This is a genomic window from Bradyrhizobium sp. R2.2-H, assembly GCF_004346455.1.
GTDB classification, from domain to species: Bacteria; Pseudomonadota; Alphaproteobacteria; order Rhizobiales; family Xanthobacteraceae; genus Bradyrhizobium; species Bradyrhizobium diversitatis.
This window is the reverse complement of record NZ_SMBR01000008.1, coordinates 337,890-392,213: the sequence shown is the minus strand read 5'-3', so window position 1 is coordinate 392,213 and position 54,324 is coordinate 337,890. Positions and strand designations below refer to the sequence as shown.

The following is a 54,324-nucleotide window of genomic DNA, read 5'->3' as shown; positions in this document are numbered from 1 at the left end:
CCCCTGAATACCGGCTTGACCTTGTTGGCGAAAGCCTCGAAGGCGCGCTCAAAATCCGCCGTGGTCATGCACAACGCTTGGGCAACGGCCTCTGCCTCGATCGCCTCCTCCACCGACATCGCCCATTCCATGGCCAGCATCCGCTTGGTCATGGTGTTGGCGAAGGTCGGCCCTTCCGCGATCTGCTTCGCCAGAATTTGCGCCTGGGGCAGCACCTGCTCCGGCGTGACGATGCGGCTGAAGAAGCCCCAGCGCTCGCCCTCTTCCGCGGTCATGAACCGGCCGGTGTAGAGCAGCTCGGAGGCGCGCGACTGCCCGATGATCCGCGGCAGGATTGCGCAGGCACCCATGTCGCAGCCGGCCAGCCCCACCTTGTTGAACAGGAACGCCACCTTGGCCCCGCTCGCCGCAAGGCGCATGTCAGATGCCATGGCGATGATCGCCCCGGCCCCGGCACAGATGCCTTCGACCGCGGCCACGATCGGCTGCGGGCACGCCCGCATCGCCTTGACGAGGTCGCCGGTCATCCGAGTGAAGGCGGTCAACCCCTTCGTGTCCATCTTCACGAGCGGGCCGATGATCTCGAACACGTCGCCGCCCGACGAGAAATTGCCGCCGGCACCGCTGACGACGATGGATTTGACCGCATCGTCGAAGGCGCAGGCACGGAAGAAATCGGTCAGCTCCCGATAGCTTTCGAACGTCAGCGGATTCTTTCGTTCGGGGCGGTTGAGCGTGACCGTCGCGACGCCATCGACTACAGCCAGCATAAAGTGTTGCGGCGAGTAGTCTGCAAGCGGCACGGTGACGGGATTGGCGGGTCTGCTCATGCGATCTCCTTGGCTTCCTTGTTCCGCGACTGCACCTGGCACGCTAGACCTCGCCCCCGGCCACGGCAATCGCCTGCCCGGTGATTGCGCTCGCGCCTTCACCGCACAGCCAGAGAACCGCGTCTGCCACTTCCTGCGGCGTGATCAGGCGTCCTTGCGGGTTGTGTTTCGCGAGTTCTGCAATGGCTTGCTCGCGCGTCCGCCCCGTCTTCTTCATGATGTTCTCGATACTGCTTGCGACGAGATCGGTGTCGGTGAAGCCGGGACACACCGCATTCACGGTCACATTGCTTCCAGCCATCTCGAGGGCGAGCGAACGCACGAGACCGACTACGGCGTGCTTTGCAGCAGCATACGCGCTGACATAGGCATAGCCCTTGAGCCCGGCCGTGGACGCGACAGCGACGATACGGCCATAGGGGCGGTCCTTCATGCCCGGCAGCACGGCCTGGACGGCATGCACGACGCCCATGAAATTGACGTCCATCATGCGCGCAAAAAGGGCGGCATCCGATTTCGCGAACGGCGCCGATTCGGCGCTGCCTGCATTGGCAATCAGGATGTCGATCGACTTGCGAGCACTCGCTCCGGCAATGGCGGCTTTCAGGGACGCTTCGTTCGAGACATCAGCGACGGCCGCAAAGTGCGCCGCACCCGCATTGACTACCTCTTCGAGAACCGCCGCGTTCCGGCCAAGCACGGTTACGGTCGCGCCAGCGTCGACGAGAGAAGCAGCGATCGCGCGGCCGATGCCGCGACCGCCGCCGGTCACCAGTGCGTGCGGCGAGTGCGGCAATCCGGACATGCGCTGTCTCCCTCGGATCTCGTGATCGTTCTTCCGATATATTTTAACCTTCAAATTTTTGCAACGAAACCGGCGCTGGCCTCCCGAATACCGCCGCACAGAAGCGGCCCGGAAATTGCTTTAAGTATAAAATTATCTCTTCCCATCCCCTACAGGCCTGTTAGCATCAACGGGCCAAGCAAAAGGATGTCGCGTGTCGCAGCCTGCGCCAATGATAACAAAGGACGGACGCTTCGCCTATGAAGCCGCGGGCGATCCGGGCGCGATATCCCTGATTTTCCTGCATGGCATTGGCGGCGCGGCGCGAAGCTGGCGGCAGCAGCTTGCCACGTTCGGCGACCGCTTTCACACGATGGCATGGGACATGCCGGGCTATGGCGGATCGGCGCCGCTCGCCAGCGTCAGCATCGCTGCCTTGGCCGATGCGCTTCAGCAATTCATCGAACAGCTTGGTGCGGTCAAGCCTATTCTGGTCGGCCATTCCATCGGCGGCATGATCGTCCAGAAATGGCTGGTGCAGTCCCCCAGACTGGCACGAGCGGTCGTGCTGGCGCAGACCAGCCCTGCCTTCGGGAAGGCCGACGGCGATTGGCAGAGATCATTCATCGCGGCACGGCTCGGGCCGCTCGATCGTGGGGAGACCATGAAGTCGCTGGCGCCAACGCTGGTGAGGGAGCTCGTCGGCGATGATCCCGATCCGAACGGGATGGAGCTGGCGCGCGAATGCATGGGAAGCGTGCCTGAGGCAAGCTATCGCGCCATGATGCTGGCTCTCATCGGCTTCGATCAGCGCAGCACGCTTGGGGATATCTCCGTCCCCACGCTGCTGCTGTCCGGCTCCAAGGACAACAATGCGCCCGCCCCGATGATGGCAAAGACCGCGACCTATATCCCTGGGGCTGCATATGTCGAGCTCGCCGGCGTAGGCCATCTCGCCAATCTCGAACGCCCTGCCGCCTTTGACGAAGCTCTCGGCAGGTTTCTGAACTCTCTCGCGACCAAAGCCTAAGGTAACTGCGCGATGACCATGCAAGTCAGCAAGACCATTGGCGCGACCGACAAGGTTGCGCTGGATGCGCCGATCTTCGATCCTGTTGCTTTCCGCCTGAGCGAGGAGCAAGCCGGCATCATTGCGCGCGCCCGCGAGATCGGGCAGAGCGTCTTTGCCGGTCGCGCCGCGACCTATGATCGCGAAGCGATCTTCCCGACCGAAAACTATCGCGACCTGCATCGCGTCGGGCTGCTCGGCATCGCAGTCCCCAAGAAGCACGGCGGACTTGGCGCGAACTACCAGACCTATGCCTTGGCCGCCGCCGAGATCGGCCGCTATTGCGGCGCAACCGCGCTGACCTGGAACATGCATGTCTGCTCGACACTATGGTCGGGCCCGCTGGCCGACGATCTCGACATGGATGCAGAGACGCGCGCGGAGCATGACCGGCGGCGCGCGGTCCACTACAAGCGCATCGTCGAGGACGGTGCGATCTACTCGCAACCCTTCTCTGAAGGTGGCGCGGCGGCGGCCGGCGGTGTCGCGTTTGGCACGGAAGCGAAGCCGGTTGCAGGGGGCTGGATCGTCAACGGCAAGAAGATCTTTGCCTCGCTCTCCGGCTACGCCGACTATTACGGCGTGCTTTGCACCGAGATCGAAGAAGGCGAGAAGGCCTCGCGCCGCAACACGCTTTACCTCGCCATCCCCGCAAAGTCGCAAGGCGTCTCGGTCGTCGGCGACTGGGACCCGCTCGGCATGCGGGGCACGGTCTCGCGGACGCTTCTGTTCAAGGACGTTTTCGTGCCGGAGGATTCTGCTCTGATGCCACGCGGCGTCTATTTCCAGGCAGCTCAGCGCTGGCCGCACATGTTCTTGACGCTGTCGCCGACCTATATGGGCCTCGCACAAGCCGCCTATGACTTCACCGTGCGCTACCTTCGCGGCGAGGTGCCGGGCATGCCGCCGGTCAAGCGGCGGATGTACCCGACCAAGCAGATCGCGGTCGCGCAGATGCAGATCAAGCTGGAGCAGATCAAGGGGATCTGGTTCCAGGCCGTCACCGAAGCCTGCGCCAATCCGAGCAAGGAGCAGGTGCTGCGGGCCTATGCCGCGCAATATTCGGTGATGGAGGGCGCCAACGAACTTGCGGCGCTCGCGATCCGCACCTGCGGCGGTCAGGCCATGCTCAGGTCGCTGCCGCTCGAGCGGATCTATCGCGACAGCCGCTGCGGCTCGCTGATGCTGCCCTGGACCGCCGAGCTCTGCCTCGACCGGATCGGGCGCGAAGCGCTGTACGAGGCCGGTGAAACGGACGACTGACGGTGGACCTCTGTAGCCTGATAGACCGCAACGCGGCGTTCGCTCCAGACAAGACGGCTATTTCCTTCGAAGGGAAGCGGCTGAGCTATGCGGCATTCGCCGCGCGCATCGAACGGACCGCAACCGCCTTGAAGCAGGAGCTTAGCGTCGGCCGCGGCGACCGCGTCGCGATTCTGAGCCTGAACCGGCCCGATTATCTGGTGCTGCTCTACGCGTGCGCGCGGCTCGGGGCTATCCTGGTGCCACTGAACTGGCGGCTGGCTGTCGCCGAGCAGCTGTTCATTCTCAGCGATGCCGGCGCCAAGGTTCTCGTGCTGGAGCAGGCTTTTGAGGGACTTCTTTCCACGCTCGCGCAGTCCGCACCGGGGACTGCCGTCGTCGGCCTCGACTTCGCACCGCCCGGCGGCACAACATTCGAAGGCCTGCTAACCAGGAGCGACGGCACCAGCCGAAACCCGCACACCGATCTCTCGTGTCCGCTGCTGATCGTCTACACGTCGGGGACGACCGGGCGCCCGAAAGGCGCGGTACTGCGCCAGGAGGCGCTGTTCTGGAACGGCGTCATGAGCCAGCACATGCACAACATGACGTCCGACGACCACGTGCTGACCGTGCTGCCGTTCTTCCACGTCGGCGGCCTCAACATCCAGACCACGCCGGCGCTCCAACTGGGCGCGACGGTCACGATCCATGCGCGCTTTACGCCGGATACCGCGCTTGCAGCCATCGAACAGGAGCGGCCGACGCTCACGGTGCTGGTGCCAGCGATCATCCAGGCGGTGAGCGAGCATCCCGCCTGGGCGACCGCCGACCTTTCGTCGCTCAAGGCCGTCGCAACAGGCTCGACCATCGTGCCTCCACACCTGATCGAGCGTTTTGTCGCGCGCGATGTCCCGGTGCTTCAGGTCTACGGCTCGACCGAGACCTGCCCGATCGCAATCTACACGAGGCTCGGCGGCGATCTTTCGCGCGTGGGATCGACCGGCCTTGCCGGCCTGTGCTGTGAAGCCAAAGTGATCGATCAGGCTGGCAATGAGATGCCGGCGGGCACACCGGGCGAGATCGCGGTGCGCGGGCCCAACGTGTTCTTTGAATATTGGGGCAACGAGGCCGCAACGCGCGATGCCTTGCATGACGGCTGGTATCGCACCGGCGATATCGGCCTGTGCGATGCTGACGGCCATTTCTGGGTTCGCGACCGCAAGAAGAACATGATCATTTCAGGCGGAGAAAACGTCTACCCGGCCGAGGTCGAGCGCGTCCTGCTCGAACATCCTGATGTCAGCGAATGCGCCGTGATCGGCCGGCCCGATCCGCGCTGGGACGAGGTGCCGATCGCCTATGTCATTGCGAGATCCGGTTGCCGGCTCGAGGCCGACGAATTGAGGACGCATCTTCAGGCACAACTCGCGCGCTACAAGGTTCCGCGCGAGATCGTCTTCGTCACCGATCTGCCGCGGACGGCGCTCGGCAAGGTCCAGCATTTCCTGCTGAAGCAGCTTGATACGCAGTCGCGCGCGCAAGGAGAAGCATCTTGAAGATTGCGGTTCTGGGTGGGGGGAACGGCTCTTTCGCGGCCGCGGGCGATTTTGCACTGTCGGGACAAGAGGTGCGGCTTTGGCGCCGCGATGCCGATCAGGTCGCGGCACATCGTACCGCGGGCGCGCGCATCCTGGTCAAGGATCACAACGGCCGCCACGACGTGAAGCTCGCGCTGGTCACGACCGACATCGCCGAAGCCGTCAACGGCACGGAGCTGATCCTGTGCCCCGCCCCTGCCTTCGCACAGCCGGATATCGCCCACCTGCTCGCCCCGCATCTGCGAGACGGCCACGTCGTGTTTCTGCCGCCGGCGACATTCGGCTCGATGATCTTCGCCCAGGCAGCGCGGGATGCCGGCAACCACGCCAAGGCAAGCTTTGCTGAGACCGGCACGCTGCCGTGGCTGACCCGCAAGCACGGACCATTCGAGGTCGCGATCACCATCCGCGCCAAGCGATTGCCAGTCGGTGTGTTCCCGTTCGACCAGGCGCCTCACGCACTCGATGTCATCGGACGTGCCTTCCCGGGCGTGATCGAGCCGTGCGGGGATGCGCTGTCCGGCGCGCTGATGAATGCAGGACCCATCATCCATCCGCCACTGATCGTGATGAACGCCGGCCCGATCGAACATTTCGAACGTTGGGACATTCACAAGGAAGGCACGCAAGCCGCGATCCGGCGGGTCACCAACGCGCTCGATGCCGAGCGGATCGCGGTGCGGGAGGCGCTCGGCTACGGCGCACCGCATTTCCCGCTCGCTCATCATTACGCGAGAGAAGGCGAGATCTGGATGTACGGCCGCGGCTCGCACGACCGGCTGACCGATTCCGGCGACTGGCGCGAACGGATCGTGCTGACCGAACACCGCTACATGCGGGAGGATCTGCGGCTCGGGCTGTCTCTGCTGGTGTCCGTCGCCGATCTGGCTGGTGTGGCCACGCCGCTCGCCAAAGCGTTCCTGTCGATAGGTGGCGCGGTCTGCGGCGAGGATTTTGCGCAAGGTGGCCGGACGCTCGAGACGCTGGGGCTCGGCAATCTCAGGAAGGCTGAATTGCAGACGCTGCTTCGCAACGGATTCTGATCGATGACCAATCACGTCAATATCGCCTGCCTCGGCGCTGGGCGCATGGGACGCGGCATCGCCGTCGCGTTCGCCTATGCGGGCCACAGGGTCACGATGATCGACATCAAGGCGCGCTCCGCGGAGGATTTCACCAAGCTGGAAGCGGACGCGCTCGGCGAGGTCAGGAAGACCTTTGCCAGCCTGTCGAAACTGGGGCTGCTGAGCGAAGCAGACGTCGAACCGCTCATCGCACGGGTCTCGGTGGTCGCGGCCGGCGAGAGCGGTCCATCTCTCTCTGAGGCTGGCATGGTGTTCGAGGGCGTTCCCGAGGTCGTCGAGCTCAAGCGGGAGGTGCTGGGGGCCGCCTCAAGGCAAGTCGGCCCGGACACGATCATCGCATCGACGACATCGACCATTCTCGTCGACGATCTCTCCGGCGCAATCGTGAACCCTCGTCGCTTTCTCAACGTGCATTGGCTCAATCCGGCCTACCTGATCCCGCTGGTCGAAGTTTCCCCCGGCAAGGCCACCGACCCCACCATCATCGAGGAAGTCAAGGCACTGCTCGAAGGCATCGGCAAGGTGCCCGTGGTCTGTGCGGCAACGCCTGGCTTCATCGTCCCGCGCATCCAGGCGCTGGCGATGAACGAGGCCGCTCGCATGGTCGAAGAAGGTGTTGCCAGCGCCGAAGAGATCGACAAGGCGATCCGCTACGGCTTCGGCTTCCGCTACGCCGTGCTCGGGTTGCTCGAATTCATCGACTGGGGCGGCGGCGACATCCTGTACTACGCGAGCAGGTATCTGGAAGGCGCGCTCGGCAGCGAGCGCTATCGGGCGCCGGACGTCATTTCACGCAACATGCATGAAGGCCGGATCGGCCTGCGCACGGGCGCAGGTTTTCTCGATTATTCCGGGCTCGACGTCGACGCCTATCGTGCGAAGCGGCTCCAGGCCATGGTCGATCTGCTCCGGCATTTCGGACTGGCGCGCCCCCCGGTGCTCGACCGCAACTAGCCGAAGACGTCCTGGAGTACGCCCTCCCGGACCACCGCAACGCCGTCGAGCTCGATCGTCGTTCCCATCATCGGCAGGTCGAAATGCCCTGCCGTGTAGCGCCCTGCGAATTCATTCGCTCCGGTCGAGAACAGGAAATTGCCGGAGACGGCCCGAATCTCGGTGCCGTTGGTGTCGCGCTGGTCGTACATCGACAGCGCCTCATAACGCGCGCCCGGATTCATGCCGAAGCCGACATGCGACACGGCGTAGGCTTCGCGATCGCCCCAGGCGGCGAGATAGGCACGCATCATCGCAGCATCCGTGCCTTCTCCGTCCAGCTCGACGACATAGTCGTCCTTCAACGTCATCTTCACAGGAGACGTCAGGTAGCGCTTGAAAGTGAGATTGATGTCGCCGGGCGCCATCACCAGCGTGCCGTTGATGGTGCCGCTCTTGGGGAAACTGACGACAATGCCGCCTGGCCAATGCGCCAGCGTTCCGGGTTTGTCGGTCCAGCCCCACACACCGACCGTGGAGGCACCGACCATGTCGATGTCGAGCGCCGTTCCGGCCTTCGACGTCACCCGCATCCGCTTGGTCCCGCGTAGCATCTTCGCCGCGGCGCGAACACGCTTCTCGAGCGCGGGATCCGGCACCATCCGTTCCAGCGCTTCGGGATGCTCGTTGGAGATCACCAGGATCCGCGCGCCGGCTTTGAGGATCTCAGGCGTCTCCACCGCGTGCATAAGGCCCTCGATGGTGCAATCCACCACGAAACCGGCCTGCTGCAGCGCGCTGATCACCGGTCCAAGGCGCTGGATCGCCTCGCTCGCTCCGGTCGAACGAACCGGAACGATATTCCGGTTACGCGGCGTCGGCATTACCACATGAAACGGCCGCGCTCCCATCCGCAGCAGGGCAAGCTCCGCCAGATGCACGTTCAACGCACGCGACTGGGTTTCCGAGAGGATTGCCGCAGTATCGCCGGCCTTGACGGCGCATCGCTCGAATATCTCGCAGAATGCGTCAATCCATTTTGCTTCGATGCGATCGGCCAGCATGGTTCTCTCCCGGTCTTCAGAGTTCTTGTTGTTACGCTCCAGGGAAGCCCCGGAGCAAGTACGACCGCAGCGCTCCCAGCAGGCCGTTCAGGATCAGCCCCAGCAGCGAGATCGTGATCAGGGGCACGAACATATCGACGGCCTGGAAGGTTCGGGCCGCCGTCACGAGCGCATGCCCCAATCCGTCCGTCGACGTGATCATCTCGGCCAGAAACACCACGATGCAGGAAATGACAAGGCCGATCCGGCATCCCGTCAGGATCGACGGCATCGCGGCCGGCAGCACCACTTTGAAGAGGATTTCATAGCGCGGCGTTCCGGCCGCCATGGCCGACCAGATCAGCTTCTGCTCGACGGTCGATGCACCGTAATAGGTGGAGAGCAGAATGGGAAACAAGGCGTCCGCGGCGACCAACGTGATCTTCGATCCGTGGCCGAACCCGAGCAGGAGCAGGAGCGCCGGATAGAGGGCAACCTTGGGCAACGGCGCCAATACGCGGACGATGGGACGGACCACGGCGTTGATCGCGGGGTTGGCGGCAGCCGCGATACCGATGCTCACGCCAAGCACGACCGCAATCGCGAACCCCGCAAACAGCCGGATCAGCGTTGCCGCGATCTCCTGCTGAAACGCGAACGTCACGAGCTGCTGAAGCAGCCGGCCGAAGACGAACCCCGGCGGCGGCAGCAAGACCGCGGGCGCAAAGCCGAATGACACCAGGCCCTGCCATACCGCGATCACCAGCACGATCGGCACAATTCCAAGAAGGACGTTCGGGGAGAGAAGGCGCGACATCATGAGAAGCTCAGCGGCATGTCGAACTGCGGCTCGGACCAACGCACAAGTCTGGCACGAACCCTTTCGAAAATCGCGTCGAGGCAAATTCCCATCGCCCCTACGATGATGATCATCGCAAAGACGGTATCGTATTGGCCCATGTCGAGCGCATTGAACAGGATGTTGCCGGCGCCAGATTGACGGGCGATCATCTCACTGGTGATCATCGTGATCAGCGCCAGCACCAATCCCGTGCGGCATCCGGTCAGGATTTCCGGTAGCGCCGCGGGCAGCACGATCCGCACTAGGCGTTGCGCGGGCGAAAGCCCCATCGCGGCACCTGACCACAGCATCTTCTCCTCGACCGCTTTGGCACCCTCGAAGCTGTGGTAGATCACGGGAAGGCTGACGCCCAGAAAGATCACCAGTGTCTTGGTGACATCGCCAACGCCCAGCCAGAGCATGATAATCGGCATCAAGGCGGCCTTCGGCACCGGATGGATCACCATCAGGAGCGGATTGAAGAAAGCCGCGATGCTCCGGCTGCGTCCCATCAACAGGCCCAGTGGAATCGAAACCAGCACGGCCACACCGAACCCGATCGCCATGCGGCGAAGCGAAGCGAGGATGTTGATCAGGGATTCCTTGTCGCCGAGAATGTCAGGAATTGCCCGGATCGCTTCGATTGCCGTCGGGAAGCTGTCGTTCTTCAGCGCGACTGACGCGACCTGCCACACCGCGAGCAATCCGATGCAGGCCAGCACCGGAGCAGCCCTCTTGATCAACGCAGCTGGTGTCATCATGAGACAGACCCGGCTTCGTCGCTCTCATCGAACATGCGCTCGATATCGACGACGTACTTCTGATAGCGCGGGTCGAGCAACAACTCGTTGCGGCGGCGCGGCCGCGGCAGATCAATGTCGATGACTTGCCGGATTCGCCCGGGTGATTTCGACATCATGACGACCTTGTCCGAGAGGAAGACGGCCTCATCGACCGAATGAGTGACGAACAGCACCGTCTTGCGGTCGCGCTCCCAGATGGTCAGAAGATCGTTCTGCAGGCGCGTCCGGGTGTGCGCGTCGAGCGCACCGAACGGCTCGTCCATCAGCAGAACTTCGGGATGATAGGCGAGCGTTCGTGCCAGCGCGACGCGCTGCTTCATGCCGCCAGAAAGCTCTTTCGGATAGAAGTTCTCGTAGCCCTTGAGGCCGACCATCTCGATCAAGGCCCGGCTCTGCGCTTCGGCCTCGGCGGTGCGCACACCTTGCTGGCGTGGGCCATACATCACATTGCCCAGCACGGTCTTCCAGGGAAACAAGGCAAATTCCTGGAACACCGGTCCGCGATCCGGACCGGGCCCGGTAATCGCATGTCCCTTGATCTTCGCCATGCCGCTGGTCGGGCTGACAAAGCCGCCGACGATATAGAGCAGTGTCGACTTGCCGCAGCCGGACGGACCGAGAATTGAGACGAAGGCGCCCTCCTCGATCGTCAGGGAGATGTCCGACAGCGCCAAGTGATCGTTGCGCGCCGAGGTCTGAAAGACCTGCGAGACGCGATCGATCTCGATGATTGCGGAAGCCGGCTCTTGTGATGTCACCGGTCTCATCCATTCGCTCGATCTCGCAGCCACTACCGTCATCCCGTATCTCGTCTCACTCGCGCGAACATTCAGCAGCACAAGCTTAGCAAGAAACCTGCCAGACAGGCCGTCGCCTTCGCACACGTGCGGTGCGTCATTCGAACCACGGCCATTCCGCCGGGCCTTCATGCGTAACGGCTCCGCCCGGCGCTTGGCCGACCAGCCGCGCATATTTTGCGAGCGCACCTGCACGGTGACGCGGCGGGCGTTGCTTCCAATCGCGCCGACGCGCGGTGAACTCCTGTTCGTCGAGCAGCACGTCCATCCGCCGATTTGCGGCATCAATCCGGATCCTGTCGCCGTCGCGAACAAGCGCCAATGGACCGCCAACAAACGCCTCGGGAGACACGTAGCCGATGCACATGCCGCGGGTCGCCCCCGAGAACCGCCCGTCGGTGATCAGGGCAACTTTTTCGCCCATGCCCTGTCCATAGATCAGCGCGGTGACGCCGAGCATCTCACGCATGCCGGGGCCGCCGACCGGCCCTTCGTTGCGGATCACGAGGACCTCGCCCGCCTTGTAGCTGCGGTCGCGAACCGCTTTGACGCAGGCTTCCTCATCCTCGAAAACACGCGCGACGCCCTCGAAGAACTGGCTCTTCAAACCGGCAACCTTGATCACCGCACCGTCCGGACAGAGGTTGCCCTTCAGAACAGCAACGCCTCCATCTGGCATGATAGGCGCATGAGACGCGTAAACGACCTCGCCATCGGGAGCGTTAGCCGCACCATATTCTTCGGCAAGCGTTCGGCCCGTGATGGTGATGCAGCTGCCATCGATATGCCCGCTCTGGATCAGCTCGCGGATCACCACCGCCGCGCCGCCAATATCGTAGACATCTTTCGCCGTGTATTGGCCCCCTGGCCGCAGATTTCCGATCAGCGGCGTCCTGGCAAATACCTCGCCCACATCGTCGATCGTGAATGCAATGCCGGCCTCGTTCGCGATGGCAGGAAGGTGCAACGCGGCGTTGGTCGAGCCGCCCGTCGCGGCCACGATCGCCGCGCCGTTCTCCAGGGATTTGCGCGTCACGATATCGCGCGGCAGCGGTCCATCACGCCCCAGCATCTCCATGATCAGCCGTCCGGCACGCCGCGAGATCTGCGCACGCTCGGCGTAGACACCGGGCACCATCGAAACGTTTGGAATGGTCAGGCCCATCGCCTCCGACACCATTCCCATGGTATTCGCGGTGAACTGGCCGGCGCACGCGCCGATCGTCGGCAAGCAGGCGCGCTCAATCCGCTCGAGCGTGGCGCCGTCGATCTCCCCGGTCATGAAGCTGCCGACAGCCTCATAGGAGTCCAGCACCGTCAACGTTCGACCGTCCACGCGGCCCGGCAGCGAGCTGCCGCCATAGATGAAAATGGACGGCACGTTGCAGCGAACCATACCCATCATCACGCCGGGAAGCGTCTTGTCGCATCCGCCATATCCGATCAGCGCATCGTAGGCCAGCCCATGCACGACGGCTTCGATCGAATCGGCGATCAGCTCCCGCGAGAACAGGGAAAACTTCATCCCCTCGTGGTTCATGCTGATGCCGTCGGAGACCGACACGGTCGAGAATTCGCGCGGTGTGCCGCCGGCTTCCTCGATGCCTGTCTTGGCCGCGGCGACCTGGAAATCGTGGGTCATGTTGCAGGGCGTCTGCTCGCCCTTCATGCTGACGATGCCGACCATCGGTTTGGCGATCGCAGCGTCGTCCAACCCCATGGCGCGCATGAATGCACGATGCGGGGCCCGGTCGAGCCCGTCTGTGGTGACGCGTGATCGCAACTTCTTCATATGTGCATCTTCTTCATTCAGCGTCCCGGATGATCCGGAACGCTGTGGTCTCGCGCACGATCGTTCACCCGCTTCTATTCCAGCGGAGCGACGATCGTCGGATGCTTGAACTGCGCGACATCCAACTTGGGCAGCATTCCTGTCTCTGCATAGATATCCAGCATCTTCTGGATCGCGGGGAAGTTTGGTGCTGCGCCTGGATCCCGACCGAAATCATTGTCCTTGAGCAGATAGGTCTCTAGCACCGGAACGGGCGCCTTCAGCACTTCCGATACAACCTTCAGGGTCTCTTCGCGGTTCGCCAGCGCCTTCTTCATGCCCGACGTGATGTCGCGGACATAGGCTTTGACTAGCTCCGGATTCTTGTCGACGAAATCGGCACGGCAGGCTTCCAGGATGTGCACGATGTTCGGCATGGCCTGGGACAGCGAGAACAGCTTCCTTGTGCCGCCCTTGGCCTCCGCGCGTGCGGCAAACGGCTGGTTCATGTTGACCGCATCGACGCGGCCCTGACGCAGCGCGTCCTCGGAAACTGCAAAGCCGACCTCGACCAGCTTGATGTCCTTGGCCGGATCGACGCCATTCTGCTTCAAGAGCAGGTTGAATGGCCCTTGCGTGCCGCCACCGATCACGGAAATGCCGACCGTTTTGCCCTTGAGATCGGCGATTGTCTTGATGGGCGAGTCATCCTTGACGGCCCAATAGACCGAGAAACCGCCGGGCTTTTCGAAGACGTGTTGCGCGACGATATAGGCCTTGAGATTGCCGCCGACCACGCCATTGGAGAGCGACAGTGGCGCCTGCGTCGCGCAGTCCAGCGCGCCGGCCGCCAATGCCTGCGTCATCGGGGCGGTGCCCTGGAATTGGGTCCATTCGATGTTGTAGGTCTTGCCGATACTGGGAAACTCGGCCGGCCTGCGCATCATCCAGTACTTGGATTCCTCGGCCGGGATCGTCCAGCCGACGCGGATCGTCTGCTGCCCCCATGACGGGCTTGCCGCCGCGCTCACGGCTGCTGCCGCCCCCAAAGCCAGGATCCATTTCGAAACGGTTCGCATCGTACCCACTCCGCTGCTCCGGCGCCGACAGGCGCCCCCAACCCGACCGCCTCAAATGTTTCATGGTTCAAACAATCAGGCAAGCCATGCAAGCCGGGCGGTTTTGCCGTCGGATGCACAATGTATGGTAAAGGGGCCGTCGCATTGCGACAGAAGGAGGCAACCTATGGCTGATGAGAGCAAGGCAAACCCGCAAGGCACCGAGAGGCTCGGCTATCTCGGGCTTGGGCTCATGGGCGCGCCGATGACCCGACGCCTGCTCAAGGCCGGCTATCAGGTCGCTGTCTGGAACCGCTCGGAAGGCAAGGTGGCGCCGCTCGCCGAGGCCGGCGCCAAGCGCGCGGTCACGCCTCGTGATCTCCTGGTGAACTCGGATATCATCTTCATGTGCGTGACCGATGCTTCCGCGGTCGAGGAGGTGATCTTCGGGCCCGAAGGTCTGGCAGCGGCACCCGGCGCAGGCAAGCTTGTCGTTGACTTCTCGTCCATACATCCCGACGCTGCGCGCGATCTCGCAGCGCGACTGAAAGACGCGAACGGTGCGGGCTGGATCGATGCGCCCGTGTCCGGGGGCACGAAGGGCGCCGAGGAAGGCACGCTCGCCATCATGGCGGGCGGGGAAGCTGGCGACATCGAGAGGGTGCGGCCCTATGTGCTGGCCATGGCGCGCAGGTTCACTCGCATGGGCCTGGTCGGAGCCGGCCAGACCACGAAGTTGTGTAACCAGGTGATCGTCGGATGCGCGATGGCCGTCCTCGCGGAAGCAACGCGCCTTGCGGTGAACGCCGGAATTGATGCCAACCGGTTGCCCGAAGCGCTCGCCGGCGGCTTTGCGGATTCCATCCCCCTCCAGCTGTTCGTGCCGCGGATGGTCCAGGGCATTCACAGCCCGCCGCTCGGCCACATCGCCACGATGCTCAAGGACCTCGATACGATCGCCGATGTCGCACAGGCGACGTCGACGCCAGTGCCGATGGCCACCCTTGCCGGGCAACTTTTCAGGCTGGCGAAGGCCGCGCGAGGTGCGGACGCGGACGCGTTGGAAATCTACAAGCTATCGGCGCCGAAACACCAGGCTGTCTAGGCGACCTGAAGCGCGTTACGGCGCCTTCTTGCGTTCATCGTCGGCCATGAAGCGGCCGAACGCCCCCCGTGCGAAGAGCAGCGGCTCCTTCGCATTGTAGGTGTAGGCCTCTACCGCACCGAGAAAGATCACGTGGTCGCCGCCATAGTAGCGATTCACGGAGCGGCACTGAAAGTTGGCGACGCTCTCGGTGAGCACTGGCGCATTGCCGAGGCCGGGGGTCCAGTCCACGCCCGCGAACTTGTCGTCGGACGATTTTGCGAATTTGTTCGCAAGCGCCTGCTGCGAAGCGCCAAGGACGTTGACGGTGAAATGGCTGGCGTTCTGAAAGATGGTCAGGCTCGAGGAATAGACGACGAGGCTCCACAGAACCAGCGGCGGGTTCAGAGAGACCGAGGCGAACGAATTGCACGTCAGTCCGTAGGGCTTGCCGTCAGGCGCTGCCGCCGTGATGATCGTTACCCCCGTTGCATAGGTTCCAAGCGCGTTGCGAAAGTCACGGGGATCGATCTGCGAGTTGTCGCTCGCAAATTCGTTGGCGGGATCGGGAGCGCGGGGCTGCTTCGGCAGATCATTCATCGGCCGGCCTCACAGCGTCAGATTCTCGGACGGCAGGCCGAGCGCCACCCGTCCATAATTGGTCCCGGCCGCATCGAAGTTGAACGCGAGATGCGAGTTGATCGCGTGCGCATCGCGGAACTGCCGCTGCAACATGCCGCTCATGAACAGACCGCGCGCGCCACTCGCGGCAAACAGCATCGAGACCGAGTCCGTGCACAAGTTCACCGAGAAAGATCCGTCGCGCCGGTATCTGGTCTTGGTCGCCATGTCAGGGATATGGCCGCGCCGAGCGTCCGTCATGGCATCGAGGCAGGCCGACCGCATGATCAGGCGTGCGGCGTCGATCTTCGCCGATGCCTCCGCGATCTTGATCTGCGTGCTCTGAAAATCGCTCAGCTTGGCACGATTGTAGGTCGAAATGCGATGACGCGCGACCTCTGTGTAATCGTCGAGGCATGCCTGCGCATTCCCCAGCGCGACGCCGGAGAGAACGTATGGGAAGAGCGAGAACACGGGTAACGCATACAGCGGATTCGGATTGACCTTGCTTCCCGGTGTCGGGCCACCCGAGAGGTCACCGACAGCGACCGTCATGTAGTCGGCCACGAAAGCATCCCGGACTTCGACGTCGCAAGATCCCGTCCCGCGCAATCCTGCGACATTCCAGGTGTCCAGCACCGTGTAATCGCCCTTCGGCAGCAGGAAGATTCGATACTCGATGCCGTCCGCCTCGTCCTCGGAGTAGACCACGCTTGCCAGCATGTTCCATTCACAGGAGGCAACCCCCGAGGAGAACGGCCAGCTTCCGTGCAGCCGGTATCCACCCGCGACCCGCGTAGCGCGTCCGGCGGGAAAAATGAACGAGGATGCGATTAGCGCGTCCGGATCACTGCCCCAGACCAGATCCTGCGCCTTCTGCTCGAACATGCCGAGCATCCAATGATGGCTCGCCAGATTGGCGAGATTCCAGGCTACCGACGCATCCGCGTGCCCGAGCAGCTCGGCGCAATCGACGAGGGCGACATAGTCGAGCTCGGCGCCGCCGATCCGGGCCGGCTGGAGCATCCGGAACAGGCCGGCGTCATGGAGATCCTTTTCGGTCTCCGGCGGAAGACGCCGCAGCTCCTCCGTCCGCGCGGCGCGCTCGCGTACTCGCGGCAGGAGCGCCCGAGTCTTCGCAATCATTGCCGCATAGACTTCTCCGCCGTCTTGCTGTCCGGTGGGCTGAGTCATGCGCGGCTCCTGACCGAGCGCCATTCGAGTCCCTCGCTTTCACACATTTATGCGGCGAGACCTTCGCTAAATCAAGCCGAGGCAAGGTCCTCAAGCTGACGTCGGAGGCTTGGCCGAGCCAAAGGCGCCCTTCTCGGCAAATTGGGCGATGCGACGTTCGTCGTAACCGAGCGTATCATGCAGGACCTGCTTCGTATGCTGGCCCAACAGAGGTGCCGCAACGGGATCGATCGCGCCGGTCATGCCCATGGCAATCGGTGGCTCGATGTTTGGCACCCACTCCGCTGTCGGGTGCGGAATCCGGTTCAAGCGATGGCGCTCCCGCGCCTCGGGCGCATTGAATCCCTCCTCGACCGTTCGGAGGTAGCCGACCGGAATATTGGCCAACTTCATCTTCGCCATCCAGTTCTCGAGCGTATCGCCTGCAAAGACCTCTGCAATGGCTGCCCGCAACAGCTCCTTGTTTTCCGAACGCGCTCTGCGCGTGGCAAACTGCGGATCGGTGATGAGATCGGGTCGGTTCAGGACCTCCACCACGAGCCGGCGGTAGAGCCGGTCGTTGGCGCAGGCCATGTAGAGCGGCCCGTCGGAGGCCTCATAGACGCCGACGGTCGGAGACCCGCTCGGCGAATTGCCGAACCGGCCAGGGTTTTCGCCGTTGATAAGATAGGCCATGCCGTAGAAGCCGGTCATCCCCATCGCAACGTCGAACAGGGCGACTTCGACATGCTGGCCGCGGCCGAGCCGGTCCCGCGCCAGCAGCGCCATCAGGATAGCGTTGCAGGCGGACATCCCCGTCGCCATGTCGACGATGGGCGGGCCGGTACGGACCGCCGGGCCGTCGGCAAATCCGTTGAGCGACATGAAGCCGCTTTCCGCCTGGGTGATGGGATCGAAGCCGGGCCGCGAAGCAAACGGGCCGGTGCGTCCATAGGCGGAGATCGAGCAATAGACCAGCCGCGGGTTGAGCGGCGCGACCGACTCATAGTCGAGCCCGAACTTCTTCATCACTCCGCTCGAAAAGTTCTCCACGACCACATCTGCCTTGCGGATCAGATCCAGCGCGATCTCTCGGGCCTCCGGCACGGCAAGGTCGAGCGCAATGCCGCGCTTGTTGCGGTTCAGGCTGAGATAGGCAGCGCTTTCGCCGCCAATCTCGGCATGCTCATAGGCGCGCGTGTCGTCGCCGCCGTCGGGATTTTCGATCTTGATGACGTGGGCGCCATAATCGGCGAGCGTCTGGGTGCAGGCCGGGCCGGCGACCACGCGCGTGAAATCGACGACCAGCAGACCATCGAGCGCGGTCGGCCCTCCAGTTCCTCGCGACGAACGCACCGGCAATTGAGGCATGGTGGGCATGATAGCGCTCCCTTACATCGGCTTATGGCCGCCGAATTTCCCGCAAGAGCGAACTTAAAGCCCGGCATGGTCGACTTCGCAAGTGCTTCGCCCGCATCACCCAAATACGCAAAAAGGGCCCGGCAGCCACCAGGCTACCGGGCCCTTCGATATTCCTGGCACATAGGTTGCGTGACGTCTCGCACCGGCTATTCACCGTTGCCACGTTCCGCATTACGGGAAAACCCCGCCCTATTCTCTCAGCGGAGCCACTTTCGCCAGTAAAGCGTGTGCGACCAGGCCCACGGCAATTCGGGTTCATAGAGCCGATAGCCCGCCTGGATGAAATTATTGGCAGAGATCGGATTGTTCGTCGTATCGGAAACGATACTCTCCCATCCCACGCGCCGTCCCCGCGCCTCGACGACGCGCATGAGCCTGCGCTGGAGGCCGCGCCCCCAATGCCGCTGCAAGACCCCGACCCTGGAGAAATAGCCGCCATTTCGAACGTGCGTCGACGGCACGACACCAGCGAAGGCGACCGCCTCATCACCGTGATAAGCCAGCCACCACGCACCGAGATCGAACTCGGGCATAGCTGCGGCATCAAAGAACGTGAGTTGATGCAAATCGCATAAAGTGTCGGCAACGTCATCATCGGACGGATCGACGATGCGAATTCTGTACATGGCGTGGCTCATTGCGGCAAAGACCGAGATCGGGTGCGCGGTGACGTCACCACCGCCGGAAGCTCACTTGCCCAGCACAACCTTGACACCGAGCCAGACGGCTCCCATGAGACCGGTGGCAAGCACCGTGATCACCGCCTTGAAAGTGTAGCTCTGCGCCTGCTCCACGCTCTTTCGCCACCTGCGCAAGTGCTGAAAATCTGCGCGCAGTTCCTTTCGATCGTCATCTTCGATTCCCAAAGAGGCGAGCACCGACGCCACCGCCTTCAGTACGATCGCATCGATGGCCTCCTGCTGGAGCCTGTGCTGCTGGGCCATTGTCTCGGCCACAATGGCCTTGATCTCGTCGTCCGCCATCTTCATCGCTTGATGATCCTCGCAACATTCTCGAACCCGCGCTTGGCGAAATAGAATGAGACCACGAGATTGGCTGTGATCGCCGCAAACCCCGCCAGAGCGTCCGTCGAACCCAAGCCGAGGACCTTGTCCCAGACCAGGAGCTTGCCCGAGCCGCGTCCCCCGTAAACGCCCTTGTAGCGCGCAGGCTTCAGCAGCGGCTCGAAGATCTTCGCCGTTGGAATTTTCAGGATGGACAATGGCTGCGCTCGCTCGCCCTAGGGCAGGCCAGTGCGCCTGCGCCACATCGCGGACCAGTCTTCGTTGTCTGGAATTTCAGGCTGTCCTTGCCGAGTTTGGCTCAGGTCAGGAAAGGCCCCATTTTCAGAGAATGGCGTCCAAAGGCCGAAGAGCCCTCTGAACTGTTTCTGCGCGGCTGGTCCGAGCGTGGAATTCGAGATGCCCGGTAGATCGAGTATGCGCGCCGTGCCGCGTTCCGCGCCCAATAGCGCTCGGGTGGCAGCAGGGCTCAAAGAACTCGGCCGCCGAAGGCATCAAACGAAAAACCCGCGCCGGATTTCATCCGCGCGCGGGCAACACCAACTTCTGTCGATGATGCCATTCTGCCGGTGTCTTGCCCGACGGGTCAACAGGAAATGGAGGTGCGATTGCAGATCGGTATCTCCGCGGTCTCGAGCGTCGTGACGGCGTCACCGCTGTTCGAACCCGCCGGATGCACGATGATGCGCTCGATCCGGTGAATCAATTCCAGCACGCCGTCCTGGCCGTTCTCGACGGGCTGTGCGGCCTTGCCCCAGCCGCGATCGAGGATGGCGTTGGCCGCCGAGACGCGCGCCGCGGGCGTCGCATCTTCGCTGCGCATGATGCCGACGAGCACCCGGATGGCCGTCCTGGTGTGGCTGCGCGCAAGCGAGCGGATCTCGGTCAGGTTGCGCGCCCGCGGCGTCTTCCCGCGCGCTGGCAACCGGAGCGGTGCAGGCTCAAGCTCACCTTCGATGATGTCCTCGCTCACGAGAACGTCTCCCACAGCACGATGGCAACGAGGCCCGCGAGGGCCAGCGATATCAGATAGGCGGTCATCGTCTCTCCCTATAAAAGAAATGCGCGGCAGATCGCGCGAGCAGCGCGATCGTTTCGGGCGCGAACCCTATCTCCGGTCCCGGAGACCGCAGCGGCGCGGGCAGCAGGCCCGGCGCCGCGGGCCGGCACGTTCGCGCGTGCACGGCCAGCAATGGTTCGGACGACGGCGCGCCGATCGGCGCTCCCTAAACGCGTTATCCAAGCGAGTGCGTGGCCGCAATGCGCCGCCGCCGTCCGATTGCGAAATCGAGAACGAAAAAACCCGCGGCGGATTGTTCCGCGCGGGTCAACCAAACTCGTCTCGATGATGTCACTTTGCCGGTGTTTTGCCCGACGTGTCAAACCCTGTGTTGTGCGCGCTTGCCGTCGCAGGAAGCGGTCATGAAAAAGCCCGCTGCAGATTGCTCCGCGCGGGCCAACCAAACTCGTTTCGATGATGCCATTCTGCCAGTGTTTTGCCCGACGTGTCAACGCGGCGGGTGCAGAAGCGGAAGCCCCTCCTCCCGGCTCAATATGTGGTTCGCAAGGGGCTTGCTTCAAGCCCCCGATGATCGCGTAGAAGCCTCGACCCAACAACGAGCCGAGGGATCACGACATGCCTGTATCGCTTCCGACATCCCGGTCGCGCCGCCGAACGCACGCAAGACGCGCGGCAGCCACCGGTCATGCGGTCATCATCGCTGGCGGCGGCCCGACCGGGCTGATGCTGGCCGCGGAGCTTGCGCTGGCACATATCGACGTCGCCGTGGTCGAGCGGCGCACCAATCAGGAGCTGGTCGAGACGCGCGCCGGCGGACTGCACGCACGCAGCATCGAAATCCTCGATCAGCGTGGCGTCGCCGAGCGCTTCCTGGGCGAAGGACAAATCACCCAGCTTGCAGGCTTCGCCTGGACGCGGCTCGACATCAGCGACCTCCCCACAAGGCACGCCTACGGGCTTGCGCTGCGACAGAACCATATCGAGCGGCTCCTGGCCGACTGGGTCGCGGAGCTCGCGGTCCCGGTCTATCGCAACGCCGAGGTGACGAGCTTCGCGCAGGACGAGACCGGCGTCGACGTCACGCTCTCCGGCGGCGAGACGTTGCGCGCCAACTATCTCGTCGGCTGCGACGGCGGCCGCAGCGTGGTGCGCAAGACCGCCGGCATCGATTTCGCCGGTTTCGATCCGACGCTCAGCAATCTCATGGCCGAAGTCGAGATGCGCGAGGAGCCGGCATGGGGCCTGCGTCACGACGCGCTGGGCTTTCATGGCCTCAGCAAGACGGAGAGCGGGCGCGTGCTTGTCGTCGTGACGGAGGCGACGCTCGATCGGAGCGGCCAGCCCACCTTGCGCGATCTCAGCGAGGCCCTCGTCGCCGTGTACGGCACCGACTTCGCTCTGCACAGCCCCAGCTGGATCTCCCGCTTCACCGACGCGGCGCGGCAGGCTGCATCCTATCGCAGGGAACGTGTGCTGCTCGCCGGCGATGCCGCGCACATCCATCACTCCGTGGGCGGCCAGGGCCTCAACACCGGCCTGCAGGACGCGGTCAATCTCGGCTGGAAGCTGGCGCAGGTCGTCAAGGGCATTTCACCCGACAGCCTGCTCGACACCTACCACGCCGAGCGACATCCCGTCGCCGCGCGCGTCCTGCGCAACACCATGGCGCAGATCGCCCTGCTCCGCCGTGGCGACGAGGGCCGCAAGGCCGCGCGCGACGTGGTGTCGGAGCTGCTCGCCATGGAGGCGCCGCGCCAACGCTTCGGCGCGATGATGAGCGGGCTCGACATCCGCTATGATCTCGGCGAAGGCCACGCGCTGCTCGGGCGCCGCATGCCGGATCTCGATCTGACGGTCGAAGGCCGGTCGCAGCGATTGTTCACGCTGCTGCACGGCGCGCGCGGCGTGCTGCTCAACTTCGGCAAGCGCGGCAGCATCGACATCACGTTCTGGGGGAAGCGCATCGAGATCGTCGATGCCGTTTGCGACGGCCCCTGGCAGCTTCCGGCCATCGGAGAGGTCGCCGCTCCCGGCGCGGTGCTGGTGCGGCCCGATGGTCATGTGGCCTGGGTGGGAGACGAGAGCCAGCGCGGACTTGCGAAGGCGTTGACGAGGTGGTTCGGGCCGGGTGGCGGGGAGAGCGTGTATTCTTGAACGACGCCTTGGTTTGGTGCTCCAGATGTCCGCTTCTCCCGCAACAGGAGCCCATATAGCGGGCATCGTTGGGGTCGCCGATGGGCCAAAAGTCGACATCGGGACGCGTTTGATAAAGCCTAGTCAGACCTCGCCATTTGGGGTGACACGTTCGGCGTGTATACTCTGCGGGGTATGCCGTTTCCTGGCCCTGTCGTGGCCCGTGGTGCGAAACGCTTGTTGGGCTTCTGTTGGTAGAGCCCTGCACAATCGCTCCGTCTGGGGCCGTTCCAGCTACGATCAGATGCGAGTCGCTCACGTCGATGATCGACGGCTGACTCTTTTCACCGCAAACGAGAAAACCTTCCGCTCCAAATTAATGAGCACAGGGCACCGCAAATTGAGCGCGGCACGAGATTCACGGACCGGCGGCGTACGCCCCCCGGGATCGCCTCGCCAGGTCCAGTCCGATGTCATCTATCATAGCCTGCATGGCGTCGGTTGCTTGCGCGTAGCCAAGATAAGTCTGGGCGGCAGTTAAGTCGTACGCATTCCAGAATGGCCCCTGCTTGGGCGCTGCCGCATCCTTCAACACAAGGTTATATCCATTCTGAACAGCTACAGGGTTTACAACAGGTTTGTTCACGATCCCAGGGGAGTACAACAAACAGTTCCTGCCCAACTTGGTCACAACAAAAGTTCTCGATAACTGCTTTCCTTGGTCCGTGACCTTTCTCTCCTCATGTGTTTTATACCACTTCTCACCCACCTTAACTCCTGCGTTAACATCGAACGAAATTACCTTAGATAGTGGAATGCTCGCGCCGATTTGGCCAGACACATATACCTCAGTAGAGCTTTCCCGGCCCTTTGCATCGCTAGTTTCTGTGTATGTTGTCCAAGTTATGTAGACTGCGATGTTCCTGATTTTTGGCTGCGCTCTGCCTCCTGTAGCCTCCGTATAATACCTCCGCAGCACGGTCTCGACCGCCCGAAACACATGCATTCCACAAGCTGTTGACAACTCATAGCAAAGCGCCTTGCCAGCCTCGATCACATCGAACCTGGCCTCAGGCACTTTCGTCCAAAGCTCCGCAGGGAATAGCTTCCACGGCTCGTCCAACAGAGTGAGCGTATCAAAACTGCCTTTCTGACTGACGAAGTAAGCTGGAAAAGTTCCGATCTCCGCAGTCAATGCGGTCTTAAATTGCTGATACTGGTTATGGATTGTCGGGACAATGTACCCAAGCTCTTCCTCCCAAGCCTTGCTCGTGTCCGACGCGTCTCTGAGTGATTTGGCTAAGCCCTCTGCCAGTTGACGACAACTTCGCAAGTTCGCCGAAAAGACGCTCCCAGAAATCAACTACTCTACTGCAATCTGAGTGCTCCAAAGCTGAAAAACGACGTCGCCTCGCTTGTCTTTCGGCGCTATAGATAGGATCTGCTCAAGCTGAGCACATAGATTAAAGACGTAAGGCAATGAGATTCTTATCATAGGCCGCTGCTCGCCTTGATCGAATAAGTTCCTCACTCTAGCACCACGAGCGTTGGTGGTACGAGCGTTGCGGCCTTTCGAACACACGTTTTCCCCCGCAATGACTACGTGTTGCATTCGTGTCGAAGTGACTGAAGTTGCATTGCTGGAAGGACGCGTAGAGCCGCCCCGTCCTCCATTTCGCCCGCTGGATGCGAGAGAGAGGCCAGCAGGAGCACGGCGATGGAATCATGTCATCGCTGGGTCGAAAGGCCCCGACGTCACCGACTTAGGTTCGTAGTGAAGAACACAGGCCGACGGCAAAGGTCACCACGCCAAGCACGTTCAGCCCCACTGACGTTACACTACGTCCATCACCATCCGCCTCTTCCTTCGCAGGCGCGTCCATCGTCCTGCGTCCGAGAAACGTATCGGGTGGTGGTTGCTTCAACAGCTCGCGGCATTCGCGCACGATCTGGCGCATGCATTCGGCCTGCTCGTGCTCAGCAGGCAACGGCCGATGGATGCACACCTGCGCTCGCTTCGCTTGCAGGCAGGAGCGCGCCTGCTCTCTCAACCACCGCGTCCACGGACGAGAGCCCTGGCCGGCGATGTCGTGCAACGTCGCCTTTGTTCAAAAGTGAACTCAGAAATCGCAACGCAGCAAGATGAGTAAGTGGCTCAAACGGCTGAACTTGCACCCGAAATTTAATCCGCGCGACATATCATATGATGTGACTCGCCGTCGCCGGAAGCGTAACCTTGGTCCATCACCGCAAGGCCCAAGGCATCGATCGGTGTTGAGAACGCCAGATGCGTTCCCGCCCGACCTCCAAGGAGGAGCAGCGCCATGCTGACACGGCGTCGGTTCAAACAGACGAGAACCCTGAACGAAAGACTCGCGGACAAAGCCGCTCGCTGTCGCGAGGAGGCGCGCGCGCTGGCGCCGGGGCGGCGCCGCGAGATGCTGCTGCGCCAGGCGCGGCAGGACGAGACCGTGATGCAGATCGAGATGTGGCTGCGCTCGCCCGGCCTGAGGGCGCCGACATGATGCAGCAATATCGCGCTTATCTCGTCGGCGAGGACGGCGTCTTCCGCTCCGCCGAAGCGTTCGAAGCCCCGTCCGATTCCTCCGCGCTGGCCGTTGCGAAGCAGTTCACGCGGCTCGGCAAGGTCGAAGTCTGGCAGCTCGGCCGCAAGGTCGCCGTGCTGGAGTCCGGGCAGTCTCGGCCGCCGCTGCCCGAGCCATCCCTCCCCATGCTGACGCGTCAATGATCGCGTGACCGGGATCGCGACGTGAGATCTTCGATCTCGAAGCAGAACTTCACCTGCATGATGGGGCCGCCTGCGTCGCGAACGTCGATCGCCATCTCTTGCCGGCCGCCGGTGAGCGGCGCAGAGAGCACCGCATCGCGCGCCATGTCGGCAACCGACTTGGCGGCCTCGGCCTGGACCGCGCGCGGGCCGGACAATTCCAGCCCCTCCTCGTCCAGCGCTATTCCCGTGTCGTCGCGAAGGTCGAAGTAGTATCGGGGCATTGTTGCATCCTCCGCCGTAATAGGCCGAGGGGCGGACAAAGGTTTCCAACGGGACGAAAATATTCGCTTGGGATCAAAGGGGTTCGGGAACGGAGCGCACGGGCTCAGCCGGGACCGGAGTGCGCCAGCTCGCGCACTCGCCTCTCACTCTTCCGCAAGCTTGCGCTCGATATAGGCGTCCACGGTCTCGGCGAACGAGCGCTGCACGCCGACCGCGGCATCGTGCTGGTCGAGCGCGTCGCGCTGGAGCACGCGCAGGCCGCGCCCGCGGGCGCTCGCCGGCGCCGTGTTCAGGAACTCATCGATGGCTCCCCTGGCGAGCGGAATGGCCTTGGGATCGCCCTTTGCGATCAGGAGCCGCAACAGGCTCTGGCATTCGGCGAGGCCCGGCATGGCTTCTCTCACCTTTGCTGCGATTTCGGCTTCGGCGGCTTGACCGGCTGGGTATGGGTGCCGAACAGCGCCAGCAAGAACGCGACTTCTTCCTTCGAACCGATCTGGATCATGATTGTTCTCTCCTGTTCGCTTCGTTGGTCGAGGCCCGGAGCCGAGCAGTTCAGGACAATCGGGTTTCAGCACTGTTTCAGGCGTGTTTCGTCGCTGGCGGCGACGCACGCCTGCATGCGCTTGTCTCCGACATGACAAAGGCCCCGCGATGCGGAGCCTTTGTCATGTCGAACGCCCGGTCATCATCGCGACGCCGGCACTCTCCCATGGTCTCATCCTGCCAGTGTTTTGCCCGACGCGTCAAACTTTATCTTAAATGCAGCAAAGCGGATTCGGCGAAACGAAATCTCTTCGCGTCATGCTGGGACATGTCGCCTGGACGGGGCAAGCCGGGAGATCGTCGATGTACTACGTCGCCGCTGCATTGCTGGTGCTGTCGGGACTGTTCTATTCCGCGAGCCGTCATGAGCTCGGCCAATTCGGAGCGGACGTGTGCAGCTATGGCGGCACGTTTTGCGACAATCCGGTGGTCCTTTTCACCGGCGCAGCGCTGGCCGCAGCCTGGGGCATGTTCGTCAGCGTGAAGTAGGACGAAGCGGGCAGCTTCATCCCAGACTTGAGCTTGCGCCGCCGGTTGCGAGCCGCGGACCGCGAACCGCCGCAGGCCTCAACACGTCTTGCGATGCTGATAATCTACCCCTGTTTTGCCCGACGGAGCAAACGGATTTAGCATTATCAGAAAATGCCGACGCTGGCGCGGCCTGGAACCTATGTTCCCTCCTTCGCATTTGCTAGGAACACGCCAGCACCCCCGCGAGGTCCCCCGTTGATGCGCGACAGCGCCCTCCCCCCGACGAAATCCGCGCCGACGCTGCTGCAAAGACTGGGGCCGGGCCTCGTCACCGGAGCTGCCGACGACGACCCGTCAGGCATCGCCACCTATTCGCAGGCCGGCGCGCAATTCGGCTACGGTCTGCTCTGGACCGTGTTCCTGACCACGCCGTTCATGATCGCGATCCAGCTCGTCAGCGCGCAGATCGGCCGCGTCACCGGCAAGGGGCTCGCTGCCAACGTCATGCAGATTGCGCCGCGCTGGGCGGTGCTGGGCCTCGTCGGCATGCTGGTTGCCGCGAACACGTTCAACATCGCCGCCGACATCGCCGCGATGGCCGAGGCGCTCTCGCTCGTCATCGGCGGCCTCAACCACGAGCACGCGCTGATCTTCGCGGCCGGCTCGACCCTGCTCCAGGTGTTCCTGCCTTATCGCCGCTATTCGCCGGTGCTGAAATTCCTCACCCTGACGCTGTTCGCCTATGTCGCAACCGCCTTCACCGTCGACATTCCGTGGAGCACGGCCCTGCTCGCCGCGGTGTGGCCGAAGGCGAATGTCAGCGGCGACTATTTCATGATGGTGGTCGCCGTGCTCGGCACCACCATCAGCCCCTATCTGTTCTTCTGGCAGGCCTCGCAGGAGGTGGAGGAGATGAACCAGGGCAAGCACGACAGGCCGCTTCGCGAGCTCAAGCGCGGCGGCAATCCGGAGCTTGCGCGCATCAGGGCCGACACCATCTCCGGCATGCTGCTGTCCAACGGCATCGCCTTCTTCATCATCCTCACCACGGCCTCGGTCCTGCATGCCAACGGCATCACAAACATCAATTCGGCGACGCAGGCGGCCGAAGCGCTGCGGCCGCTCGCCGGGGATTTCACCTTCGCCCTGTTTGCGATCGGCATCATCGGCACGGGCCTGCTCGCCATCCCGGTGCTGGCGGGCTCGGCCGCCTACGGCGTTGCGGAGGTCTTCGGCTGGCGTGCCACGCTGGAGGCCAAGCCCGACCAAGCGGTCGGTTTCTACACCATCATCGCGGCGGCAACCCTCATCGGCTTCGGCCTCGGCTTCACCGGGATCGACTCGATCCACATGCTGGTGTGGAGCGCAGTGCTCAACGGCATCGTCGCCGTCCCCATCATGGCCATGATGATGCTGATCGTCTCGAGCCGCGCGATCATGGGCCGCTTCAGGGCCCGCTCATGGCTGATCGCGCTGGGCTGGCTCGGCACTGCGCTGATGGCGCTGGCCGTCCTCGCCCTGCTCGTCTCTTCGGTGATTGGCTGACGAGACCGGCGAAAGCGCCGCCGGGACGCGGTCGCGGGCTCATCGCTGCGCCCTTCACGCCGGTCCTCGGTTGGCCTAACAATGCGCTCCGCGCCCGGATCGAGCCACAAGAAGAAGCCCGGGCAACAGGGAGCGACATGAGCAAATCATCAAAAGCAACAAGCCTCGAGATCCTTGCCTGCGATGCCGGCTGGAGAAACTATCATTTCGTCAAGCTGACGACCGAGGACGGCATCGTCGGCTGGAGCGAATTCGACGAGGGTTTCGGCTCGCCCGGCGTTGGGGCTGCCATCCAGCGCCTCTCGGCCCGTATCATCGGGCAGAACGTCTTCCAGCACGAGCGCGTCTTTGCCGAATTGTTCGGAGCGACGCGTCCCGCCGCCGGCGGCGTCGTGGCGCAAGCCCTCGGTGCGATCGAGAATGCGCTGCTCGATGCCAAGGCGAAGTCTCTCGGCGTCCCCTGCTACGAGCTGCTCGGCGGCAAGATCCGCGACCGTATCTGGGTCTACTGGTCGCATTGTGCCACATGGCGCATCAATCACCCATCCTGGTACAAGCCGCCGATCGAAAGTCTCGACGGCGTCAAGGCGATGGGGCGCGAGGTCCGCGAGAAGAAGTTCACCGCGCTCAAGACCAACATCTTTTCCTATGACGACGGCAAGCCGACCGGCTGGCGTCCCGGCTTCGGCTCACCCTTCGCGCCCGAGATCAACGTCGACCGCAAGATCCTGCGCGACCTGCATATGCATCTGGAGGCGATCCGCGACGGCGCGGGTCCTGACGTCGACATCCTGCTGGACTGCAACTTCAACGCCAAGACCGAAGGCTATCTGAAGATCCTGCGCGCCATTGCCGACCTCGACATGTTCTGGGTCGAGATCGACAGCTTCAGTCCGGAAGCCCTCGGTTATATCCGAAGGCAGAGCCCGCACCCGATCTCATCCTGCGAGACGCTGCTCTCCTTGCGGGAATTCCTGCCCTATTTCCAGGAGCAGGCGATGGACGTCGCGATCATCGACACGCCCTGGAACGGCGTCTGGCAATCGATGAAGATCGCGAGCGCTGCGGAAGCCTTCGAGGTCAACGTCGCCCCGCACAATTTCTACGGCCATCTCTGCTCGATGATGAACGCACATTTCTGTGCCGCGGTGCCGAACCTGCGCATCATGGAGATCGACATCGATCGTCTGTCCTGGGACCACGAGCTGTTCACGCATGCGCCGGAGATTCAGGACGGTCATCTGATCGTCCCGGACCGGCCCGGCTGGGGCACCGAGCCCAACGAGGACGCCTTGCGCGCGCACCCGCCGAAGACGAGCGGCGGGCTCCTCAATTACGGCCGCAGGAGCTGAGAGCTACGGCGTCACGGGATTGACGGTCGGGGACGTCTTCGGCCCCGGCCGTGCCGGCTCGACCGGTGACTTCGGTTCGGTCGGAATTACGGCAGCGCCCGCGGCGCGCGCAGCTTCTCCCGTGGTCGCGTACATCGCGACATGGGCCGGCTGGGTCTTTGCGCGGCTCCAGGGTCCGTGGTCGACGATCAGCATGGCCGCAATCGTCACACCCGCAACGATCAGCGCGATCACACCGGGATGCCGAAGGGCGGTGGAAATGGAGTTTGCGAAACGACCACTTGTCATTGAAGGATCCGCTATTTTCCTGTCGCAGGTTAACTCGATTGCGCCCCACCCGGTTCCCCCGCCCCCTCAAGCAAGTTCCAGGCCAACGCGTCCGACCCTGCTGCGGCGGCCGAATCCCAGCGAGAATCACGCCTTCGACCGCCGCGCCTTCAGCGCACAGCGCCGTCCGCCGTTTCACTCACCCGGAGCGATTGCGTTGCTCGGCGTCGGCCGGTCTGTGATCTGCTGGCCGAACAGGCTGCCGATCAGCTCGACTGCAGCACGCGCCGTCCGTCCACGTTCATCCAGGAAGGGGTTGAGCTCGACGATATCGACCGATCCTACCAGGCCGGAATCATGCAACAGCTCCATGATCAGGTGCGCCTCGCGATAGGTGGCGCCGCCCGGCACCGTGGTGCCGACGCCAGGCGCCACGCAGGGATCGAGGAAATCGACGTCGAAGCTCACATGCAGCACGCCATTGCTCGCCTTGACCCGGTCGATAACGCGCCGGATCATGACGGCGACGCCGAACTCGTCGATCTGGCGCATGTCGACGATCCTGATCCGACGCACGCGCATCAACTCCTTTTCGAGCTTGTCGATCGAACGCGCACCGAACAGGTCCAGCCTGTCCGGGTCGATCGACGCGCGCGGATCGTCGCCGAGCAGGCCGTCGAGGCCGGGCTCGCCGCACAGGAACGCAGCTGACATGCCGTGCATGTTCGCGGTGATCGTCGTCTCCGGGGTGTTGTAGTCGGCATGGGCATCGAGCCAGAGCACGAAGAGTTCGCGTCCACGCTCCTGCCAGTGACGCGCCATCGCGTTGACCGACCCCATTGACAGCGTGTGATCGCCGCCAAGGAAGATCGGCAGCGCACCTGATGTCGCGATCTCATAGCCTCTGCGGCTCAGGACTCGTGTCCAGCGCTGGATTTCGCGGTAGTGATTGGCATTTTCGGGCGGCGTGTCGGCGAGGTCTCGGACTTCGGCTACGGAAAGATCGCCATAGTCGACAACCTCGAAATCCAGGCTTTCGAGCAGTGTCGCCAAGCCCGCAGTGCGCAGCGCCGCAGGCCCCATCAAGGTGCCACGCTGCGAAGCTCCCATGTCGATGGGAGCGCCGAGCAAGGCGATGCGCCGAGCTCGATCCGTCAAGGTCCGATCGGTCACGGCTGTCTCCTGACATCAGCAAGGTTGACCCAGCCTAACAGAGATTCGCACCCGACGTTTCCCAGAGAGGGCAGCCACCATCGATGTATTCCGGAACAAAATCCCGTGCGCTGAATTGCCCATCCAAGGCCGGCACTCGCCGTAAACCACGCGCCTGTCGCGGATAGCCAGAGGTGTCGGCTTCCAACATCAGGCCGGAGGTCGCCCCTTGAGCACGGAGATACCGCAATCCACGTCCCAACCTGGCATGGCCGAGCGTGCCATCGACACGGCGGCGGACGTCTCCCGCACGATCGGTGAAGTCGCCGGAGGACTGCACGCAGCCGTCGACCGCCTGACCTCTGCCGTCGAGGAATCGCGAAGGCCTGGCGGGGCTCTCGCGACGGTCGCAGCGGTCACCCGCGAAGCGCCGCTTGCCAGCCTGTTCGTTGCGTTCCTCTTTGGCATGGCGGTGGCGCGCCGGCGGTAGCTCCGCTCAGGCAGCGCTGGCAGCCTCGTGCCCAGTCGCGAGGAACTGCTGATCGAATGCTTCTGCCGGCAGCGGACGGCCGAAGAAATATCCCCGCCCTTCCTCGCATCCCATGCTGACCAGGAAGTCAGTAGTTGCCTTGTTCTCGATGCCTTCAGCCACGACCGTCAGACCGAGCTGCTTGCTGAGACCAATTGTCGAGCCGACGATTGCAGCATCGTCGGAGTTCACGCGAAGACCAAACACGAACGACCAATCGATCTTGAGCCCGTCGAGCGGACTTGAGATAGTTCAGGCTCGCATAGCCGGTGCCGAAATCACGACGATTGCCGACTGAGCGACGGCCTGTCGCTGACTTCAGCCGGGGCCGGTGTGCGGTTCTTCTTGCCGGACGATCTCCAGGCCGATCTCGGGGTGGCTATCCCCTTGAGCTACCGGGCGCCGGACAACGAGCGCCGCAGCCCACGCTTCCTCTTCACGCTTTCGAGCTCGCTCCGGGTCTGCCCCGAGCGCCGCAGGGCCTACTGTCTCTAGCTGTCCTTCCGTCGATCGAGCCGGCATGCGGCCCTTTTGCGGCCACGTCACAGACTTGCCTAAATTTAATCCCGTAGCCTGCTCACGATCACTCGACCGGGAGTTCCTGATCACCATGTTCAGTCAAAGGTGATTTTGAGAAAGAACCATGAGGAAGGTGTTTGCTATCCTGGCTTTGCTCTGCGTCCTTGGTGTCGGGCAGTATTTTGTGGTCAGCCAGTTCGCAATCCGCCATGAGACCCTGACCCTATTCGACGCCTCCCGCCAGCGGCCGATCTCGGTGGAGATTGCCGTGCGGCGCGACGCTGAGACCAAGGCCAATCTCGGTCTGTGGAAGCTCCCGCTCGCCATCATCAGTAACGGCAATACCGTCAAGGCCACCGAATATTCCTTCCTCGCCAACGTCCTCGCCGCACGAGGCTATCTGGTCGCCAGCATCCAGCAGGACTTGCCGAGCGATCCGCCGCTGATGACCCATGTCGGTCAGCCATATGTCGGCCGGCGTGAAGTCTACATCCGCTGCGAAGCCAACATTCTCTTCGTATTAGGCGAACTGAAGAGGCGGCAGGAGAACGTCGAATACGACCATATCACCCTCGTTGGCCACTCCAACGGCGGCGATGTCTCCATGTACGTCGCCCATCAGCATCCGGAGCTGGTGTCGAAGGTGATCACGCTCGACAATCTGCGGGTGCCTTTCGTGCTCAGCGACCACATGAAGATCCTGTCGTTTCGATCGAAGGACCCCCGTTTCGTGACAGATCCCGGCGTGCTGCCGTCGCCGGAAGAGGCCAAGGCGCGCGGCATCGATATCGTCCACACCGGCGCGCAGCACACCGAGATGAGCGACCGCGGTCCGAACTCGGTCAAGGAGAAGATCCAGGAGACGCTCGACCGCTTCCTGCGTGACAGCGCCAGCAGCGCGCTTGCACCGGCGGATACGAAGAGCCCAATGATCATGAACCCAGGTGACTATTAGCCGGGAATGCTTTGCGGCAGATCAAAGGCGGCTCCCAAGCGGCACGATAGAAGAGCCATATGGCCTCGGAGAGATACGTGTCGCATTATACCGAAACTCTTGATACGAAAAGCCTTCATACGAAAGGCCTTGGCCTGCCCGCGGCAAGAATGCCGTCATTCCTACGGCATCTCTACCGTTCGACCCGCAAGCTGCTGCGGTCGATCATTGCCCGAATTGACCTCTCGCAGTTTCCAGGATCATGCTGCGGATGAGCGCGGCGACTGCATGCGAACGCAGAAAGATTACCCTATGTACCGGCATGTGAGACGGATTTGCCTGCTGCTTGGCGTAATCTCTGGCGTCGGCACGTCGTCCGCCCTCGCAGCTGACGCGGATCACGGTGCCGATCTCGCCAAGCGCTGGTGCGCGAGCTGCCATGTCGTGGCGAACGGGCAAACCCAGGCGAGCGCCGACGTTCCCTCCTTTGCATCCGTTGCGCGCAGGCCGGACTTCAGCCCGGAAAGGCTCGCCTTCTTCCTGCTCGATCCGCACCCGAAGATGCCGAATTTTCCCTTGAGCCGGAGCGAAGCCGCCGATATCGCGGCCTATATCTCATCGCTGCGTTAGCAGCCGCCGGACGATCACGCCCCGGTGCAAACGCAAATCCCTGCCGGAGGGCGGCAGGGATCAGCAGAAAGGATGACGGACGGCGAATGAGGTCATTCGGTGGCCCATCATGGACCTGCGCCTGTATCGAAGCGCGGATCTCCACGCCGCACAAGGTCAATTTGTGGGCACTCTGTGTACACACCGAGAATCAGGACTTGCCCTTGCCTTGTTGCATGAGAGTGCCGGTCATCTCGCGCATGTGATCTCCGGCGCTGGTGAACTGACTGCGCAGGAAATCCGACTGGATTCGCATCGCTTCCTGAAGATCGGTGGCATGCACCAGCTTGCGTGCATGCTCGAACGCCGACTTCATGTTCTGCTCGGTGAAAGCCAGCGCCTGCTTCGACACCTCCGTCCCCGCGCCCGGAACGGATGACATCGACTTGGTGGCGGCGTCAAAAAACATGCCGAACGCCTTTTCCGCCTGGTCAATCGTCTTCTCAGCCAGGTCGCGCAGTTCGGCCGGAACTTCGAGCTTCGGTTCGATCATGGTCGCACTCCTCCCTTTTCTTCAACTGAATACCACACTTGCCCGACCGCCTTCCAGCGGCCAGCCTCGGGGGAACGACGCCGGCGCGGCGGCCCAGGCAGAAAAAGGAAGGGAACGGCACAGGGCCGGACGTTAGGACAAGGGATGCTCGGGAAAAGCTTCTTCCGCGGCGAGATCTTCGACCAGCTTGATCACTTCGAAACGCTGTCGAGGCGCGAGCTTCAGGAACGCGCGGAGAAGACGCAGACTTTCGACAGTGCTGCTTGCAGGCACACCGAGCTTGAGATGCAACTCAGCCGCGAAATCGAGGTTTTTCATCTCGCACCTATGACAAGCACCGGCCCTCGTGATCCGCCAAGAACCGAACGCCGCACCAGAACCAATCGCGACGAGCCTCGGCCGGGGACCGCCGAGTTCACACACTGAACTGCATCCGAACGATGGCCTCAACCGCTCGGTTGCAACTATGCCAAGGAACAACCCATCCGGCAAGCCCAACCATGGGTGTAGCGACGCTTCGTCTGCATCGCCTCACCGCGATTTCCGGATAACAGGAATATCGACCGCCGTCACCCACCTGCGTCAAGAAGTTGCATCAATCACGCACACAGCCCTGATCGCGATCAATCCGCACAACGTTTCAGCTTGTTTCCGATGTGAATTCACATCGTGCGCAAGAATTGGCGCTGCTTCAGCATGCACACGTAATTGTTGAGCCCGACTTCGGCGGTTGTATCGCCGGCATGAGAGGTCGATCTTGCAGCCGGTCCTGGTCTTGACGCGACAGTTCGTAGCCGGAACCGTCGGTCCGGGTGCAACTCCGCCGTGAACCGCCGTCCGCGAGCGAGCGACCAAGCCGTTGCGGCACGGCCACGCAGATACGGGCGCCATGGCTGGAAGACTCTTCGATTTGGGCGCGCGTCAGCACCAAAGGACAACGGCATGCTTTCTCGCTGCGATCTCATCAAGGGCACCGCGGTCGCGCTTCTCACCCTCTCGATACAAGGCGCATGGGCGCAGGAGACCAGGATGAACCTGTTCAAGATCGTCACCATCAAGGACGAAATCGTCGTCGGATTGTCGCAAGAGGAGCTTCAGGCGCTCGGCGGCAATGATGCCAGCGCCGTTGCACACGCGCTGGCACAGAAGGGCGACCTCACTGTCTGGCAATACAGCGTGCATCGTGGCCCGAACGGCGAACTGCAGCAGGCGCCGACCGCCAAGATCGGGCTGCTGGCCCATACCTCGCTGCGCGTCGAGCCCTACACCACGCCCTACCAGATCGTCCCTCACCCCTAAGCAATGGGTGGGACGCCGGCGGCCGCGACCGCCGGCGCTCCACAATCATCCACGCCGGTCCCCGCGCGCCGTTCCCGTCTCCGTCGCGAAGCCGTAGATCAGCGCCAGCCGGTCCAAACATTCACGAAAACGCCGCGCAAAGTAATCGTTCCAGCGTTGCGTGCGGACGGCGCGACGCTGCCCAACCTGATCCATGGTCAGACCCAGCACCAGCACGTCGTGCACCAGCGCGGCGCCGTCGGTGCCGAGCTCTCGTTCGGCCCGGTTGAGCCGTAGCACCGCCTGGCGCTGGCTCTCGGTGACGGGCTCGCGCGTACCGGTCCCATCGACATATTCGCGCGTCGTATCCACCGCCTGAGGGCCCCGCTCCGCCCGCTCCCAATCGTTCTGAAAGGCGCGCCCGCTGCGGTATTGCGCCTCGTCGATCTGGTGGTGTGCGTGCAGCCGGCCGAGCGGATCGTTGCGGATTGAGCGTATGGCCAGGATCTTCTCGCCTGAATCGAGCGCGAGCGGATTGTCGACCTCCACCTCCGCCACCTCGGCATTGAACGGCACCTCCCGCGACCGCCGGTCGTAGATCTGCGCCAATTTGTAGGACCTGTTACGTCGGGCACGAGCCACTCGGGTACTCCTTGCAAGTCTGACGATTGAGCGGACGGCTGCCGCTTCAGGCGGCCGAGACCAGCTTCAGCACGACGGGGCCTGCGGCACGGGCTGGCGCAGCCTCGGAACGGCGCGCCAGGCGGTCATGCGGCGCGCAGTAGCTGGAGCCCGGCTGGCGCGGGTGGCCGCAGAAGGTGATCTCTTCACCGTCCTTGTCGCCGCCATAGGGATAGCGGCAGTCGACCGGCTCGAGGTCGACCAATTGGATCAGGCGCGGCTGGATGCCGACACAGCGCAACTTCACCCGCGCCGCAGGCTTCATGGCGGACTTCGGCGGCAGATTGAGGCTCGGCCACCCCACCCGGCGCGGCGAAAGCAGGCTGGGTTCACCCGGCAAGGGCGGCGCGAGCGCCGGGCTCGTCATCCATTGCGGCACGATGAGCCCGAGCCGCTTGGCGCGGCCAGCCACCGCGCTGCGCGTATAAGCCGTTCCAAACCTTGCGTTTATCTGTCTTCCGATCTCCGCATAAGACATGCCCTTGTGAAAATAGTCGCGAAGCGCGTCGGAGTGCTCCGACGGCCAATGGCCCGGTTCCATGCTGCTGTCCTGTGATGCGCCTCCACCCGGGAGGCGAGACGCACATTCCGTTATTCCGAACACAGAGTCAAGTCGAATTTCTGATATTCATAATTGCATCAATTCCGAATTTCGGATTACAAGAGGCGAACGGTGCGCAATCGAGGGAATCACCATGTTGGACGTAGCAATGATCGAGCGGGGCCTGGAGAAGACGGGCAAGAGCAAGGGCGGCCTGGCAGCAGCCATGGGCGTGCGGCCCGGCGCGGTCTCGGAGATCCTCGGCGGCGAGCGTCTGGTGAAGGCCTCGGAAATCATTCCGATCATGGAATATCTCGAGCTCAACCTCGCACCGATCATGGGACGCGTCGGAGCCGGCGCGGTGATCGAGCCGGACTATGAACAGGTTCCCCCGGAAGGTCTCGGCGACATCACATTGCCCTTTCCGATCATGGAAGAGACGATCGCATTCGAGATCGTGGGCGATTCGATGCTGCCCAAATACGAGAGCGGCGACGTGATCGTGGTCTACAAGGACCAGCGCCATCCGCTGTCGAGCTTCTACGGCGAAGAGGCGGTGGTCCGCCTCAAGACCGGCGAGCGCTATCTGAAGACCATCGAGCGGGGAAAATCACCCTCCGTCGTCAATCTCACGAGCTTCAATGCCAAGCCGATCGTCGGGGTCAAGCTCGACTGGGTGGGTGAGATCTGCCTGTCCATGCCCAAGGGGCAGCTTGAGCGGCTGCGTGCGAAATCGGCGCGCCCTCGCAAGAAAGGCAAGTAAAGACCATGCGGTCAGCGATTTCTGATTTATAGAAATCGCGATTGACAAAGTTCCGTTTTTCGGAAATACTCTGCCGCGTCCCCGACCACGGGGCGCGGCAGGATCGTTTCATGCAGTACTTCGTCGTGATGATCGATTATGGGCGGCAGGGCCGCGAGGCGGTCGTCGATCCCGAAATCACGAGGCGAGAGATCATCTCCCGCATCGCCTCGGGTGAATACCGGAACATCTCGTTCATCCACGAAATCGTGGAGAATGCCGTCGAGGACGTAACCGAGGCCATGCTGACCGAGGCCGCCCTGCCCCAGATTGCGCCCGAGGATGTCGACCTCCAGGCAACCCGCCTTGATCACATCCGCGATCTGCGCAAGCACGAGCGGACGTGACGCAGACCAAGCAGCTTGCGTCACGGCCCGGCCGAGCCTCAGACCAGAAGAACGGTCGATCCCGTGGTCTTGCGAGCCGCAAGATCGGTATGCGCCTTGGCGGCGTCCTTCAGCGGATAGGTCTGGTGCACCTCGATCTTGACCGCGCCGGACTTGACGACGTCGAACAGTTCGTTCGCCATCGCGACCAGATTTTCGCGCTTGGCGGCGTAGGTGAATAGCGTCGGACGCGTGACGTAGAGCGACCCCTTCTGTGCCAGCAGGCCGAGATTGAGCGGCTCGACGGTTCCCGAAGACTGGCCAAACAGAGCAGCGACACCGAGCGGCGCGAGGCAATCCAGCGATTTGAGGAACGTGTCCTTGCCGACGGAATCGTAGACTACCGGCACCTTCTTGCCGCCGGTGATTTCGTCGACTCGCTTTACGAAATCTTCCCGCGTGTAGATGATTACATGGTCGCAGCCATGTGCCTTGGCGAGCTTCGCCTTCTCGTCGTTGCTGACGGTGCCGATCACGGTCGCGCCGAGATGCTTGGCCCACTGGCTCAAGATCAGGCCGACGCCGCCGGCCGCAGCGTGAAGCAGGATGGTATCGCCGGCCTTCACCCGATAGGTCTGCCGGATCAGGTATTGCGTGGTGAGCCCCTTGAGCATCATTGCCGCCGCAGTCTTGTCGTCGACGCCGTCGGGCAATTTCAACAGCCGGTCGGCGGGGATCAGCCGCGCCTCGGAATAAGCCCCGAGCGGCGAGGCGCCATAAGCGACGCGATCGCCTGGTTTCAGATCGGTGACACCGGGCCCGATCTCCTCGACGACACCAGCCGCCTCGCTGCCGAGTCCGCTCGGCAATTGCGCCGGATAGAGACCCGAACGGTTGTAGATGTCGACGAAATTGAGGCCGACAGCCGTGTGGCGGATGCGCGCTTCGCCGGGTCCAGGTGTGCCGACATTGACCTCCTCCCAGACCAGGACTTCCGGACCGCCGGTCTTGTGAAAACGAATGGCATGCGTCATGGGCGTTACTCCCTTATCGTTGCAGTGAAATCCAGTGAACCCGGTCGGCCTGCGAAACAGGCATTTGGTCCGCCCCTTACAGTACCATCCGTAACAAGAATGTCACAGCGAACGACAAACGCCCACCGTTCCGCCTCTGTTCGAAAGAGTTGATGAGGGCTTCGGGGGTAACCGGCAGTAGCTTTCGCGCGGGGTTGGTGGTCGCCTGCGAAGGAGAGCCGAGATGCCAGCTTACGTTCAGCATCATCAGGACATCGAGATCGCGCCTGTGAACTGTCCCACCTGCATGGGGTTCCTGCCGATGTATGTGCGCGAAGTCGAGCCGCATTGGAGCCTTGCCAAGATCGACTTCGTCTATGAATGCGCCGATTGCGGCGCCGAGGTCAGACAGACGATCCGCAAGCCGGAGCTGCTGCGGCACTGACGCGCGAACGGCGAACCGCTTAACTATTTGCGCTAAGCGGAAAAAACGCCGTTCACGCGGGTCTGATGTCTCCCAAACGAGGCTTGTTCTTTGCCGGGAACGCAGGCAGAACAAGCCTCAACCAAGACCTTTGGGAGCGCCCATTCGTGGCTGATCAGAAGGCCTCGACGTCGATCGAGGCAGTGGAGAGCGGCCTCGCCGCGCAAGGCTATATCGCGAGCCGGCAGATCGCGACCGCCGTCTATTTGTCCCAGCAGATCGAGAAGCCGATCCTGGTCGAGGGCCCCGCAGGCGTCGGCAAGACCGAACTCGCCAAGGCGATCGCGGCCTGGCGCGGCATGAAGATGATACGCCTGCAATGCTACGAGGGCCTCGACGAGGCCAAGGCGCTCTATGAGTGGAAATACGCCAAGCAGCTACTCTATACGCAGATCCTGAAGGACAAGCTTGGCGAGGTTCTCGGCGGCGCGCAGACGCTGCATGCGGCGCTGGATCAGCTCCACGATTTCGGAGACGTGTTCTTCTCCAAGGAGTTCGTCGAGCCGCGTCCCCTGCTCCAGGCACTGGAGCAGCCGGGCGGCTGCGTGCTCCTGATCGACGAGATCGACAAGTCGGATGCGGAGTTTGAATCGCTGCTGCTGGAAATCCTCTCGGACTTCCAGGTCACGATCCCCGAGCTCGGAACCGTGTCGGCCATCACGCCGCCGACCGTGATCCTCACCTCCAACAGCGAGCGCGATCTCGGCGACGCCCTGAAACGGCGCTGCCTGCATCTTCATATCGGCTTTCCCGAGCAGCGCCTCGAGGAACGCATCGTCGAAAGCCGCGTGCCCGGCATCTCCCAGACGTTGCGCCGGCAGATGGTCGGCTTCATCCACGAGATCCGCTCGCTGGATCTGAAGAAGCTGCCGTCGGTCAGCGAGACCATCGACTGGGCGCGCGTGCTGGTGCTGCTCCAGGCTTCCGAGCTCGACACCGAGATCGTCAAGGACACCCTCAACGTCCTCCTGAAATACGAGACGGACATAGAGGCAGCGGCGCCGCAGGTGACGACCTTCATTGCCAAGGCGGCACGGTCCAACGTCTTCGGTTGACGCCGATGCGCGAGAACCTCCATCGTTTCTTTCGAGCGGCGCGGGGCGTCGGCGTTCACGTCTCGCCTGCCGAAAGCATCGATGCGATGCGCGCAGTCGCGCAAGTCGGCATCTCCGACCGCGCCGTCCTGCGCGATGCGCTGCTGCTGACGCTCGCCAAGTCGCAGGACGAGAAGCTCGCGCTCGGTGACTGCTTTGATCTGTTCTTCAGTCAGCCGGAGCCGCGGCAGGACCAGCCCGAGGCCGACAACGACGACGCTCCGCAGGACGCAGATCAGCCGCCCTCCTCCGGCGCTCCCAGCGATGCCGGCGAAGGTCAGCCTCCCGAAGGTCTAGGCCCGCTCGCGCAGATGCTGCTGTCGCAGGACCGCAATACGATTGCGGCTGCGATTGCCAGCGCCTCCAGGGCGGCCTCCCTGTCCGACATCCGCTACTCCACTCAGCGCGGCATCTTCTCCAGCCGCATCCTCGACGCCATGGGCCTCCAGCGCCTGCGTGACGATCTCGACGGGCTGACCGCGACCAACCCGTCGCTGGCCGAGCGTCTGCGCGCCGCGCTGGACGCCTTGCGCGAAGCCGTGCGCGATACGGTCTCTCAGGGGCTTGCACTCTATGCCCGCGAGGAGGCCGAAAACCTCCGCAACGAGATCTTGCGCAATGCGCCGCTTGCCCGCATCGAGCGGCGCCAGGTCGCCGAGATGCGCGCCCTCATCCGTCAGATCGCGCGCCGGCTGCGCGAGCGCTACTCGAAGCCGCGCAAACGCCAGCGCCGCGGCCATCTCGACGTCCGTCGCACGCTCCGCCGGAATGCGGCCTGGGGCGGCGTGCCCTTCCTTACGGCATGGAAGCGCAAGCATCGCGACCGGCCGAAGATCGTAGCACTGTGCGACGTCTCGGGCTCCGTTGCGCAAGTGTCCGATTTCTTTCTGCTGCTGATCCACTCGCTGCACGAGGTGGTCGACGATGTCCGCTCCTTCGCCTTCTCCTCGCACCTGATCGAGGTCAGCGAGATCCTGGAATCGAAGTCGCCGGAGGAGGCGATGTCCGAGATCATGTCCAAGGTCGGCTTCGGCTCGTCGGACTACGGTTCTTCGCTGGTCGATTTCGAGAAGGAGTTCATGAGTACGCTCACGCCGCAGACCACGGTGATCGTGCTCGGCGATGCCCGCAGCAACAATCTCGACCCGCGCGCCGACATTTTGCGCCGGATCTCCGATCGCTCGAAGCGACTGGTCTGGCTCAATCCCGAGGGGCGGCTCGCCTGGGGCTTTGGCGATTCCGAGATGCCGCGCTACGCGACCTTTTGCACCGTCGTGCGCCAATGCGCCACTGCGCACCAGCTCGAGCGCGCCGTGTCCGATATCGTGGCGACTTATCAGTGAGCAATATCAGCCGCCCGCGTCAGGCGGCATTCCGCTCGCCCTGCGCGAGATTGCACTCCCGGAAGTGATAGGCGATTTCGTCGAGCGCGCGCTGCTCCCATTCCTCGGCCTGCGCGAGCCAGAATACCCGACGTTCGGAATCGCGCGCCGCGCGCTCGCGGCATAGAAATTCCTGACTACGGATTTCAACCAGCCTCTTCATGCACTCACACTCCTGTCGTGTGAAGCCATTCCCTACGGAATAACCTAGCAGAGCCCGAAACAACTCGTCTCGCCATTTCTGTGCATATCGCGACGCTGAATAGGACAGCGACACTTCCCGTGCAGCGCGGCAATTCGCACTGCAACATCAAGCGCAGATCATCAATTAGTGATCGGAAGTTGAGACGATATTCGCGAACAAACGATCTTAACCCTTGTGGCACAACGAAGTGCGGCAATTTGGAAGAGACGTTCTAACCATCTCACCGAATTCCGGACTCATTGTCGTCGCATGGTCTTCATGCAGCGCCGATAACAGGGGCGCGTGAACGTTACGATCGCCTGAGGCAACATGAACGACGATTTCGACTTTGAGCTGTCGCAGGACCAATGGGCGGCCCTGCGCTCACTTCGCAACCCGCTGTCGAACGGCCGTCTCAAGGCCCATCTCGTCGAAAGCCTCGTCGCACTCGGCCTCGTCGTCATCAATGACGGCGTGCCTGCCATGACGCCGATCGGACGCAAGGTACTCGTGCGCGGATCGTGCCGGCTGCTGGATCTCGTGGCATGAGCGATACGTCACCGAGTGGATTCGTCAATCCACCGGAGGAGCGGCGTTCCATACGCCCGCCTCCAGACGGACAGGAAGCGCGGAAACCAGGAATGAGCCACGGCGCCCTTATAGGCCCAGGTGCGATACTTCAGACCCTGCTCTGAGATCAGCTCCTGATAGCCGCCGTGAAACTCGGTCGCTGTCCGAATATCCTTCAGTATTCCTTGGGCGCAGGCTCGGTAGGTCTCGCTGCCAGTGAATTCGTCATAGTCCAGCATGCGATCCGCGAACTCGACGTTGAACGTCGGCCAGCAGGAACGCCCCTGATAGGCTGGTGCCGCAATCCTGTGGATCATCTTGTTTCTGGGATTGTCGGCTGAGACCAGGAAATGAAACGTGCTGGGGATGCGAAACCGCGGCTCCGCAATGATCAGATCCGTCGTGGCCGCGAACAGCGCCCGCTCGCTCGCATCGCTCATATTCCAGAATCCACGATGCACGCTAACGAAATCCAGCGCGACCGATGAGGCCGGCGAGCTCGCCGGACCTTCCAGGGAATGCCTGATATGGCCGTCCTTGCCGAACAGGCGGAGCAGGTCCGTCTTGTACTGCGCAAGATCACGCCCGAGCAGCCGCTTCAACTCGTTCCCATCGACGACCCCGAGCTGCACGCCCCACACGAAGGTCGTGTAGACGGAAGCATTGGTCACGAAGCGCCTGCATTCGGCGCGGGTGTCCGTTGCGGCGGAGCGCGGCGCGTGGACGTCGCAAAGCAAATACCTGGTACCGTCGTCATTGAACGGTTCGAGCTCGCTCGCGAGCTGGAGGATCGCTCGCTTGAGGTCACCGCCATACTCGGCCAGCAACAAGCGGCCTGCATGCGCGCATTGTGACATTGCCAGATAGGAGGCGGCCCTGTCTTCGGCAGAGATCATCTGCTGGAGACCGGCGAGAATGCCGAGCAGCGTGTCCGACGGGCGCGAGAAATAGTTCACGCCGAGGTAGCGACCGCGTCCCGCCGGGACGATGGTCGTCGTGACGACGCCGGCGCGAACCGCCTCCAGCAACAAACGGACGCTCTTTTCGAGCAACCGAACCCGCCGCACCGCATCCTGCGGATCCATGATGGTTTCGGGGTCGAGAACGTCGGGATAGAACCACGCGAAGTCTCGCGGATAATAAGCGGAGGCGTGCGGGGCGCCCGTGACGAGGAAGGCCTCGGTCACCGAGAACGCGCTGTCCATCGAGTGCCGATAGAGGTCCTCGATAGCCGACAACGAATGGGGCGATTGTCTCAGGAACCGGTCACCGAGAAAATTGACCGCCTGAAGAGCGTTGGCGACAAGGGTCGCAACCCCGCCCTGGTAAAACCGGTTTCCGCGATGTGACGGCAGGGGAATGTCGCTCTTCATGTGCACCTGATGTCTCGCGATCCCGGCGATGGCCGGTCACCATTTCAAGTGTGACTGATTCGTGTCTCGCCACGATGACGACCGGGGGGGCCGGCTGTTCAGCTCGCGGTGGCGCGGCTCTCCCGTGTCTGAAAATTCTCGATCACCCGCAGCAGCACCCGCGCGCCGGCATCGGCATCGGCGAGCTCGACATGTTCATCCGGGTGATGGCTGATGCCGCCGCGGCAGCGAACGAAGATCATGCCGACATCGGCAATGTCGATCATCGCCATGCCGTCGTGTCCTGCCCCGCTCGGCAGCTCGAACACGGAGACGCCTTCGGCCTCGATCGCCTGCGCAATCTGCTCCTTGAGCCACTGCGCGCAAGGCGCAGTGCGGTTCTCGTGGGTGACGTCAAGCTGAAGGGCCAGCTGCCGACGCTCGGCGATCGCCTCGATCCGGCGAACGATATCGGCCACCGCACGCTTGCGGTGCATGTCGGTGGGGGCGCGCAGATCGATGGTGAAGGATACTTCGCCCGGAATGACATTGGTCGCGCCGGGCCTCGCCTGGATATAGCCGACGGTGCCGACCAGGCCGCCCTCGTCGGTGCGGCAAAATTGTTCGATCGCACCGATGCATTCGGCCGCCCCGGCGAGTGCGTCGCGCCGAAGCTCCATCGGCACGGTGCCGGCATGACCGGCCATGCCGGTCAGCCGCGCGGCAAGGCGCGTGGCACCGGCAATCGCGGTGACGACGCCCACGGGCAGGTTCTGCGCTTCCAGCACCGGCCCCTGCTCGATGTGCAATTCGAGGTAGGCGAGCAGCTCACGCCGCGCTCGCGCGGCCGCGCCGATATGGTCGGGGTCGAGCCCGAACCGCACGAGCGCATCGCGCATCGACACGCCATCGCGGTCGCGCGTGTTCAGCACACTCTCGTCAAAGGTGCCGGCCACCGCACGGCTGCCGAGCAAGGTCGACGCGAAGCGCACCCCCTCCTCATCGGCAAAACCGACTACCTCGATCGCAAACGGCAGGCGCTTGCCGCGGCGGTTGAGATCGGCGACGCAAGAGATCGCCGTGATCACACCCAGCGGTCCATCCCATTTGCCGGCATCGCGCACGGTGTCGTAATGCGAGCCGAGCATCAGGCAGGGAGCACCCGACCGGTCGCCTTCGTAGCGGCCACAGACGTTGCCGATCGCATCGAGGCGCGCGCTCATGCCGGCTTCGCGCATCCAGCCCAGGATGAGGTCCGCAGCCTCGCGCAACTCCTTGGTGAGATAGATGCGGGTGAGTTTGTCACCCTCTTCCGAGATCGCGGCCAGATCGTTGATCCGACGCACGATCACTTCGCCGAGCGATGCATTTTGAACGGCGTTAACGGACCCCATCTCGACAAACTTCCTCTTCTCTGGACCGCGGCGACGGCCGTCCTGGCGATCGGCACGAGTTCGGTGCCAGCAAAAAATCACGTATCGGCGCCTGCCCCAACAAGCGCGTGATTAGCATGAATGCGGGTACGCGCCACGCTGCCTCGCGCCGGTCATGCGCGCGGGAACCCCACGCCTGCAATTGCGTCTGGCATTTCTTCCCAATCAGGGATCGAACGGGCCACATTATTGATATTTTTCAATCGGTTATCCAGAAAATTCCGTTGTCAGCATCCGTCCGGCCGGCTGGTGATGTTCCACGGCAAATTGTGTATGAAGCACGGACCAGCGAAGCCGACCTTCACCTTGGTCGGCCCGGCGCATGGCGGGCATTGACCGCGGAGTAGCGATGGACGCCGCGTCCGAACGTGACGAACACTTCCTGCGCCTGTCGTTCGCGGTCGCCCGCCGCTCGCTTAGCCATGGCAATCATCCCTTCGGCTGCATCGTTGTTGCGGCCGACGGCAAGGTTCTCATCGAGAGCGAGAATGGCTACATGCCGGACCATGACGGCACCGCGCATGCCGAACGTCTCGCGGCCACCCAGGCCTGCCGCACGCTCGGGCGCGAAGTGCTGGCGAAGGCAACGCTCTATTCGTCGGCCGAGCCCTGCGCGATGTGTGCCGGTGCGATCTACTGGGCCGGCATCGGCCGCGTCGTCTTTGGCCTCAGCGAGCATCGCCTGCGCGGCATCACCGGCAACCATCCGGAGAATCCGACCCTCGACCTGCCGTGCCGCGAGGTCTTTGCCAGCGGCCAGCGCCCGACAGAGGTCATCGGCCCCCTGCTCGAAAAGGAGGCTGAATCGCTGCACGACGGCGCTTGGACGAAGTAGCGGCACATTCAGAGGGAGATGACGCCGTTTTTCTGATCGCGCCCGATGTGATGCCGAGTTGGAGCAGCTGTCGCGACCTGGTCGCTCAGCACGGTAGACGACCCGCTGGGCCGATCGCCCGCCGAAACGTTGAGCAAGGGATGATGCTTTTTCACAGCTTACAGCGCGGTTCAAATTGGCCCACTATCGAAACACGTCACGCATGCAAGCGCATCAGCGAATGTTAGATCCGACACCCAACGGCCAGCATTCCGGCGATTCCCCGCTCCTGAGGACAAGCGGCCTCACCAAGCGTTATGGCGATTTCCTCGCCAACGATTCCATCGACATCGACATCTGGCCGAGTGAAATTCACGCCCTGCTCGGGGAGAACGGCGCCGGCAAGTCGACGCTGGTCAAGGCCATTTACGGTCTGATCCAGCCCAGCGCCGGCGAGATTCGATGGCAGGGCCAACGAATCGTGCTTTCCGGTCCCTCGGAAGCTCGCTGCCTTGGCATCGGTATGGTGTTCCAGCATTTCTCGCTGTTCGACAATCTTACCGTCGCCGAGAACGTCGCGCTCGGCCTCGACGGCAAAGAGTCCTTCAAGGACATGTCGGCGCGGCTGGAGCAGGTGTCGAAGACCTATGGACTGCCGCTCGATCCCAAGCGCGAAGTCTGGCAATTGTCGGTCGGCGAGCGCCAGCGCATCGAGATCGTCCGCGCCTTGATGCAGGATCCGAAATTCCTGATCCTGGACGAGCCCACCGCGGTGCTGACGCCGCAGGAGGCAGATCAGCTCTTCATCGTGCTGGAGCGGCTCAAGGCCGAAGGCCGCGCCATCCTCTATATCAGCCACAAGCTGGAGGAGGTGAAGCGCCTCTGTGACACCGCGACGATCCTGCGCGGCGGCAGGAAGGTCGAGACCTGCAACCCGCGGCTCGAGACCGCGGCCTCGCTCGCACGGATGATGGTCGGCGGAGAGATCAAGGAAGTGAAGGCCGCATCCGGCCGCAAGACCACCGTGCCGCGGCTCGTCGTCGACGATCTTTCGCTGCCCCCCGCAGACGGGCATGGCGTGCGGCTCGAGCACATCTCGTTCGAGCTGAAGGGCGGCGAGATCCTCGGCATCGCCGGCGTCGCCGGCAACGGCCAGGACGAACTGTTCGCCGCACTCTCCGGCGAGCGCCTCTCGAAGGACCCTGGAACGGTGGTGATCGAAGGCATCGCCGCCGGCCATCTCTCGATCACCCAGCGGCGCAGGCTGGGCGCCGCTTTCGTACCCGAGGAGCGGCTCGGCCACGGCACCGCGCCGCGCATGAAGCTGTCGGAGAACGCGCTGCTCACCGGGCACGCCACCAGCAGCATGGTCCGCCGTGGCTTCATCGACACCGCAGCCACGCTGAAGGCGGTCGACCGTGCGACCGAGACATTCGACGTCCGCAAGGCCAAACGCGATCCCGAAGCCGCGAGCCTCTCCGGCGGCAATCTGCAGAAGTTCATCGTGGGACGCGAGATCCTGCGCTCCCCCGCTGTGCTGGTGGTGAACCAGCCGACCTGGGGCGTCGATGCCGGCGCCGCCGCCGTCATCCGGCAGGCGCTGCTCGATCTCGCAACCGCAGGCGCCGCCGTCCTCGTGACCAGCCAGGATCTCGACGAGCTCGCGGAGATCGCCGACCGCATCGCCGTGATATTCCATGGCAAGCTTTCCGCTCCGCTCGCAGCAAGCGACGCGAGCCGCGAAAAGCTCGGCCTCCTGATGGGCGGCAGCAGCCTGGAACCGAAGGAGGCCGCGCATGCAGCTGGTGCTTGAGAAGCGCGTCGAGCGCTCCGGCACGATCGCGCTGGTGTCCCCACTGATCGCGATCGGCCTCACGATCCTGACCATGGTCATCCTGTTCGCGATACTGGGCAAGAATCCGCTGCTCGCCTTGCACGCCTATTTCATTGCACCCTTGACCGACGGCTATTCGCTCCAGGAGATCGCGGTGAAGGCAACGCCACTGGTGATGATCGCGATCGGGCTGTCGCTCTGCTATCTCGCCAACGCCTGGAACATCGGCGCCGAAGGGCAATTCCTGATCGGCGCAGTCGCCGGAAGCTGGATCGCGGTGAAGACGCAAGGCACCGACGCCGGCGCCTGGGTGCTGCCGGCCATGTTTGTCCTCGCCGCCGCAGCGGGCGCGCTCTATGCGCTGATCCCGGCGATCTGCAAGGTCAAGTTCGGCGCCAGCGAGATCCTGACCAGCCTGATGCTGGTCTATGTCGCCGACCTCTTCCTCGACTATCTCGTGCGCGGGCCATGGCGCGACCCGCAGGGATTCAATTTCCCGACCACGGCGGAATTCGATCCGGTGGCGACCGTCCCCTTGCTGATCGAAGGCGGCCGGCTGCATCTCGGCTCGATCATCGCCCTGCTCGTCGTCGCAGCAGCGGCGATCCTGCTCGGGCGCACCATCAAGGGCTTTGAGATCCGCGTGGTTGGAGCTGCGCCCCGTGCCGCGCGGTTCGGCGGCTTCAATGCCAATCAGCTGATCATCCTGACCTTCGCGGTATCAGGCGCACTGGCGGGCCTCGCCGGGATCATCGAGGTTGCAGGTCCGATCGGGCATCTCCAGCCCGGCATCTCGCCTGGTTACGGCTTTACCGCGATCATCGTCGCTTTCCTCGGTCGCCTGAACCCGCTTGGAATACTCATCGCAGGCCTATTCCTGGCATTGACCTTTATCGGCGGCGAGCAGGCGCAGATCGCGATGAAGATCCCGTTGGACGTCACCAAGGTCTTTCAGGGCATTCTGCTGTTCTACGTGCTCGCCTGCGATTCCCTCATCCTCTACCGCTTCAAGCTGGTCTTCCCGAACCGAGAGGTGACTCGTGGAGCTGGTTGAAGCCATCATCCTCGCGGTGCTCGCCGCGTCGACGCCGCTGCTGATCGCGGCGACCGGCGAGCTCGTGACCGAGCGCTCCGGCGTGCTCAATCTCGGCGTCGAGGGCATGATGATCGTCGGCGCGGCCTGCGGCTTTGCCGGCGCCTGGCTGACCGGATCGATCTTCATCGGCGCGCTGTTCGGCATGGTCGCGGGCACGCTGATGTCGCTCATCTTCGCGCTGATGGCGCTCGGACTTGCCGTCAACCAGGTTGCGACCGGGCTCGCGCTGACCATCCTCGGCGTCGGGCTCTCCGGCCTGATCGGCGCCGGCTTCGTCGGCGAACGCATCACGCCGGCAATGCACCTCCATATTCCCGTCCTGACGGACATTCCGCTGATCGGCCGCGTGCTGTTCGGCGAGGACGGCTTCGTCTATTTCTCGGTCGCACTGATCGTCGGCGTCTGGTGGTTCCTGTACCGCACGCGCGCGGGATTGATCCTGCGCGCCTGCGGCGACAATCATGCCTCCGCACATGCGCTCGGCTATCCCGTGCTGCGCATCCGCACCTTCGCCGTGATGTTCGGCGGTGCCTGCGCCGGCCTTGCCGGTGCTTATCTGCCGCTCGCCTATACACCGTTCTTCGTTCCAGGCATGACCGCCGGCCGCGGCTGGATCGCGCTGGCGCTGGTGGTGTTCTCGTCCTGGCGGCCCGGCCGGCTCGTGGTCGGCGCCTATCTGTTCGGTGCGGTGACGATCCTGCAATTGCATGCGCAAGGCTGGGGCGTCGGCATTCCCTCGCAATTCATGTCGGCACTGCCTTATCTCGCGACCGTCCTTGTGCTCGTCCTGCTCTCCCGCGCACGCAGCGGCGGCTCGACCGCGCCGGCCGCACTCGGCACGGTGTTCGTGCCTGATCGTTGAATTATTCTCCGCGGCGTGCGCGACGGGGCGCGTGTTGCGGATCGTGGCTTGCCCCTGATGTTGGAGATCGATGATGAGGAAATCACTTCTTGCGCTGACTGCCGGGCTCTTGCTTGCCGGGAACATCAGTGCAGCCTCCGCCGCCGACAAGCTGAAGGTCGGCTTCGTCTATGTGGGTCCGATCGGAGACCTCGGCTGGACCTATCAGCACGACCTCGGTCGTCAGGCGCTGGTGAAGGAACTTGGCGACAAGATCGAGACCACCTACCTCGAGAACGTGCCCGAAGGCCCCGACGCCGAGCGCTCGATCGAGCAGCTGGTCCGCGCCGGCAACAAGCTGATCTTCACGACGTCCTTCGGCTACATGGACTCGACGCTGAAGGTCGCCAAGAAATATCCGAACGTGCATTTCGAGCACGCCACCGGTTACAAGCGCAACCCGAACATGTCGACCTATTCGGCGAAATGGTATCAGGGCCGCTACATTCAAGGTCTGATCGCAGCGAAGATGTCGAAGTCGGGCGTGGTCGGCTACATCGGCTCGTTCCCGATTCCGGAGGTCGTCTCGGGCATCAACGCGACGATGCTGGCGGCGCAGACCATCAACCCGGACATCAAGGTCAAGATCATCTGGGCCAACACCTGGTTCGACCCCGGCAAGGAAGCCGACGCCGCCAAGGCGCTGATCGACCAGGGCGCCGACGTCATCATGCAGCACACGGATTCGCCCGCCGCCATGCAGATCGCCAGCGAACGCGGCAAGCTCGCCTTCGGCCAGGATTCCGAGATGATCAAGTTCGGGCCCAAGACCCAGCTCACCTCGATCCTGGATACCTGGGGCCCCTACTACATCGAGCGCGTCAAGGCCGAGCTCGCCGGAACCTGGAAGTCCGAAAACACCTGGGGCGGCCTCGACAGCCACATGTTCGCGATGGCGCCCTACACCAACATGCCGGACGATGTGAAAAAGATGGCCGAGGATGCCCAGGCCGCGATCACTGCGGGCAAGCTGCATCCGTTCAAATGCCCGATCGTTGGGCAGGACGGCAAGCCGGTCGAGTGCAAGGGCGGCGATCACCTCGACGACGGCCAGATCCTTGGCATGAATTTCTACGTGAAAGGCATCGACGACAAGCTGCCGGGCAAGTAGCACGCTTCTTGCATTCTCCAATTCACCTGCTCCTCCCGGAGGAGGTTCGGAGGGGGTGGCCAGAAGCACCCGGCACTTGTGGCTGCCCCCTCTTTCCATCTTGCCCGGCTTATCCCGCCCGCATGGCCCGCGCCGCGGAACCGTGGCGGCAGATGAGGTCTGCCACGTCCAGGCCCGGAATCGCGCCGTCGATCACCGTCCATTTTCCGGCCACCATCACCCGGTCGGCCCGATGCGCCCCGCACAGCACCAAGGCAGCCAGCGGATCGCCATGGCCGGAAAAGCGCAGCTCGTCGAGCCTGAACAGAGCGAGATCGGCGGCCTTGCCGACGGCGATCGCGCCGAGTTCCGGCCGGCCGACACAGGCCGCCGAGCCCTTGGTGACCCAGCGCAGCGCATCCATGTGGCTGACTTTCGCTACCCCGTAGCGCGCCCGTTGCAGCAGGAAAGCGGCGCGTACCTCCTGCATCAGGTTTGAGCCGTCGTTCGACGCCGAGCCGTCGACGCCGATCCCGATCCCGACGCCGGCCTCCTCCATCTCGCAGACGGGACAGCAGCCGGACGCCAGCAGCTGGTTGCTGCAGGCGCAATGGCTGATGGTCGTCTTCGCCTGGCCGAGCCGCTTGATCTCATCGGCGTTGAAGAAGATTCCGTGGGCGAGCCAGGTCCGCGCATTGAGCCAGCCGCATTGCTCGAGATAGTCGAGCGGGCGGCAACCATACATCTGCTGGCAGAATTTGTTCTCGTCCTCGGTCTCGGCGAGGTGGGTGTGCAGGCGCACGTCGAGCTTGCCGGCGAGATCGGCGGTCGCGCGCATCAGCGAGGTCGTCACCGAGAACGGCGAGCACGGTGCGAGCGCGATCTGCACCATCGCATCCGCGCCGCGCTGGTGATGCTTGGCGACCACGCGCGCACTGTCGGCGAGGATCGTATCCTCGTCCTGCACGACGCTGTCAGGCGGCAGGCCGCCGTCGCGCTGCGACAGGTTCATTGAGCCCCGGGTCAGCAGCACCCGCACACCCAGTCGCTGTGCCACTGCCACCTCGATGTCGACGGCGTCCTCGAGCCCTGCCGGGAAAACATAGTGGTGATCGGTCGTGGTGGTGCAGCCGGAGAGCAGCAGCTCGGACATCGCCACCGTGACGCCGAACTCGAGCGCCTCAGGCGTCAGCCTCGCCCAGACCGGATAGAGCGCCTGGAGCCAGGGAAACAGCTGCCGGTCCATTGCAGCCGGCAGCGCCCGCGTCAGCGTCTGGTAGAAATGATGATGGGTATTGATCAGGCCCGGCAGCACGACATGCTCGGCTGCATCGAACAGCGCGACATCCGCGGTTGCAGGCGCACCGCCGGCCGGCACCAGCTCGACGATCAGGCCGTCCTTCACCACGATGCCGCGTTCGGCACCATCGGCAAGGATAGCGAGGGGATCTCTGATCCAGATCGGCTTCGCATCGCTCATGATCCTGCTTCTCCACACACCGAATGACGACCAGCCTGCAAGGGGAACGCCAGCCCGAACACGGTATTGCTACGACTTGTTTGTTGCGGCTTGGCTCCGGTCTTGCAAGACTCGTCTCCACGATTCACCCTGGGCGGAAGCGCTGGCGCAGCCATGGATTTGAATACCATCACGACGGTGGCCCGCCCGCAAACGCGCGCGCAACTGCCTGCCTGGACGACAGGTGATGCCTGGCTTGCAGGGGGCACCTGGCTGTACTCGGAGCCGCAGGTCCACCTGAGGCGACTGATCGATCTCACCGATCTGAGATGGCCGGCGCTGACGATCACGGACAGCCATCTCTCCATTGCCGCCACCTGCACGGTTGCACAGCTGGACGGTCTATCCTGCCCGCCCGACTGGCTCGCAGCGCCATTGATCGGCCAGTGTTGCCGGGCCTTCCTCGCCTCCTTCAAGATCTGGAAGACAGCCACGATCGGCGGCAATCTCTGCATGTCGCTGCCGGCGGGGCCGATGATCTCGCTCACATCGGCGCTCGACGGCGTCTGCACCATCTGGAAGGCCGGGGGCGGCGAGCAGAACATTCCCGTCGTCGATTTCGTCACCGGCAACCAGAGCAACCGTCTCATGCCCGGCGACCTGCTGCGCCAGATCGATATCCCGATTGCGGCGTTGCGCCGCCGCGCGGCCTTTCGCCAGATTTCGCTAGCCCCCGTCGGCCGCTCGGCAGCGCTTCTGATCGGCAGCCTCGATCCGGATGGCAGACTGACCCTGACGATCACAGCATCGACGGTTCGGCCGGTGCAACTCTTCTTTGCCAAGGCGCCGGACGCCGCCGCGCTCCGCGCCGCCGTCTCGGAAGGCGTCACCGAGGAGTTGTACAACACCGACATCCACGGCAAGCCGCTCTGGCGCAAGCACATGACACTGCGGCTCGCCGAGGAAATTCGCGGTGAACTCCTGGGAGCAACGCGGCCATGAGCTTCGAGGTCAACGGCAAGGCATTTTCTCAGGAGCCGCGCGCCGGCCAGTGCCTGCGCACGTTCCTGCGCGAGCTCGGCCATTACGGCGTCAAAAAGGGCTGCGATGCCGGCGATTGCGGGGCCTGCACCGTGCTGCTCGACGGGGAGCCGGTGCACAGCTGCCTGATCCCGGCGTTCCGCGCCGAGGGACGCGCCGTCACCACGATTGAAGGTCTTGGCGGAGATGACGGCACGCATCCCATGCAGCAGGCCTTCCTCGATGCGCAGGGCTTTCAATGCGGCTTCTGCACCGCCGGCATGATCCTGACCTGTGCCTCGCTGAACCAGGCCCAGCGGACCGATCTCGGCGCAGCGCTGAAGGGCAATATCTGCCGCTGCACCGGTTATCGTTCGATCGAGGATGCGATCCTCGGCAAGACCAATGTCGAGGCGAGCATCGAGGCCGGCGCCGCGTTCGGCCGTAGCCTGCCGGCGCCGGCGGGCCCCGACATCGTGCGCGGCAAGGCGCGCTACACCTTCGATACCGCCATCGACGGACTGCTGCACATCAAGCTGCTGCGTTCGCCGCATGCTCACGCCAGGATCCTCACGATCGACAGGTCGGAAGCCCTTCGCGTCCCCGGCGTGCATGCCGTGCTGACGCATGAGGATGCGCCATCCGTGCTGATGTCGACCGCGCGGCACGAGAAGGACTGGATGGACCCCGAGGACACCCGAATCCTCGACGAGGTCGTGCGTTTCATCGGCCAAAGGGTTGCCGCCGTCGTCGCCGAGACCGAAGCCGCCGCCGAGGAGGCATGCCGCAGGCTGAACGTCAGCTACGAGATCCTGCCGGCGCTGAGCGATCCGGAGCAGGCGATGGATCCGGGGGCGCCTATCATTCATCCTGACCGCACCATTGCGAACCGCGTTGCGGACGCCCAGCGCAACCTCGTCGCGGAAACGCACGGCGAGTTCGGCGATGTCGCGGCCGCGCTCGCCACGTCCGCCGTGACCTACGAGGCCACTTTCCACAGTCACCGTGTACAGCATGCGGCACTGGAGACCCACGGCGGCCTCGCATGGCTCGATGACGCAGGCATGCTCAATGTCCGGACCTCGACCCAGGTCCCATTCCTGACCCGGCGCGCGCTGTCGGACATTTTCCAGCTTCCCATGGACAA

The 54,324-nt window shown here is 63.3% G+C and carries 59 protein-coding genes and 2 pseudogenes (2 of these 61 running past the window's edge); 30 read left to right on the top strand and 31 right to left on the bottom strand.

What is annotated here, in order from left to right; all coding sequences use genetic code 11:
• Both EDE08_RS22695 and EDE08_RS22690 read right to left on the bottom strand, forming a co-directional pair.
• Nucleotides 1–830 carry the 5' portion of an enoyl-CoA hydratase family protein gene (locus EDE08_RS22695; RefSeq protein ID WP_131871000.1) on the bottom strand. Its footprint begins 7 nt before the window's first position, so 830 of the gene's 837 nt are visible here — the first part of the coding sequence; the start codon lies at nt 828–830; its stop codon lies beyond the left edge, outside the window.
• A 43-nt stretch (nt 831–873) separates the two neighbouring features.
• Nucleotides 874–1,635: an SDR family NAD(P)-dependent oxidoreductase gene (locus EDE08_RS22690; protein WP_131870999.1), complete on the bottom strand. Its 762-nt coding sequence runs from the start codon at nt 1,633–1,635 to the stop codon at nt 874–876.
• Between the two features lie 211 nt (nt 1,636–1,846).
• On the opposite strand from EDE08_RS22690, the gene EDE08_RS22685 reads away from it, so the two are divergent.
• From EDE08_RS22685 to EDE08_RS22665, 5 genes are read left to right on the top strand one after another with little or no spacing between them, the layout of a single operon-like run.
• Entirely contained in the window at nt 1,847–2,644 is a 798-nt protein-coding gene (locus EDE08_RS22685) for an alpha/beta fold hydrolase (RefSeq protein ID WP_245524858.1), read from the top strand.
• Between the two features lie 12 nt (nt 2,645–2,656).
• Complete coding sequence (locus EDE08_RS22680) at nt 2,657–3,946, top strand: acyl-CoA dehydrogenase family protein (RefSeq protein ID WP_131870997.1); 1,290 nt, start codon at nt 2,657–2,659, stop codon at nt 3,944–3,946.
• Nucleotides 3,947–3,948: 2 nt separating this feature from the next.
• The gene (locus EDE08_RS22675) at nt 3,949–5,484 is read left to right on the top strand and encodes a class I adenylate-forming enzyme family protein (protein WP_131870996.1); all 1,536 of its coding nucleotides are present in this window, start codon (nt 3,949–3,951) and stop codon (nt 5,482–5,484) included.
• The gene (locus EDE08_RS22670) at nt 5,481–6,569 is read left to right on the top strand and encodes an NAD/NADP-dependent octopine/nopaline dehydrogenase family protein (RefSeq protein ID WP_131870995.1); all 1,089 of its coding nucleotides are present in this window, start codon (nt 5,481–5,483) and stop codon (nt 6,567–6,569) included. Before EDE08_RS22675 ends, EDE08_RS22670 begins: the two co-directional genes overlap by 4 nt.
• Before the next feature lie 3 nt (nt 6,570–6,572).
• Nucleotides 6,573–7,565 carry a 3-hydroxybutyryl-CoA dehydrogenase gene (locus EDE08_RS22665; protein WP_131870994.1) on the top strand — a complete coding sequence of 331 codons (993 nt, stop codon included), beginning with the start codon at nt 6,573–6,575 and terminating at the stop codon, nt 7,563–7,565.
• Here EDE08_RS22665 and EDE08_RS22660 read toward each other — a convergent pair.
• From EDE08_RS22660 to EDE08_RS22635, 6 genes are all read right to left on the bottom strand, one after another.
• The gene (locus EDE08_RS22660) at nt 7,562–8,608 is read right to left on the bottom strand and encodes a 2,5-dihydroxypyridine 5,6-dioxygenase NicX family protein (protein WP_131870993.1); all 1,047 of its coding nucleotides are present in this window, start codon (nt 8,606–8,608) and stop codon (nt 7,562–7,564) included. The two genes, EDE08_RS22665 and EDE08_RS22660, sit on opposite strands and share 4 nt — an antisense overlap.
• A gap of 31 nt (nt 8,609–8,639) precedes the next feature.
• On the bottom strand, nt 8,640–9,407 hold the full coding sequence (locus EDE08_RS22655; RefSeq protein ID WP_131870992.1) for an ABC transporter permease: 768 nt from the start codon (nt 9,405–9,407) through the stop codon (nt 8,640–8,642).
• Complete coding sequence (locus EDE08_RS22650) at nt 9,404–10,189, bottom strand: ABC transporter permease (RefSeq protein ID WP_131870991.1); 786 nt, start codon at nt 10,187–10,189, stop codon at nt 9,404–9,406. Before EDE08_RS22650 ends, EDE08_RS22655 begins: the two co-directional genes overlap by 4 nt.
• The gene (locus EDE08_RS22645; RefSeq protein WP_131870990.1) at nt 10,186–11,031 is read right to left on the bottom strand and encodes an ABC transporter ATP-binding protein; all 846 of its coding nucleotides are present in this window, start codon (nt 11,029–11,031) and stop codon (nt 10,186–10,188) included. The genes EDE08_RS22650 and EDE08_RS22645 overlap by 4 nt, the downstream gene beginning before the upstream one ends.
• Nucleotides 11,032–11,125: 94 nt before the next feature.
• Entirely contained in the window at nt 11,126–12,820 is a 1,695-nt protein-coding gene (ilvD, locus tag EDE08_RS22640) for a dihydroxy-acid dehydratase (RefSeq protein ID WP_131870989.1), read from the bottom strand.
• A gap of 74 nt (nt 12,821–12,894) precedes the next feature.
• Entirely contained in the window at nt 12,895–13,878 is a 984-nt protein-coding gene (locus EDE08_RS22635; protein WP_131870988.1) for an ABC transporter substrate-binding protein, read from the bottom strand.
• A 166-nt stretch (nt 13,879–14,044) separates the two neighbouring features.
• On the opposite strand from EDE08_RS22635, the gene EDE08_RS22630 reads away from it, so the two are divergent.
• A complete protein-coding gene (locus tag EDE08_RS22630; protein WP_165936102.1) occupies nt 14,045–14,962 on the top strand; it encodes an NAD(P)-dependent oxidoreductase in 918 nt (305 codons plus the stop codon).
• Nucleotides 14,963–14,977: 15 nt separating this feature from the next.
• Here EDE08_RS22630 and EDE08_RS22625 read toward each other — a convergent pair whose 3' ends face one another.
• From EDE08_RS22625 to EDE08_RS22595, 7 genes are all read right to left on the bottom strand, one after another.
• Nucleotides 14,978–15,541 (bottom strand): flavin reductase family protein, encoded by a 564-nt coding sequence (locus tag EDE08_RS22625; RefSeq protein ID WP_131870987.1) that lies wholly within the window; start codon nt 15,539–15,541, stop codon nt 14,978–14,980.
• Between the two features lie 9 nt (nt 15,542–15,550).
• Complete coding sequence (locus EDE08_RS22620) at nt 15,551–16,780, bottom strand: acyl-CoA dehydrogenase family protein (protein ID WP_131870986.1); 1,230 nt, start codon at nt 16,778–16,780, stop codon at nt 15,551–15,553.
• Nucleotides 16,781–16,846: 66 nt separating this feature from the next.
• A complete protein-coding gene (locus tag EDE08_RS22615) occupies nt 16,847–18,115 on the bottom strand; it encodes a CaiB/BaiF CoA transferase family protein (protein WP_131870985.1) in 1,269 nt (422 codons plus the stop codon).
• Between the two features lie 239 nt (nt 18,116–18,354).
• Nucleotides 18,355–18,783, bottom strand: coding sequence for a GNAT family N-acetyltransferase (locus EDE08_RS22610; RefSeq protein ID WP_165936101.1), 429 nt, complete (start codon nt 18,781–18,783; stop codon nt 18,355–18,357).
• A 63-nt stretch (nt 18,784–18,846) separates the two neighbouring features.
• The gene (locus EDE08_RS22605; RefSeq protein WP_131870983.1) at nt 18,847–19,146 is read right to left on the bottom strand and encodes a hypothetical protein; all 300 of its coding nucleotides are present in this window, start codon (nt 19,144–19,146) and stop codon (nt 18,847–18,849) included.
• Complete coding sequence (locus EDE08_RS22600) at nt 19,143–19,379, bottom strand: hypothetical protein (protein WP_131870982.1); 237 nt, start codon at nt 19,377–19,379, stop codon at nt 19,143–19,145. Before EDE08_RS22600 ends, EDE08_RS22605 begins: the two co-directional genes overlap by 4 nt.
• A gap of 386 nt (nt 19,380–19,765) precedes the next feature.
• Complete coding sequence (locus tag EDE08_RS22595; protein ID WP_502700629.1) at nt 19,766–20,152, bottom strand: hypothetical protein; 387 nt, start codon at nt 20,150–20,152, stop codon at nt 19,766–19,768.
• A gap of 663 nt (nt 20,153–20,815) precedes the next feature.
• On the opposite strand from EDE08_RS22595, the gene EDE08_RS22590 reads away from it, so the two are divergent.
• Nucleotides 20,816–22,354, top strand: coding sequence for an FAD-dependent monooxygenase (locus EDE08_RS22590; protein WP_131870981.1), 1,539 nt, complete (start codon nt 20,816–20,818; stop codon nt 22,352–22,354).
• Nucleotides 22,355–22,751: 397 nt separating this feature from the next.
• Here EDE08_RS22590 and EDE08_RS22585 read toward each other — a convergent pair whose 3' ends face one another.
• Entirely contained in the window at nt 22,752–23,528 is a 777-nt protein-coding gene (locus tag EDE08_RS22585) for a hypothetical protein (protein WP_131870980.1), read from the bottom strand.
• Nucleotides 23,529–24,096: 568 nt separating this feature from the next.
• Nucleotides 24,097–24,429, bottom strand: a complete 333-nt coding sequence (locus EDE08_RS22580) for a hypothetical protein (RefSeq protein ID WP_131870979.1) — start codon at nt 24,427–24,429, stop codon at nt 24,097–24,099.
• 228 nt (nt 24,430–24,657) lie between these two features.
• Here EDE08_RS22580 and EDE08_RS22575 point away from each other — a divergent pair, with 228 nt between their 5' ends.
• Together EDE08_RS22575 and EDE08_RS22570 are read left to right on the top strand one after the other, a co-directional pair.
• Nucleotides 24,658–24,858, top strand: coding sequence for a hypothetical protein (locus EDE08_RS22575; protein ID WP_131870978.1), 201 nt, complete (start codon nt 24,658–24,660; stop codon nt 24,856–24,858).
• Entirely contained in the window at nt 24,822–25,082 is a 261-nt protein-coding gene (locus EDE08_RS22570) for a hypothetical protein (protein WP_245524855.1), read from the top strand. The genes EDE08_RS22575 and EDE08_RS22570 overlap by 37 nt, the downstream gene beginning before the upstream one ends.
• Here the strand turns inward: EDE08_RS22570 and EDE08_RS22565 are convergent.
• Both EDE08_RS22565 and EDE08_RS22560 read right to left on the bottom strand, forming a co-directional pair.
• Nucleotides 25,076–25,345, bottom strand: a complete 270-nt coding sequence (locus EDE08_RS22565; RefSeq protein ID WP_131870976.1) for a DUF6894 family protein — start codon at nt 25,343–25,345, stop codon at nt 25,076–25,078. The two genes, EDE08_RS22570 and EDE08_RS22565, sit on opposite strands and share 7 nt — an antisense overlap.
• A gap of 144 nt (nt 25,346–25,489) precedes the next feature.
• Nucleotides 25,490–25,738 (bottom strand): hypothetical protein, encoded by a 249-nt coding sequence (locus tag EDE08_RS22560; RefSeq protein WP_061877902.1) that lies wholly within the window; start codon nt 25,736–25,738, stop codon nt 25,490–25,492.
• 457 nt (nt 25,739–26,195) lie between these two features.
• Here EDE08_RS22560 and EDE08_RS22555 point away from each other — a divergent pair, with 457 nt between their 5' ends.
• The 3 genes from EDE08_RS22555 to EDE08_RS22545 all read left to right on the top strand — a co-directional run bounded on the left by EDE08_RS22555 (nt 26,196) and on the right by EDE08_RS22545 (nt 29,260).
• Nucleotides 26,196–26,381 (top strand): hypothetical protein, encoded by a 186-nt coding sequence (locus EDE08_RS22555; protein WP_035676373.1) that lies wholly within the window; start codon nt 26,196–26,198, stop codon nt 26,379–26,381.
• 240 nt (nt 26,382–26,621) lie between these two features.
• Nucleotides 26,622–27,908, top strand: a complete 1,287-nt coding sequence (locus EDE08_RS22550; protein WP_131870975.1) for an NRAMP family divalent metal transporter — start codon at nt 26,622–26,624, stop codon at nt 27,906–27,908.
• A gap of 137 nt (nt 27,909–28,045) precedes the next feature.
• Nucleotides 28,046–29,260: a mandelate racemase/muconate lactonizing enzyme family protein gene (locus EDE08_RS22545; protein WP_131870974.1), complete on the top strand. Its 1,215-nt coding sequence runs from the start codon at nt 28,046–28,048 to the stop codon at nt 29,258–29,260.
• A 3-nt stretch (nt 29,261–29,263) separates the two neighbouring features.
• On the opposite strand, the gene EDE08_RS22540 is transcribed toward EDE08_RS22545, so the two are convergent.
• Together EDE08_RS22540 and rocF are read right to left on the bottom strand one after the other, a co-directional pair.
• Nucleotides 29,264–29,548, bottom strand: a complete 285-nt coding sequence (locus EDE08_RS22540; RefSeq protein ID WP_061877895.1) for a hypothetical protein — start codon at nt 29,546–29,548, stop codon at nt 29,264–29,266.
• Nucleotides 29,549–29,722: 174 nt separating this feature from the next.
• Complete coding sequence (gene rocF / locus EDE08_RS22535) at nt 29,723–30,700, bottom strand: arginase (RefSeq protein WP_131870973.1); 978 nt, start codon at nt 30,698–30,700, stop codon at nt 29,723–29,725.
• 208 nt (nt 30,701–30,908) lie between these two features.
• Between rocF and EDE08_RS22530 the strand changes: the two genes are divergently transcribed.
• A complete protein-coding gene (locus tag EDE08_RS22530; RefSeq protein WP_131870972.1) occupies nt 30,909–31,169 on the top strand; it encodes a hypothetical protein in 261 nt (86 codons plus the stop codon).
• Between the two features lie 6 nt (nt 31,170–31,175).
• Here EDE08_RS22530 and EDE08_RS22525 read toward each other — a convergent pair.
• Nucleotides 31,176–31,488, bottom strand: a pseudogene (locus EDE08_RS22525) (EAL domain-containing protein); the annotation flags it as partial.
• Here EDE08_RS22525 and EDE08_RS39135 point away from each other — a divergent pair.
• From EDE08_RS39135 to EDE08_RS22510, 3 genes and pseudogenes are all read left to right on the top strand, one after another.
• A pseudogene (locus EDE08_RS39135) lies at nt 31,488–31,703 on the top strand (ShlB/FhaC/HecB family hemolysin secretion/activation protein); the annotation flags it as partial. The pseudogenes EDE08_RS22525 and EDE08_RS39135 overlap by 1 nt on opposite strands.
• Before the next feature lie 148 nt (nt 31,704–31,851).
• Complete coding sequence (locus EDE08_RS22515; RefSeq protein WP_131870971.1) at nt 31,852–32,682, top strand: alpha/beta fold hydrolase; 831 nt, start codon at nt 31,852–31,854, stop codon at nt 32,680–32,682.
• Between the two features lie 291 nt (nt 32,683–32,973).
• Entirely contained in the window at nt 32,974–33,291 is a 318-nt protein-coding gene (locus EDE08_RS22510; protein WP_131871038.1) for a c-type cytochrome, read from the top strand.
• Nucleotides 33,292–33,481: 190 nt separating this feature from the next.
• Here the strand turns inward: EDE08_RS22510 and EDE08_RS22505 are convergent, their stop codons facing one another.
• Together EDE08_RS22505 and EDE08_RS39130 are read right to left on the bottom strand one after the other, a co-directional pair.
• Nucleotides 33,482–33,823, bottom strand: coding sequence for a phasin (locus EDE08_RS22505; RefSeq protein WP_028178910.1), 342 nt, complete (start codon nt 33,821–33,823; stop codon nt 33,482–33,484).
• A 132-nt stretch (nt 33,824–33,955) separates the two neighbouring features.
• The gene (locus EDE08_RS39130) at nt 33,956–34,141 is read right to left on the bottom strand and encodes a hypothetical protein (protein ID WP_131871037.1); all 186 of its coding nucleotides are present in this window, start codon (nt 34,139–34,141) and stop codon (nt 33,956–33,958) included.
• Nucleotides 34,142–34,765: 624 nt separating this feature from the next.
• On the opposite strand from EDE08_RS39130, the gene EDE08_RS22495 reads away from it, so the two are divergent.
• Complete coding sequence (locus tag EDE08_RS22495; protein ID WP_131870970.1) at nt 34,766–35,122, top strand: hypothetical protein; 357 nt, start codon at nt 34,766–34,768, stop codon at nt 35,120–35,122.
• A 45-nt stretch (nt 35,123–35,167) separates the two neighbouring features.
• On the opposite strand, the gene EDE08_RS22490 is transcribed toward EDE08_RS22495, so the two are convergent.
• Nucleotides 35,168–35,743 carry a hypothetical protein gene (locus EDE08_RS22490; RefSeq protein WP_131870969.1) on the bottom strand — a complete coding sequence of 192 codons (576 nt, stop codon included), beginning with the start codon at nt 35,741–35,743 and terminating at the stop codon, nt 35,168–35,170.
• A 46-nt stretch (nt 35,744–35,789) separates the two neighbouring features.
• Nucleotides 35,790–36,323 carry a GcrA family cell cycle regulator gene (locus EDE08_RS22485; protein ID WP_131870968.1) on the bottom strand — a complete coding sequence of 178 codons (534 nt, stop codon included), beginning with the start codon at nt 36,321–36,323 and terminating at the stop codon, nt 35,790–35,792.
• A gap of 154 nt (nt 36,324–36,477) precedes the next feature.
• On the opposite strand from EDE08_RS22485, the gene EDE08_RS22480 reads away from it, so the two are divergent.
• The gene (locus EDE08_RS22480) at nt 36,478–37,086 is read left to right on the top strand and encodes a S24 family peptidase (RefSeq protein WP_027576185.1); all 609 of its coding nucleotides are present in this window, start codon (nt 36,478–36,480) and stop codon (nt 37,084–37,086) included.
• Between the two features lie 110 nt (nt 37,087–37,196).
• Nucleotides 37,197–37,472, top strand: coding sequence for a hypothetical protein (locus tag EDE08_RS22475; RefSeq protein WP_131870967.1), 276 nt, complete (start codon nt 37,197–37,199; stop codon nt 37,470–37,472).
• Between the two features lie 38 nt (nt 37,473–37,510).
• Here EDE08_RS22475 and EDE08_RS22470 read toward each other — a convergent pair whose 3' ends face one another.
• Entirely contained in the window at nt 37,511–38,485 is a 975-nt protein-coding gene (locus EDE08_RS22470; RefSeq protein WP_131870966.1) for a quinone oxidoreductase family protein, read from the bottom strand.
• Nucleotides 38,486–38,708: 223 nt separating this feature from the next.
• Between EDE08_RS22470 and EDE08_RS22465 the strand changes: the two genes are divergently transcribed.
• From EDE08_RS22465 to EDE08_RS22455, 3 genes are all read left to right on the top strand, one after another.
• Nucleotides 38,709–38,909, top strand: a complete 201-nt coding sequence (locus EDE08_RS22465) for a hypothetical protein (protein WP_018319162.1) — start codon at nt 38,709–38,711, stop codon at nt 38,907–38,909.
• Nucleotides 38,910–39,055: 146 nt separating this feature from the next.
• Nucleotides 39,056–40,003, top strand: a complete 948-nt coding sequence (locus EDE08_RS22460; protein WP_035678446.1) for an AAA family ATPase — start codon at nt 39,056–39,058, stop codon at nt 40,001–40,003.
• A gap of 5 nt (nt 40,004–40,008) precedes the next feature.
• On the top strand, nt 40,009–41,385 hold the full coding sequence (locus tag EDE08_RS22455; RefSeq protein ID WP_131870964.1) for a vWA domain-containing protein: 1,377 nt from the start codon (nt 40,009–40,011) through the stop codon (nt 41,383–41,385).
• 19 nt (nt 41,386–41,404) lie between these two features.
• Here EDE08_RS22455 and EDE08_RS22450 read toward each other — a convergent pair whose 3' ends face one another.
• Nucleotides 41,405–41,587, bottom strand: a complete 183-nt coding sequence (locus tag EDE08_RS22450) for a hypothetical protein (protein WP_131870963.1) — start codon at nt 41,585–41,587, stop codon at nt 41,405–41,407.
• Between the two features lie 351 nt (nt 41,588–41,938).
• Here EDE08_RS22450 and EDE08_RS22445 point away from each other — a divergent pair, with 351 nt between their 5' ends.
• Nucleotides 41,939–42,157, top strand: a complete 219-nt coding sequence (locus EDE08_RS22445; RefSeq protein ID WP_131870962.1) for a hypothetical protein — start codon at nt 41,939–41,941, stop codon at nt 42,155–42,157.
• Nucleotides 42,158–42,165: 8 nt separating this feature from the next.
• On the opposite strand, the gene EDE08_RS22440 is transcribed toward EDE08_RS22445, so the two are convergent.
• Together EDE08_RS22440 and EDE08_RS22435 are read right to left on the bottom strand one after the other, a co-directional pair.
• A complete protein-coding gene (locus tag EDE08_RS22440; protein ID WP_131871036.1) occupies nt 42,166–43,551 on the bottom strand; it encodes a hypothetical protein in 1,386 nt (461 codons plus the stop codon).
• Between the two features lie 98 nt (nt 43,552–43,649).
• Nucleotides 43,650–44,924: an allantoate amidohydrolase gene (locus EDE08_RS22435; protein WP_131870961.1), complete on the bottom strand. Its 1,275-nt coding sequence runs from the start codon at nt 44,922–44,924 to the stop codon at nt 43,650–43,652.
• A gap of 388 nt (nt 44,925–45,312) precedes the next feature.
• On the opposite strand from EDE08_RS22435, the gene EDE08_RS22430 reads away from it, so the two are divergent.
• From EDE08_RS22430 to EDE08_RS22410, 5 genes are all read left to right on the top strand, one after another.
• Nucleotides 45,313–45,798, top strand: a complete 486-nt coding sequence (locus EDE08_RS22430; RefSeq protein WP_061877877.1) for a nucleoside deaminase — start codon at nt 45,313–45,315, stop codon at nt 45,796–45,798.
• Between the two features lie 220 nt (nt 45,799–46,018).
• Nucleotides 46,019–47,590 (top strand): ABC transporter ATP-binding protein, encoded by a 1,572-nt coding sequence (locus tag EDE08_RS22425; protein WP_131870960.1) that lies wholly within the window; start codon nt 46,019–46,021, stop codon nt 47,588–47,590.
• Nucleotides 47,574–48,665, top strand: a complete 1,092-nt coding sequence (locus EDE08_RS22420; RefSeq protein ID WP_131870959.1) for an ABC transporter permease — start codon at nt 47,574–47,576, stop codon at nt 48,663–48,665. The genes EDE08_RS22425 and EDE08_RS22420 overlap by 17 nt, the downstream gene beginning before the upstream one ends.
• On the top strand, nt 48,652–49,569 hold the full coding sequence (locus tag EDE08_RS22415; protein ID WP_131870958.1) for an ABC transporter permease: 918 nt from the start codon (nt 48,652–48,654) through the stop codon (nt 49,567–49,569). Before EDE08_RS22420 ends, EDE08_RS22415 begins: the two co-directional genes overlap by 14 nt.
• A 73-nt stretch (nt 49,570–49,642) precedes the next feature.
• Nucleotides 49,643–50,719: a BMP family ABC transporter substrate-binding protein gene (locus EDE08_RS22410; RefSeq protein ID WP_165936109.1), complete on the top strand. Its 1,077-nt coding sequence runs from the start codon at nt 49,643–49,645 to the stop codon at nt 50,717–50,719.
• A gap of 109 nt (nt 50,720–50,828) precedes the next feature.
• Here the strand turns inward: EDE08_RS22410 and EDE08_RS22405 are convergent, their stop codons facing one another.
• Nucleotides 50,829–52,178: an 8-oxoguanine deaminase gene (locus EDE08_RS22405; RefSeq protein ID WP_165936099.1), complete on the bottom strand. Its 1,350-nt coding sequence runs from the start codon at nt 52,176–52,178 to the stop codon at nt 50,829–50,831.
• A gap of 153 nt (nt 52,179–52,331) precedes the next feature.
• Between EDE08_RS22405 and EDE08_RS22400 the strand changes: the two genes are divergently transcribed.
• Nucleotides 52,332–53,159 carry an FAD binding domain-containing protein gene (locus EDE08_RS22400; RefSeq protein WP_131870955.1) on the top strand — a complete coding sequence of 276 codons (828 nt, stop codon included), beginning with the start codon at nt 52,332–52,334 and terminating at the stop codon, nt 53,157–53,159.
• Nucleotides 53,156–54,324: the beginning of a molybdopterin-dependent oxidoreductase gene (locus EDE08_RS22395; protein ID WP_131870954.1), read on the top strand. It continues 1,558 nt past the right edge of the window; 1,169 of the gene's 2,727 nt are visible here — the first part of the coding sequence; the start codon lies at nt 53,156–53,158; the stop codon falls past the right edge of the window. The genes EDE08_RS22400 and EDE08_RS22395 overlap by 4 nt, the downstream gene beginning before the upstream one ends.

What these genes read in the sequence shown, in the direction of transcription:
- EDE08_RS22435 (WP_131870961.1), bottom strand. Translation starts at nt 44,924, where the DNA reads ATGGGGTCCGTTAACGCCGTTCAAAATGCATCGCTCGGCGAAGTGATC.
- EDE08_RS22605 (WP_131870983.1), bottom strand. Translation starts at nt 19,146, where the DNA reads ATGAAGATGGCGGACGACGAGATCAAGGCCATTGTGGCCGAGACAATG.
- EDE08_RS22650 (WP_131870991.1), bottom strand. Translation starts at nt 10,189, where the DNA reads ATGATGACACCAGCTGCGTTGATCAAGAGGGCTGCTCCGGTGCTGGCC.
- EDE08_RS22655 (WP_131870992.1), bottom strand. Translation starts at nt 9,407, where the DNA reads ATGATGTCGCGCCTTCTCTCCCCGAACGTCCTTCTTGGAATTGTGCCG.
- EDE08_RS22635 (WP_131870988.1), bottom strand. Translation starts at nt 13,878, where the DNA reads ATGCGAACCGTTTCGAAATGGATCCTGGCTTTGGGGGCGGCAGCAGCC.
- EDE08_RS22450 (WP_131870963.1), bottom strand. Translation starts at nt 41,587, where the DNA reads ATGAAGAGGCTGGTTGAAATCCGTAGTCAGGAATTTCTATGCCGCGAG.
- EDE08_RS22575 (WP_131870978.1), top strand. Translation starts at nt 24,658, where the DNA reads ATGCTGACACGGCGTCGGTTCAAACAGACGAGAACCCTGAACGAAAGA.
- EDE08_RS22660 (WP_131870993.1), bottom strand. Translation starts at nt 8,608, where the DNA reads ATGCTGGCCGATCGCATCGAAGCAAAATGGATTGACGCATTCTGCGAG.
- EDE08_RS22550 (WP_131870975.1), top strand. Translation starts at nt 26,622, where the DNA reads ATGCGCGACAGCGCCCTCCCCCCGACGAAATCCGCGCCGACGCTGCTG.
- EDE08_RS22540 (WP_061877895.1), bottom strand. Translation starts at nt 29,548, where the DNA reads ATGACAAGTGGTCGTTTCGCAAACTCCATTTCCACCGCCCTTCGGCAT.
- EDE08_RS22645 (WP_131870990.1), bottom strand. Translation starts at nt 11,031, where the DNA reads ATGACGGTAGTGGCTGCGAGATCGAGCGAATGGATGAGACCGGTGACA.
- EDE08_RS22410 (WP_165936109.1), top strand. Translation starts at nt 49,643, where the DNA reads ATGAGGAAATCACTTCTTGCGCTGACTGCCGGGCTCTTGCTTGCCGGG.
- EDE08_RS22420 (WP_131870959.1), top strand. Translation starts at nt 47,574, where the DNA reads ATGCAGCTGGTGCTTGAGAAGCGCGTCGAGCGCTCCGGCACGATCGCG.
- EDE08_RS22615 (WP_131870985.1), bottom strand. Translation starts at nt 18,115, where the DNA reads ATGCCCACCATGCCTCAATTGCCGGTGCGTTCGTCGCGAGGAACTGGA.
- EDE08_RS22620 (WP_131870986.1), bottom strand. Translation starts at nt 16,780, where the DNA reads ATGGCGCTCGGTCAGGAGCCGCGCATGACTCAGCCCACCGGACAGCAA.
- EDE08_RS22400 (WP_131870955.1), top strand. Translation starts at nt 52,332, where the DNA reads ATGGATTTGAATACCATCACGACGGTGGCCCGCCCGCAAACGCGCGCG.
- EDE08_RS22485 (WP_131870968.1), bottom strand. Translation starts at nt 36,323, where the DNA reads ATGGAACCGGGCCATTGGCCGTCGGAGCACTCCGACGCGCTTCGCGAC.
- EDE08_RS22630 (WP_165936102.1), top strand. Translation starts at nt 14,045, where the DNA reads ATGGCTGATGAGAGCAAGGCAAACCCGCAAGGCACCGAGAGGCTCGGC.
- EDE08_RS22515 (WP_131870971.1), top strand. Translation starts at nt 31,852, where the DNA reads ATGAGGAAGGTGTTTGCTATCCTGGCTTTGCTCTGCGTCCTTGGTGTC.
- EDE08_RS22510 (WP_131871038.1), top strand. Translation starts at nt 32,974, where the DNA reads ATGTACCGGCATGTGAGACGGATTTGCCTGCTGCTTGGCGTAATCTCT.
- EDE08_RS22505 (WP_028178910.1), bottom strand. Translation starts at nt 33,823, where the DNA reads ATGATCGAACCGAAGCTCGAAGTTCCGGCCGAACTGCGCGACCTGGCT.
- EDE08_RS22405 (WP_165936099.1), bottom strand. Translation starts at nt 52,178, where the DNA reads ATGAGCGATGCGAAGCCGATCTGGATCAGAGATCCCCTCGCTATCCTT.
- ilvD (WP_131870989.1), bottom strand. Translation starts at nt 12,820, where the DNA reads ATGAAGAAGTTGCGATCACGCGTCACCACAGACGGGCTCGACCGGGCC.
- EDE08_RS22445 (WP_131870962.1), top strand. Translation starts at nt 41,939, where the DNA reads ATGAACGACGATTTCGACTTTGAGCTGTCGCAGGACCAATGGGCGGCC.
- EDE08_RS22665 (WP_131870994.1), top strand. Translation starts at nt 6,573, where the DNA reads ATGACCAATCACGTCAATATCGCCTGCCTCGGCGCTGGGCGCATGGGA.
- EDE08_RS22545 (WP_131870974.1), top strand. Translation starts at nt 28,046, where the DNA reads ATGAGCAAATCATCAAAAGCAACAAGCCTCGAGATCCTTGCCTGCGAT.
- EDE08_RS22690 (WP_131870999.1), bottom strand. Translation starts at nt 1,635, where the DNA reads ATGTCCGGATTGCCGCACTCGCCGCACGCACTGGTGACCGGCGGCGGT.
- EDE08_RS22560 (WP_061877902.1), bottom strand. Translation starts at nt 25,738, where the DNA reads ATGCCGGGCCTCGCCGAATGCCAGAGCCTGTTGCGGCTCCTGATCGCA.
- EDE08_RS39130 (WP_131871037.1), bottom strand. Translation starts at nt 34,141, where the DNA reads ATGAAAAACCTCGATTTCGCGGCTGAGTTGCATCTCAAGCTCGGTGTG.
- EDE08_RS22555 (WP_035676373.1), top strand. Translation starts at nt 26,196, where the DNA reads ATGTACTACGTCGCCGCTGCATTGCTGGTGCTGTCGGGACTGTTCTAT.
- EDE08_RS22680 (WP_131870997.1), top strand. Translation starts at nt 2,657, where the DNA reads ATGACCATGCAAGTCAGCAAGACCATTGGCGCGACCGACAAGGTTGCG.
- EDE08_RS22590 (WP_131870981.1), top strand. Translation starts at nt 20,816, where the DNA reads ATGCCTGTATCGCTTCCGACATCCCGGTCGCGCCGCCGAACGCACGCA.
- EDE08_RS22480 (WP_027576185.1), top strand. Translation starts at nt 36,478, where the DNA reads ATGTTGGACGTAGCAATGATCGAGCGGGGCCTGGAGAAGACGGGCAAG.
- EDE08_RS22475 (WP_131870967.1), top strand. Translation starts at nt 37,197, where the DNA reads ATGCAGTACTTCGTCGTGATGATCGATTATGGGCGGCAGGGCCGCGAG.
- EDE08_RS22465 (WP_018319162.1), top strand. Translation starts at nt 38,709, where the DNA reads ATGCCAGCTTACGTTCAGCATCATCAGGACATCGAGATCGCGCCTGTG.
- EDE08_RS22495 (WP_131870970.1), top strand. Translation starts at nt 34,766, where the DNA reads ATGCTTTCTCGCTGCGATCTCATCAAGGGCACCGCGGTCGCGCTTCTC.
- EDE08_RS22430 (WP_061877877.1), top strand. Translation starts at nt 45,313, where the DNA reads ATGGACGCCGCGTCCGAACGTGACGAACACTTCCTGCGCCTGTCGTTC.
- EDE08_RS22470 (WP_131870966.1), bottom strand. Translation starts at nt 38,485, where the DNA reads ATGACGCATGCCATTCGTTTTCACAAGACCGGCGGTCCGGAAGTCCTG.
- EDE08_RS22425 (WP_131870960.1), top strand. Translation starts at nt 46,019, where the DNA reads ATGTTAGATCCGACACCCAACGGCCAGCATTCCGGCGATTCCCCGCTC.
- EDE08_RS22685 (WP_245524858.1), top strand. Translation starts at nt 1,847, where the DNA reads ATGATAACAAAGGACGGACGCTTCGCCTATGAAGCCGCGGGCGATCCG.
- EDE08_RS22610 (WP_165936101.1), bottom strand. Translation starts at nt 18,783, where the DNA reads ATGTACAGAATTCGCATCGTCGATCCGTCCGATGATGACGTTGCCGAC.
- EDE08_RS22455 (WP_131870964.1), top strand. Translation starts at nt 40,009, where the DNA reads ATGCGCGAGAACCTCCATCGTTTCTTTCGAGCGGCGCGGGGCGTCGGC.
- EDE08_RS22565 (WP_131870976.1), bottom strand. Translation starts at nt 25,345, where the DNA reads ATGCCCCGATACTACTTCGACCTTCGCGACGACACGGGAATAGCGCTG.
- EDE08_RS22440 (WP_131871036.1), bottom strand. Translation starts at nt 43,551, where the DNA reads ATGAAGAGCGACATTCCCCTGCCGTCACATCGCGGAAACCGGTTTTAC.
- EDE08_RS22625 (WP_131870987.1), bottom strand. Translation starts at nt 15,541, where the DNA reads ATGAATGATCTGCCGAAGCAGCCCCGCGCTCCCGATCCCGCCAACGAA.